The 56,085-nt window shown below is 61.5% G+C and carries 52 protein-coding genes and 1 tRNA gene (2 of these 53 only partly in view); 23 read left to right on the top strand and 30 right to left on the bottom strand.

What is annotated here, in order from left to right:
• The 5 genes from AC1DPR_RS13035 to AC1DPR_RS13055 form a co-directional block, all read right to left on the bottom strand.
• Positions 1 to 158 carry the 5' portion of a transglutaminase family protein gene (locus AC1DPR_RS13035; protein ID WP_477816441.1) on the bottom strand. The gene continues 730 nt to the left of window position 1, outside the view, so the window shows 158 of its 888 coding nt (coding positions 1-158); it begins with the start codon at positions 156 to 158; the stop codon falls past the left edge of the window.
• Positions 155 to 2,572: a circularly permuted type 2 ATP-grasp protein gene (locus AC1DPR_RS13040; protein ID WP_062374411.1), complete on the bottom strand. Its 2,418-nt coding sequence runs from the start codon at positions 2,570 to 2,572 to the stop codon at positions 155 to 157. Before AC1DPR_RS13040 ends, AC1DPR_RS13035 begins: the two co-directional genes overlap by 4 nt.
• A gap of 13 nt (positions 2,573 to 2,585) precedes the next feature.
• Complete coding sequence (locus tag AC1DPR_RS13045; RefSeq protein ID WP_018856606.1) at positions 2,586 to 5,906, bottom strand: transglutaminase family protein; 3,321 nt, start codon at positions 5,904 to 5,906, stop codon at positions 2,586 to 2,588.
• Between the two features lie 111 nt (positions 5,907 to 6,017).
• Positions 6,018 to 7,400 carry a sensor histidine kinase gene (locus tag AC1DPR_RS13050; protein ID WP_018856607.1) on the bottom strand — a complete coding sequence of 461 codons (1,383 nt, stop codon included), beginning with the start codon at positions 7,398 to 7,400 and terminating at the stop codon, positions 6,018 to 6,020.
• Complete coding sequence (locus AC1DPR_RS13055) at positions 7,397 to 8,074, bottom strand: response regulator (protein ID WP_018856608.1); 678 nt, start codon at positions 8,072 to 8,074, stop codon at positions 7,397 to 7,399. Before AC1DPR_RS13055 ends, AC1DPR_RS13050 begins: the two co-directional genes overlap by 4 nt.
• 170 nt (positions 8,075 to 8,244) lie before the next feature.
• Between AC1DPR_RS13055 and AC1DPR_RS13060 the strand changes: the two genes are divergently transcribed.
• Complete coding sequence (locus AC1DPR_RS13060) at positions 8,245 to 9,312, top strand: ABC transporter substrate-binding protein (RefSeq protein ID WP_192241587.1); 1,068 nt, start codon at positions 8,245 to 8,247, stop codon at positions 9,310 to 9,312.
• A gap of 15 nt (positions 9,313 to 9,327) precedes the next feature.
• Here AC1DPR_RS13060 and AC1DPR_RS13065 read toward each other — a convergent pair whose 3' ends face one another.
• Entirely contained in the window at positions 9,328 to 9,516 is a 189-nt protein-coding gene (locus AC1DPR_RS13065; protein WP_018856610.1) for a hypothetical protein, read from the bottom strand.
• A 315-nt stretch (positions 9,517 to 9,831) separates the two neighbouring features.
• On the opposite strand from AC1DPR_RS13065, the gene AC1DPR_RS13070 reads away from it, so the two are divergent.
• The 3 genes from AC1DPR_RS13070 to AC1DPR_RS13080 are packed head-to-tail and all read left to right on the top strand — an operon-like array spanning position 9,832 to position 12,793.
• A complete protein-coding gene (locus AC1DPR_RS13070) occupies positions 9,832 to 10,776 on the top strand; it encodes a Bug family tripartite tricarboxylate transporter substrate binding protein (protein WP_025658942.1) in 945 nt (314 codons plus the stop codon).
• Positions 10,773 to 11,264 carry a tripartite tricarboxylate transporter TctB family protein gene (locus AC1DPR_RS13075; RefSeq protein WP_018856612.1) on the top strand — a complete coding sequence of 164 codons (492 nt, stop codon included), beginning with the start codon at positions 10,773 to 10,775 and terminating at the stop codon, positions 11,262 to 11,264. Before AC1DPR_RS13070 ends, AC1DPR_RS13075 begins: the two co-directional genes overlap by 4 nt.
• A gap of 11 nt (positions 11,265 to 11,275) precedes the next feature.
• A complete protein-coding gene (locus AC1DPR_RS13080; protein WP_018856613.1) occupies positions 11,276 to 12,793 on the top strand; it encodes a tripartite tricarboxylate transporter permease in 1,518 nt (505 codons plus the stop codon).
• A gap of 175 nt (positions 12,794 to 12,968) precedes the next feature.
• On the opposite strand, the gene AC1DPR_RS13085 is transcribed toward AC1DPR_RS13080, so the two are convergent.
• Entirely contained in the window at positions 12,969 to 13,568 is a 600-nt protein-coding gene (locus tag AC1DPR_RS13085) for a GNAT family N-acetyltransferase (protein WP_245267938.1), read from the bottom strand.
• Positions 13,569 to 13,654: 86 nt separating this feature from the next.
• Between AC1DPR_RS13085 and AC1DPR_RS13090 the strand changes: the two genes are divergently transcribed.
• On the top strand, positions 13,655 to 13,822 hold the full coding sequence (locus tag AC1DPR_RS13090; RefSeq protein WP_018856614.1) for a hypothetical protein: 168 nt from the start codon (positions 13,655 to 13,657) through the stop codon (positions 13,820 to 13,822).
• 125 nt (positions 13,823 to 13,947) lie between these two features.
• Here the strand turns inward: AC1DPR_RS13090 and AC1DPR_RS13095 are convergent, their stop codons facing one another.
• Positions 13,948 to 15,039: a DUF475 domain-containing protein gene (locus tag AC1DPR_RS13095; protein ID WP_018856615.1), complete on the bottom strand. Its 1,092-nt coding sequence runs from the start codon at positions 15,037 to 15,039 to the stop codon at positions 13,948 to 13,950.
• Positions 15,040 to 15,395: 356 nt separating this feature from the next.
• Here AC1DPR_RS13095 and AC1DPR_RS13100 point away from each other — a divergent pair, with 356 nt between their 5' ends.
• From AC1DPR_RS13100 to AC1DPR_RS13110, 3 genes are all read left to right on the top strand, one after another.
• Complete coding sequence (locus AC1DPR_RS13100; protein ID WP_018856616.1) at positions 15,396 to 15,641, top strand: hypothetical protein; 246 nt, start codon at positions 15,396 to 15,398, stop codon at positions 15,639 to 15,641.
• 47 nt (positions 15,642 to 15,688) lie between these two features.
• Positions 15,689 to 15,874: a hypothetical protein gene (locus AC1DPR_RS13105; protein WP_018856617.1), complete on the top strand. Its 186-nt coding sequence runs from the start codon at positions 15,689 to 15,691 to the stop codon at positions 15,872 to 15,874.
• A 136-nt stretch (positions 15,875 to 16,010) separates the two neighbouring features.
• Positions 16,011 to 16,709: a hypothetical protein gene (locus AC1DPR_RS13110; protein WP_477816442.1), complete on the top strand. Its 699-nt coding sequence runs from the start codon at positions 16,011 to 16,013 to the stop codon at positions 16,707 to 16,709.
• Between the two features lie 24 nt (positions 16,710 to 16,733).
• Here AC1DPR_RS13110 and AC1DPR_RS13115 read toward each other — a convergent pair whose 3' ends face one another.
• Entirely contained in the window at positions 16,734 to 17,213 is a 480-nt protein-coding gene (locus AC1DPR_RS13115; protein WP_018856619.1) for a hypothetical protein, read from the bottom strand.
• A gap of 245 nt (positions 17,214 to 17,458) precedes the next feature.
• Between AC1DPR_RS13115 and AC1DPR_RS13120 the strand changes: the two genes are divergently transcribed.
• Together AC1DPR_RS13120 and AC1DPR_RS13125 are read left to right on the top strand one after the other, a co-directional pair.
• Positions 17,459 to 17,680 carry a hypothetical protein gene (locus AC1DPR_RS13120; protein ID WP_018856620.1) on the top strand — a complete coding sequence of 74 codons (222 nt, stop codon included), beginning with the start codon at positions 17,459 to 17,461 and terminating at the stop codon, positions 17,678 to 17,680.
• A 145-nt stretch (positions 17,681 to 17,825) separates the two neighbouring features.
• Positions 17,826 to 18,146, top strand: coding sequence for a hypothetical protein (locus AC1DPR_RS13125; RefSeq protein ID WP_018856621.1), 321 nt, complete (start codon positions 17,826 to 17,828; stop codon positions 18,144 to 18,146).
• A gap of 126 nt (positions 18,147 to 18,272) precedes the next feature.
• Here AC1DPR_RS13125 and AC1DPR_RS13130 read toward each other — a convergent pair.
• Together AC1DPR_RS13130 and cpdR1 are read right to left on the bottom strand one after the other, a co-directional pair.
• Positions 18,273 to 18,347, bottom strand: a tRNA-Val gene (locus AC1DPR_RS13130).
• Between the two features lie 83 nt (positions 18,348 to 18,430).
• A complete protein-coding gene (cpdR1, locus tag AC1DPR_RS13135; protein WP_007527565.1) occupies positions 18,431 to 18,793 on the bottom strand; it encodes a response regulator CpdR1 in 363 nt (120 codons plus the stop codon).
• A 188-nt stretch (positions 18,794 to 18,981) separates the two neighbouring features.
• On the opposite strand from cpdR1, the gene AC1DPR_RS13140 reads away from it, so the two are divergent.
• Positions 18,982 to 19,863, top strand: a complete 882-nt coding sequence (locus AC1DPR_RS13140; RefSeq protein ID WP_477816443.1) for an N-formylglutamate amidohydrolase — start codon at positions 18,982 to 18,984, stop codon at positions 19,861 to 19,863.
• Between the two features lie 242 nt (positions 19,864 to 20,105).
• On the top strand, positions 20,106 to 20,879 hold the full coding sequence (gene hisN / locus AC1DPR_RS13145) for a histidinol-phosphatase (RefSeq protein WP_026372158.1): 774 nt from the start codon (positions 20,106 to 20,108) through the stop codon (positions 20,877 to 20,879).
• 42 nt (positions 20,880 to 20,921) lie between these two features.
• On the opposite strand, the gene AC1DPR_RS13150 is transcribed toward hisN, so the two are convergent.
• Positions 20,922 to 21,896: an alpha/beta fold hydrolase gene (locus AC1DPR_RS13150; protein ID WP_018859903.1), complete on the bottom strand. Its 975-nt coding sequence runs from the start codon at positions 21,894 to 21,896 to the stop codon at positions 20,922 to 20,924.
• A 464-nt stretch (positions 21,897 to 22,360) separates the two neighbouring features.
• On the opposite strand from AC1DPR_RS13150, the gene AC1DPR_RS13155 reads away from it, so the two are divergent.
• Positions 22,361 to 22,828 carry an Hsp20 family protein gene (locus tag AC1DPR_RS13155; RefSeq protein ID WP_018859904.1) on the top strand — a complete coding sequence of 156 codons (468 nt, stop codon included), beginning with the start codon at positions 22,361 to 22,363 and terminating at the stop codon, positions 22,826 to 22,828.
• A 71-nt stretch (positions 22,829 to 22,899) separates the two neighbouring features.
• On the opposite strand, the gene AC1DPR_RS13160 is transcribed toward AC1DPR_RS13155, so the two are convergent.
• On the bottom strand, positions 22,900 to 23,904 hold the full coding sequence (locus tag AC1DPR_RS13160; RefSeq protein ID WP_018859905.1) for a bile acid:sodium symporter family protein: 1,005 nt from the start codon (positions 23,902 to 23,904) through the stop codon (positions 22,900 to 22,902).
• A 91-nt stretch (positions 23,905 to 23,995) separates the two neighbouring features.
• Here AC1DPR_RS13160 and AC1DPR_RS13165 point away from each other — a divergent pair, with 91 nt between their 5' ends.
• Positions 23,996 to 24,853, top strand: coding sequence for a LysR substrate-binding domain-containing protein (locus AC1DPR_RS13165; RefSeq protein ID WP_018859906.1), 858 nt, complete (start codon positions 23,996 to 23,998; stop codon positions 24,851 to 24,853).
• A gap of 16 nt (positions 24,854 to 24,869) precedes the next feature.
• Here AC1DPR_RS13165 and AC1DPR_RS13170 read toward each other — a convergent pair whose 3' ends face one another.
• Positions 24,870 to 25,367 (bottom strand): GNAT family N-acetyltransferase, encoded by a 498-nt coding sequence (locus AC1DPR_RS13170; protein WP_018859907.1) that lies wholly within the window; start codon positions 25,365 to 25,367, stop codon positions 24,870 to 24,872.
• Positions 25,368 to 25,636: 269 nt separating this feature from the next.
• On the opposite strand from AC1DPR_RS13170, the gene AC1DPR_RS13175 reads away from it, so the two are divergent.
• Positions 25,637 to 25,765, top strand: a complete 129-nt coding sequence (locus tag AC1DPR_RS13175) for a hypothetical protein (RefSeq protein WP_019280707.1) — start codon at positions 25,637 to 25,639, stop codon at positions 25,763 to 25,765.
• Between the two features lie 10 nt (positions 25,766 to 25,775).
• On the opposite strand, the gene AC1DPR_RS13180 is transcribed toward AC1DPR_RS13175, so the two are convergent.
• Entirely contained in the window at positions 25,776 to 26,825 is a 1,050-nt protein-coding gene (locus AC1DPR_RS13180) for a threonine aldolase family protein (RefSeq protein WP_018859909.1), read from the bottom strand.
• A gap of 540 nt (positions 26,826 to 27,365) precedes the next feature.
• On the opposite strand from AC1DPR_RS13180, the gene gltB reads away from it, so the two are divergent.
• Positions 27,366 to 32,087: a glutamate synthase large subunit gene (gltB, locus tag AC1DPR_RS13185; protein ID WP_018859910.1), complete on the top strand. Its 4,722-nt coding sequence runs from the start codon at positions 27,366 to 27,368 to the stop codon at positions 32,085 to 32,087.
• A gap of 222 nt (positions 32,088 to 32,309) precedes the next feature.
• Positions 32,310 to 33,764 (top strand): glutamate synthase subunit beta, encoded by a 1,455-nt coding sequence (locus AC1DPR_RS13190; protein WP_026372160.1) that lies wholly within the window; start codon positions 32,310 to 32,312, stop codon positions 33,762 to 33,764.
• Positions 33,765 to 33,882: 118 nt separating this feature from the next.
• Here the strand turns inward: AC1DPR_RS13190 and AC1DPR_RS13195 are convergent, their stop codons facing one another.
• Complete coding sequence (locus AC1DPR_RS13195; RefSeq protein WP_113470644.1) at positions 33,883 to 35,115, bottom strand: SGNH/GDSL hydrolase family protein; 1,233 nt, start codon at positions 35,113 to 35,115, stop codon at positions 33,883 to 33,885.
• A gap of 61 nt (positions 35,116 to 35,176) precedes the next feature.
• On the bottom strand, positions 35,177 to 36,400 hold the full coding sequence (locus AC1DPR_RS13200; protein WP_018859913.1) for a lytic murein transglycosylase: 1,224 nt from the start codon (positions 36,398 to 36,400) through the stop codon (positions 35,177 to 35,179).
• Positions 36,401 to 36,599: 199 nt separating this feature from the next.
• Between AC1DPR_RS13200 and galU the strand changes: the two genes are divergently transcribed.
• Positions 36,600 to 37,487 carry a UTP--glucose-1-phosphate uridylyltransferase GalU gene (gene galU / locus AC1DPR_RS13205; RefSeq protein WP_007797839.1) on the top strand — a complete coding sequence of 296 codons (888 nt, stop codon included), beginning with the start codon at positions 36,600 to 36,602 and terminating at the stop codon, positions 37,485 to 37,487.
• Between the two features lie 65 nt (positions 37,488 to 37,552).
• Here the strand turns inward: galU and AC1DPR_RS13210 are convergent, their stop codons facing one another.
• Positions 37,553 to 39,076 (bottom strand): outer membrane beta-barrel protein, encoded by a 1,524-nt coding sequence (locus AC1DPR_RS13210; RefSeq protein WP_113470645.1) that lies wholly within the window; start codon positions 39,074 to 39,076, stop codon positions 37,553 to 37,555.
• A 125-nt stretch (positions 39,077 to 39,201) separates the two neighbouring features.
• Here AC1DPR_RS13210 and AC1DPR_RS13215 point away from each other — a divergent pair, with 125 nt between their 5' ends.
• Complete coding sequence (locus AC1DPR_RS13215; protein WP_018859915.1) at positions 39,202 to 40,197, top strand: KpsF/GutQ family sugar-phosphate isomerase; 996 nt, start codon at positions 39,202 to 39,204, stop codon at positions 40,195 to 40,197.
• Here AC1DPR_RS13215 and AC1DPR_RS13220 read toward each other — a convergent pair whose 3' ends face one another.
• Both AC1DPR_RS13220 and AC1DPR_RS13225 read right to left on the bottom strand, forming a co-directional pair.
• On the bottom strand, positions 40,198 to 40,653 hold the full coding sequence (locus tag AC1DPR_RS13220; RefSeq protein ID WP_477816444.1) for an NfeD family protein: 456 nt from the start codon (positions 40,651 to 40,653) through the stop codon (positions 40,198 to 40,200). It abuts the gene before it with no gap.
• Positions 40,654 to 40,656: 3 nt separating this feature from the next.
• Entirely contained in the window at positions 40,657 to 41,664 is a 1,008-nt protein-coding gene (locus AC1DPR_RS13225; RefSeq protein WP_018859917.1) for an SPFH domain-containing protein, read from the bottom strand.
• A 203-nt stretch (positions 41,665 to 41,867) separates the two neighbouring features.
• On the opposite strand from AC1DPR_RS13225, the gene queC reads away from it, so the two are divergent.
• Genes queC through queE form a run of 3 tightly spaced genes read left to right on the top strand, consistent with a single transcriptional unit; the run spans position 41,868 to position 43,668 of the window.
• Positions 41,868 to 42,578: a 7-cyano-7-deazaguanine synthase QueC gene (gene queC, locus AC1DPR_RS13230; RefSeq protein WP_018859918.1), complete on the top strand. Its 711-nt coding sequence runs from the start codon at positions 41,868 to 41,870 to the stop codon at positions 42,576 to 42,578.
• Complete coding sequence (queD, locus tag AC1DPR_RS13235) at positions 42,578 to 42,934, top strand: 6-carboxytetrahydropterin synthase QueD (protein WP_018859919.1); 357 nt, start codon at positions 42,578 to 42,580, stop codon at positions 42,932 to 42,934. Before queC ends, queD begins: the two co-directional genes overlap by 1 nt.
• A complete protein-coding gene (queE, locus tag AC1DPR_RS13240) occupies positions 42,931 to 43,668 on the top strand; it encodes a 7-carboxy-7-deazaguanine synthase QueE (RefSeq protein ID WP_113470646.1) in 738 nt (245 codons plus the stop codon). The genes queD and queE overlap by 4 nt, the downstream gene beginning before the upstream one ends.
• Here the strand turns inward: queE and hemH are convergent, their stop codons facing one another.
• From hemH to AC1DPR_RS13275, 7 genes are all read right to left on the bottom strand, one after another.
• Positions 43,669 to 44,706 carry a ferrochelatase gene (gene hemH / locus AC1DPR_RS13245; RefSeq protein ID WP_477816445.1) on the bottom strand — a complete coding sequence of 346 codons (1,038 nt, stop codon included), beginning with the start codon at positions 44,704 to 44,706 and terminating at the stop codon, positions 43,669 to 43,671. It lies immediately after the preceding gene.
• 122 nt (positions 44,707 to 44,828) lie between these two features.
• Positions 44,829 to 46,712, bottom strand: coding sequence for a 5'-nucleotidase C-terminal domain-containing protein (locus AC1DPR_RS13250; RefSeq protein WP_477816446.1), 1,884 nt, complete (start codon positions 46,710 to 46,712; stop codon positions 44,829 to 44,831).
• Between the two features lie 400 nt (positions 46,713 to 47,112).
• Positions 47,113 to 47,481 (bottom strand): outer membrane lipoprotein Omp10, encoded by a 369-nt coding sequence (omp10, locus tag AC1DPR_RS13255; RefSeq protein WP_018859923.1) that lies wholly within the window; start codon positions 47,479 to 47,481, stop codon positions 47,113 to 47,115.
• A 170-nt stretch (positions 47,482 to 47,651) separates the two neighbouring features.
• Complete coding sequence (locus AC1DPR_RS13260; protein ID WP_477816447.1) at positions 47,652 to 49,103, bottom strand: homospermidine synthase; 1,452 nt, start codon at positions 49,101 to 49,103, stop codon at positions 47,652 to 47,654.
• Between the two features lie 133 nt (positions 49,104 to 49,236).
• Entirely contained in the window at positions 49,237 to 50,112 is an 876-nt protein-coding gene (locus AC1DPR_RS13265) for a heme-dependent oxidative N-demethylase family protein (RefSeq protein ID WP_477816448.1), read from the bottom strand.
• Positions 50,113 to 50,212: 100 nt separating this feature from the next.
• On the bottom strand, positions 50,213 to 51,151 hold the full coding sequence (locus AC1DPR_RS13270) for an MBL fold metallo-hydrolase (protein ID WP_477816450.1): 939 nt from the start codon (positions 51,149 to 51,151) through the stop codon (positions 50,213 to 50,215).
• Positions 51,152 to 51,331: 180 nt separating this feature from the next.
• Positions 51,332 to 51,616 carry a YciI family protein gene (locus tag AC1DPR_RS13275; protein WP_018856047.1) on the bottom strand — a complete coding sequence of 95 codons (285 nt, stop codon included), beginning with the start codon at positions 51,614 to 51,616 and terminating at the stop codon, positions 51,332 to 51,334.
• 133 nt (positions 51,617 to 51,749) lie between these two features.
• On the opposite strand from AC1DPR_RS13275, the gene AC1DPR_RS13280 reads away from it, so the two are divergent.
• Complete coding sequence (locus AC1DPR_RS13280) at positions 51,750 to 52,658, top strand: sensor domain-containing diguanylate cyclase (RefSeq protein WP_018856046.1); 909 nt, start codon at positions 51,750 to 51,752, stop codon at positions 52,656 to 52,658.
• On the opposite strand, the gene AC1DPR_RS13285 is transcribed toward AC1DPR_RS13280, so the two are convergent.
• The 3 genes in view from AC1DPR_RS13285 to AC1DPR_RS13295 are tightly spaced (at most 21 nt apart) and all read right to left on the bottom strand, a layout consistent with a single transcriptional unit that may run on beyond the window.
• Positions 52,655 to 53,281: an aminotransferase class IV family protein gene (locus tag AC1DPR_RS13285; protein WP_018856045.1), complete on the bottom strand. Its 627-nt coding sequence runs from the start codon at positions 53,279 to 53,281 to the stop codon at positions 52,655 to 52,657. The two genes, AC1DPR_RS13280 and AC1DPR_RS13285, sit on opposite strands and share 4 nt — an antisense overlap.
• Complete coding sequence (locus AC1DPR_RS13290; RefSeq protein WP_477816449.1) at positions 53,278 to 54,438, bottom strand: aminodeoxychorismate synthase component I; 1,161 nt, start codon at positions 54,436 to 54,438, stop codon at positions 53,278 to 53,280. Before AC1DPR_RS13290 ends, AC1DPR_RS13285 begins: the two co-directional genes overlap by 4 nt.
• Positions 54,439 to 54,459: 21 nt before the next feature.
• Positions 54,460 to 56,085, bottom strand: the 3' portion of a protein-coding gene (locus AC1DPR_RS13295; protein ID WP_477816451.1) for a M3 family oligoendopeptidase. Its footprint extends 231 nt past the window's final position; the window shows 1,626 of its 1,857 coding nt (coding positions 232-1,857); the start codon falls outside the window, past its right edge — the gene reads right to left on this strand; the stop codon is at positions 54,460 to 54,462.

Genomic DNA, 56,085 nt, shown 5'->3' on the forward strand with positions numbered 1-56,085 from the left:
TCATCCGGCGTCGGCGAAACCTTGATCGAGCCGGCCACCAGCCGTTGCCGGTTCGGCAGCGACAGCGGCATCAGCCGCATGATGTGGCGGGCGCCAGAGGCCGGCGTGTCGTAGATGTATCCCATGTGCAGCGAGAGATCGTAAAGCACCTGGGTCATCCGAGATATGTGTGGGCAAGGAGGTCGGACAGATGCTCCAGCTCGCGTTCGAGGCGGCGGTAGACATCGACGCTCATCGTCTCCGGCGTCATCACGGCAAGGCCGGAGTGCAACCGCATCGCTTCGCGATAGAAGGGCGACATCTGGCCGTTGACGAGTGCGTTCGGGAGCTGCTCCACCTCGCGGTGGATCTCGTTCATCTGGAAAAGAATTGAGCGTGGATTGAGCGGATCGAGCGCGAGCAGATCGGTGACCGTGAGGCGAGCGGTGTTGACGTTGTAGCGGCGGCGATGGGTCATGACGCTGTCGCCGATCTCCAGCAGCATGTCGAGCGCGCCATCAGGGGCGTCCGGCCCTGACATGTGCCCGAGCAGCCGTGTCATGTGCAGCCCGCGCTCGATATGGCGGCCGAGCGAGAGGAAACGCCAGCCGGTGAAGCGATACATGTTTTCGTGCACCAGACCGGCGAAGCCCGCGAGCTTGCGCAGCAGAATCGTCATCGCGTGGCTTGCATCGTCGCCGGGAGAAATCGTCTCGTGGAACCGTCGCGCCGTCTTGGCGAGATCAGTGAGCGCCAGCCAGCCATCCGGCGAGAAACGGTCGCGAATGTTGCTGGCGGAATAGACGGCGCTGTCGATGTTGCGCATTAGTGTATCCGGGACTGCTTCCTCGGTGTCGATATCGACGGCGGCCAGATAGGCTGTCACGTCGGCCAACAGGGGCTGGTTCGGATCGGCGGCTTCCGCAAAGCGGGCGTGCCAGGCGCGCAGGATGCGCAGCGCCCCTTCGGCGCGCTCGATGTAGCGGCCGAGCCAGAAGAGATTGTCGGCCGCGCGGCTCGGCAGGCTGCCCGGCATGTTGCGGGTGAAGCTGCCTTCCGCCGGCAGCAATGTGTGCTGCTCCACCGGCTTGTCGCTGACGATCCAGACGTCGGCGGCGGCACCACCCGATTGCATGGCGATGGCCGAAACGTCGTCGCTGCCGCCGATGCGGGCAAAGCCGCCCGGCATGATCTGCCAGCCATTGGCCGTGCGGGCGGCGAAGACGCGTAGCGACATCGGCCGCGGCGTCAGCTTGCCGTCGATCCAGGCCGGGGTCGTCGATAGCGTTACGACTTCCTGCCCGGCAAGTTTGGCGCCGTCGGAGTTCAACCAATCGCCGATCGAATCCTTGGTCGTGGCGCGCAAGGTCGAGCCGAGCACGGATTCGCCCCTGTCATCGAAGAACGGTGCGCGCGAATAGGCCGGACCGATCACCATCTTTTCGATGTTGGCCGCCACATGTTCGCGTTCGCCCTTCTGGCCGCACCACCAGGTCGCGATCGAGGGGAGCTTCAACTCTTCGCCAAACAGACGACGACAGATGGTCGGCATGAAGGCGAGCAGCGCGCGTGTTTCAATGATGCCGCTGCCGAGTGCATTGACGATGGTCACGCTTTCGGCGCGCAGAGCCTCGACGAGGCCGGGCGTGCCGATATGTGAATTCTGGTTCAGTTCCAGTGGATCCGAATACGCCGAATCGAGGCGGCGCCAAAGCACGGTGATCGGCTTCAGGCCCGACACGGTGCGGACCATCACCTTGCCGTTGACGACAGCCAGGTCTTCGCCCTCGAGCAGCATGAAGCCGAGATAGCGGGCGATATAGGCGTGCTCGTAATAGGTTTCGTTGGCGGGGCCTGGCGTCAGCACGGCGATGCGGTCGTCGCCGCTGTGCTTCATGCCCTGCAGCGCATCGCGGAAGGCGCCAAAGAAGGAGGCGAGGCGATGAACCGGCGTCTCAGCGTATATATCGGAGAAGGCGCGGGTCGTCGCCACGCGGTTTTCAAGCGCAAAGCCGGCGCCAGACGGCGCCTGCGTACGGTCAGCGAGGACCCACCAGTTTCCATCAGGACCGCGGCCGATCTCGAAGGCGCAGAAATGCAGGTAGTGACCGCCGGCCGGGGTGACGCCGACAAGCGGACGCTGGTATTCGGGGTTGGCAGCGATCAGGGCCGGTGGCAGCACGCCCTCCGCGACAAGGCGATTTTGGCCGTAGACGTCGGCAACGATCGCTTCCAGCAGGTCGGCGCGCTGGACGAGCCCAGCCGAGACCGCCTCCCATTCGCGCGCATCAATGAGGACCGGAACGTGCGAGAGGGGCCAGGAGCGCTCGGCGCTTCCGGTGCTGCCGTAGGCTCGGTAGAAAACGCCGGCGTCGCGCAGGTAACGGTCGGCGCGGGTGAAGCGTTCGGTCAGCTCCTTTTCGGGCATTCCGCTCAGATGCGAAAAGAAGCGCTGCCAGACCGGGCGGATGGCGCCGTTGGTGTCGACCATCTCGTCGGCGACGCCGGGCAGAGGAGTATAGCCAAGCACGGCATCGTTTCCGGTGCGGATCGCTGGCTCTTCCCTCAGTTCTGCCGTCGGTTTCTTGCCCATTTCGCCCTAGTGCTTAGATTCCCACCGGTCGTCGAAGATCGAGCGTCAGCGGGAATTCCGGTGAAACTGTCTCGGCACGCGGAATGAATGCGCCTGCCGTATGCCCCCACGGCTCGAATCGCGCCAGCCGTCTCGCTTCCGCTTCGTTACCATTGACCGGGAAGGTCTCATAGTTACGCCCGCCCGGATGGGCAACATGATAGATGCAGCCGCCGATCGAACGCTTCGACCATGTATCATAAATGTCGAAGGTGAGCGGCGTATTGACCGGCAAAACCGGGTGCAATCCCGACGCAGGCTGCCATGCCTTGAAGCGAACGCCAGCGACCGAGACGCCCGCCGTGCCGGTCGAGCTCAACGGAACCGTGCGGCCGTTGCAGGTCACGGTGTAGCGGGAGGCATTGCTGGTTTCCAGCCGGACCTGCAGGCGCTCTACGGAGCTGTCGACATAGCGGACCGTGCCGCCGATCGCGCCCTCCTCGCCCATGACGTGCCAGGGTTCCAGCGCCTGCCGCAGTTCGAGCTTAGAGCCTTCGTATTCGACCTCGCCACAGAAGGGGAAGCGGAATTCAAGCTGTGCCTTGAACCATTCCGGGCTGAGGTCGAAGCCATTCTGCTTGAGGTCGCCGAGCACGTCGAGGAAATCGGCCCAGATGAAGTGCGGCAGCATGAAGCGGTCGTGCAGCGACGTGCTCCAGCGCACGAACTTGCCGTCCGCAGGGTGCTGCCAGAAGCGGGCGATCAACGCGCGGACCAGCAGTTGCTGGGCAAGCGACATACGTGCGTTCGGCGGCATTTCGAAACCGCGGAATTCGACGAGGCCGAGCCGTCCGGTTGGGCCATCCGGCGAAAACAGCTTGTCGATGCAGATCTCGGCGCGGTGCGTGTTGCCAGTGACGTCGGTCAGCAGATTGCGGAACAGCCTGTCCACCAGCCAAGGGAGGGGTTGCGCGCCGCGACCCGGCGCGGGGACCTGGGCGAGCGCGATTTCCAGTTCGTAGAGGCTGTCGTGACGGGCTTCGTCGATGCGCGGCGCCTGGCTGGTCGGGCCGATGAACATGCCCGAGAACATGTAGGAGAGCGAGGGATGGCGCTGCCAGTGCAGTACCAGGCTCTTCAACAGGTCAGGGCGGCGCAGGAAGGGGCTGTCGCCCGGATTGGCGCCACCAACGACCACATGGTTGCCCCCGCCGGTACCGGTGTGGCGCCCGTCGATCATGAACTTGTCGGTGCCGAGGCGGCTTTGGCGGGCTTCCTCGTAGATCGTCATCGTAATGTCGACGCAATCCTGCCAGTTGGAAGCGGGATGGATATTGACCTCGATGACGCCGGGATCGGGGGCGACGCGGATGACATTGATGCGCTCGTCCTGCGGCGGCGAATAGCCTTCGATATGGACGGGCAGGCCGAGTTCGGTCGCTGCATTCTCCGCGGCGGCGATCAGTTCGAGATAGTCCTCGATGCGCTCGACCGGCGGCATGAAGACGCAGAGCCTTCCGTCGCGCGGTTCGACCGAGATTGCGGTGCGCACGGCGCCGCCGATCTCGCCGACGGTTTGCTCAACGCGGTTCTGGCTGCTGTCGTCGCTGTGGCGGGAGGCTTCCGGCATGGCGCGGCCGGATGGCACGAAGACTTCGGGCAGCGGATTGCGCGGAATCGACGGGTCGGCGGGGTGGATATAGGGGAAACGCGCCGGCGGCACATAGGGCAGGGTGCCGAGGGGCAGGCGATAGCCGACGGGGCTGTCGCCGGGAACGAGGAAGATCTTGCCGCGGCGGGTCTTCCATTTTTCGCTGACCCAGCGCGTGCTAGAGGCGCGCGCGTTCCAGGCCTGCACCGGCAGGATGTAGCCGGTCGGTACGGTCAGGCCGCGTTCGAAGACGCGGGCGATGCGGCTGCGCTCTTCCGGGTCCTTCAGCTTGGAATTGGATGGGTCGACGTTTTCGGGCAGGCTGCCTTCCTTCATGATCCATTCGGCTGGATCCTCGTAGGCGGGCAGCACCATGTCGGTCTCGATCGCCAGTTCCCTGGCGATGGCATTCAAAAGGTTGGCGGCGTCATCTGCCTTTGCACCGGTGTCCTTGCCCTCGCCGGCGATCAGCTCCGGGTTCTGCCAGATCGGCTTGCCGTCCTTGCGCCAGTAGAGTGAGAAGGTCCAGCGCGGCAGGCTTTCGCCCGGATACCACTTGCCCTGACCGTAATGCAGGAAGCCGCCGGGAGCGAAGCGCTCGCGCAGTTTGCGGATGAGGACATCCGCCTTCTCGCGCTTGGTCGGGCCGACGGCGGCAGTGTTCCACTCCTCGGATTCGAAGTCGTCGATGGAAACGAAGGTCGGCTCGCCGCCCATGGTCAGGCGGACATCCCCGGCCTGCAGGATGCTATCGACCTTGGCACCGAGCTCGTTGAGCTCCTTCCAACTTTCGTCGGAGAAAGGCTTGGTGATGCGCGGGTGCTCCGCTACCCGCGAGACCTTCATCTCGAAGGCGAATTCGGTGTTGGCCTCGCCGTAAAGCGCGCCTGATATCGGCGCGGCATTTCGGTAGTGCGGGGTGGCGGCGAGCGGTATGTGGCTTTCGCCGGTGAGCAGGCCAGACGTGGGGTCGAGGCCGACCCAGCCGGCGCCGGGGAGATAGACCTCGCACCAGGCGTGCAGGTCGGTGAAATCGACCTCGGTGCCGGAGGGCCCGTCGAGCGCCTTCAGGTCGGGGGTGAGCTGGATGAGATAGCCGGAGACGAAGCGGGCGGCGAAGCCGAGATTGCGCAGGATCTCGACCAGCAGCCAGCTCGAGTCGCGGCAGGAGCCAAGCGCCAGCTTCAGCGTTTCCTCCGGCGTCTGGACGCCGGGCTCCATGCGGATGACGTATTCGACGTCGTTCTTCAGCCGCGCATTCAACCCTACGATGAAGTCGGTGGTCCGCATGGGAGTGCGGTCGATGCCGGCGAGATAGGCAGCCAGCGCCGGCTCCACCGGCTGCGGTTGCATGTAGATCTTCAGGTCGTCCCTGATCTCCTCGGGATAGGAGAAGGGCCACATCTCGGCGCTCTCCTCGATGAAGAAATCGAAGGGGTTATAGACCGTCATGTCGGCGACGAGGTCGACCTCGATCTTGAACTCCGTCACCGGGTCAGGGAAGACGTAGCGGGCCAGATAATTGCCGTAGGGATCCTGCTGCAGGTTCACGAAATGGTTCGACGGCGAAACCTTCAGCGAATGGCTGATCACCCGCGTCTTGGAATGCGACGCTGGCTTGAGGCGTATGATCTGAGGTCCGAGGCGGACCGGCTTGTCGTATTTGTAATGCGTCAGGTGATAGATGCTGGCTTTGATCGACATGGACGGCCTTATCCGCTGCCGTATCGTTGTACGGCATTTGCTGTTCCCGAAGGGTAGTGTGTGCAATGCAGCGAAAGAATGCAAGGCGGTAAGGCCGAGCCGGCTAAGCCTTTACGTCGCCTTCGCAAACGTCACGGAGGCCGTGAGACCCCTGCCATGTGCGCCGGGCTCCAGCGTCAGCGATGCGTTGAAGAGGCCGGCGATTTCCTCGACGATCGGCAGGCCAAGCCCGGCGCCCGGCGCGCCGGAGTTGCTGCCGCGCGAGAAGCGCTGCCGGACGGCCGCGAGCGTCTCTGCGGGAATGCCGGGGCCGTTGTCCTCGACTTCGAGGCGGACGGCATCGTCGGTCTCGGATATCCGAACGGTCACCTCAGCGCCCTTGCCGGCATAGGCGATGGCGTTTCCGGCAAGGTTGCGCAAGAGTTCGCCGATCAGCAGCGGCTCGGCACGGACGAGGGCAGGGCGGTCGCCTTCGAAGCCGAGGTCGATGCCGGCCTCGGCGGCGGTCGGGATAAGTTCTCCGGTGATGTCCTGGGCAATGGCTGTCAGGTCGATCGACGATGCGGTCAGCGCCTCCTTCGCCGTTGCAGCGTCGATTTTCGCCATCAGCAGTAATTGCGCGAGGATGCGTTCGGCATGGGCGACGGCCTGATCGCCTTTCAGGGCGGAGCCCTGCGCTTCGGCCAATGTGCTCGCGCGAGCGGAGAGGGCGAGCTGCGTGCGGATGATCGCAAGCGGCGTGCGCAGCTGGTGGCTGGCGTTGCCGGTGAAGTTACGAAGTGCATCGAGCGCCGATTGCAAGCGGACCATGAAGCCGTTGACGGTATCGACGAGCGGCTGGACCTCGCTTGGTACTGCCTGTTCGATCGGGTGCAGGTCGTCGGGACTGCGTTCGCCGATCGCATCGCGCAGCTTGTACAGCGGACGGAGCGCGACCGTGACCGAGATCCAGACGATGACGGCGGCGCCGGCGATCATAAGGGAGAGACGCAGCGCCGAGCGGAAGAGGATGGCGCGGGCGAGCTGACGGCGGGCGATCGTGGTTTCGGCAACGGTCACGGCGAAGGGGACGGAGCGAATGCCTGTTGAGGCTGACCGCTTGAGCGTTGCGACACGGATCGGTTCGCCGCGGAAGGTATCATCGGCAAAGCCTGCCGTGTCGCCTACGGTTTCGGCGAGGACCGGAAGCGCCTGATAGCCGGTGATGAATTTTCCGGGCGGTCCGTCGACGCGATAGAAGACACGGTCCTGCGCGGCCGATGTCAGCATCTCAAGGGCCACATAGGGGATGTCGACCTCGAGAGTGCCGTCTTCCGCCACGACCACGCGTTCGGCGATGGCGAGTGCCGAGCCGGCCAGCACGCGGTCCGAAACGATGTTGGAGGTCTGCACCGCTTCGCGATAAGTGTCCGCGAGCGCGACCATGCCGATGATGGCGGTCGAGATCAGCAGCCAGAACAGGAGCCTTCGTCGGAGCGAATAGGCCGTTGTCATGAGGCCTCTGGCAGTTTGTCGAGATAGTAGCCAATGCCGCGCGCGGTCCTCACCGTCAGCCCATAGGGCGACAGGCGCTTCCTGAGGCGGCTGACATATTGCTCGATGGCATTGGCCGAGATGTCGTCGTCGAAGGCGGTCAGCGACTGAATGATCGCTTCCTTGGCGACAACCTTGCCGGCGCGCATGAAGAGGATTTCCAGCAGGCCGAGTTCGCGGGCGGGAATGTCGAGCGGCGTCGAGCCGGCGGAGAAGGCGCGTGAATTTAGATCGAGTGAAAGGCCGCCGAAACTGACAGTCGCCGAATGCAGACCCGCCTGGCGGCGCAGGAGCACGCGGACGCGGGCCTCGAATTCGGAGATATCAAAGGGCTTGATAAGGTAGTCGTCGGCACCAAGATCGAGACCCTTGACGCGCTCTTCCGGCGTGCCGCGCGCCGTCAGGATCAGCACTGCCGACTGGTTCTGTCTGGCGCGCATGGCGCGCAGCACCTCGAGGCCATCCATTTCCGGCAGGTTCAGGTCGAGCACGACGAGATCGAAATTCTCGGCCGCCGTGACAGCGTTGGCGGAGGCACCATCATGCACGACGTCGACGGCATGGCCGGTGCCTCGCAGGATGGCCGAAAGCCCGTCGGCCAGCGCGATATTGTCCTCCACCAATAGAATGCGCACGGATGTTCCCTTGATTTTTGAAGAGGATACAGGGTGGCGGCGAAGATGTCATAGCCATTTTTTGTGTCTGGTGAGTGTGCTGCTGCTGCGGTCGTACCAGCCGCCTTCGGGGCGCTGCGGGTGGATGCGGCTCGCTTGCCGGATCCCGGTTGCTGGTGCATTGTCCTCTCATGAGGAGACTTTCTTTACTTGCGTGCCTGTTGCTCTGTCCCGGCTTAGCCACTGCGGACGAGGTGTTCTACCCGGCGCGTTCCGGCAATGCCGAGGCCCCGACGCTGGTTGTCTATTCATCGCTCGACGAGCCACTGGCGCAGCCGATGATCCATGGGTTCCAGGAAGCCAATCTGGACGTGGCGGTCAGGTACGAGGATATGCTGACCGGGGAAATTTATGACCGCATCGTGCGGGAGACGGATGCCGGCCAACGCACTGCGGACTTCGCCTTCTCCTCGGCCATGGATCTGCAGGTCAAGCTCTCCAACGACGGCTATGCGCAGGTGAGCAACCTGCCGATGAGCGCGCGCTGGCCGAAATGGGCCAACTGGCGCAATACCGCCTACGCGCTGACCTTCGAGCCGGCGGTGTTCGTCTACCACAAGCCGAGCTTCGCGACGGAGCCGCCGCCGAGTTCGCGGGCGGAATTCGTCGATTACCTCAAGCGCAAGGGTGACGCGATCCATGGGCGGATCGGCACCTATGATATCGAGCGCTCCGGCGTCGGCTTCCTGTTCATGGCACGCGACCAGGAACAGTTCGGTGACATATGGTCCGTTATCGGCGCCATGGGGGCGGCCGGCGTCAAATTATACTCCACCAGTTCGGCCATCCTGGAGCGCGTATCGGACGGCCGCTTCGTGCTCGGCTACAACATCCTCGGGTCCTACGCCGCCGATTGGGCCAAGCGTCATCCCGATGTCGGGATCGTGCTGCCGAAAGACTATACGGTCGTGATGTCGCGCATCGGCCTGGTGCCGCAGGCGGCGGGCGAACCGGAACTCGGACGGCGCTATCTATCCTTCTTCATGTCGAAGGAGGGCCAGACGATCATGGCGCGGGAGTTGCAGATTCCCGCTGTCAGCCCGGAGGTCGCCGGCGAGAATACCGCCAACACGATGCAGGAGCTCTTGGGCGCGCAGTTGCGGCCGGTGCCTGTCAGCCCGGGCTTGATGGTTTATCTGGACCAGGTGAAGCGCGCGCGATTGATCGCGCACTGGAACGAAGTTCTGCGGACGCAGTAAAATCGCCGTGGATGATTAGCGGAAGATGCAGGGCCGCTGGGCGTTGGCCAGCAGTTCCTGCTTCGTCGCGTATGACCCAAAGAGCGAGCGAAGACGTTTCTCCTCCTGCTCGTCCAACCGGTGCCGGCGTGCAAAATCGTGCACACTCCACACCTGGCGTAAGCCCTCATTTTCGATCTGCTTGTTATCGATGTGAGAACTCATGGGGCAATCCTCCTGAGCGCCATAACGCACAAACCGCCTCCAGGTTCCACGGATGGTGGCATTTTGCGTCTGTTTTCGCCCAGGGTAATTGCGGCAAAAAAGTGTCATCGCGGGGTGGATAGTTGATCGATGTCAGCTAAATGACAGCTTGTTGTGGTCCGCTTTGCAGAACTTCAGCTCCGTGGAGGCGGAGAGGTGAAGTTTCGGGAGGAGCTTGCCAGCCATATCGGACCTTGGAGTCCGTCTGCGGTGTCCTTCCCGATTCCATCGAGAACAACGCGCGGTTTCTCAGCCGCGCCCACGGAGGACACACTCGTGAAGCATACTCTTCTTGCAACCATTTTCGCGGCTGCGGTCGCCCTGCCGGCCTATGCGGCGGACTACACCATCATGGCGCCGGCCGCTCCCGGCGGTGGCTGGGACCAGACGGCCCGCTCGCTGCAGACCGTGATGCAGAAGGAAGGCATCTCAGGCAACGTTCAGGTACAAAACGTTCCGGGCGCCGGCGGCACCATCGGTCTCGCGCAGTTCACCGGCCAGAACAACGGCAACCCGAACGCACTGATCGTCGGCGGCTATGTCATGGTCGGCGCTATCCTGACCAACAAGTCGCCGGTCACGCTGAAGGACGTCACGCCGATTGCCCGCCTTACCGGCGAGTATGAGGCGATCGTTGTCCCGGCTGCGTCCGACATCAAGACGATGGCCGATCTCGTTGCCAAGCTGAAGCAGGATCCGGGTTCGGTTTCCTGGGGTGGCGGCTCGGCAGGCGGTACCGACCACATCGCGGTCGGACTGATTGCCAAGGCTGCCGGCGTCGATCCGACGAAGATCAACTACGTCGCCTTCTCCGGCGGCGGTGAAGCGCTGGCCGCTATCCTCGGCGGACAGGTGACCGCGGGCATTTCCGGCTACGGCGAATTCGAATCGCAGGTGAAGGCTGGTCAGCTCCGGCTCCTGGCTGTCTCCAGCGACAAGCGCATCGAGGGTGTCGACGCGCCGACGCTGAAGGAATCGGGCCTCGATGTCGCTGTCGAGAACTGGCGCATGGTTGCCGCCGCCCCTGGTCTTTCGGCCGAGCAGACGGCTGCAATCACCGCTGATTTCGATAAGCTCTCGAAGTCCGCCGGTTGGCAGGAAATCCTGAAGAGCAAGGGCTGGGCTGATACCTACCTCGCCGGCGACGCCTTCAAGGCGCAGCTCGACAAGGACGTTTCGGCTACCGAAGGCATCCTTAAAGAGATCGGACTTGTTCAATGAGCAGGGGTAACGAACCCTTGGCAACGAAGCGCCGCCCTGACTGGGCGGCGCTGGTCATTGCCATCTGTCTTTTCGTCGTCGCTGCCGTCATGCTTTGGGATGCCTCGCATATGCGCGCCATCGCTCAGTATGACCGCATCGGTCCGGCAACTGCGCCCAAGGTGGTCGCCTTCGGCCTGATCGGCCTCGGCATCTGGACCATCTTCGAAGCCTGGCGTGGCGAGTTTCCCGAGCGCGAGCATCAGGAAATCGCGCCTGTAGTTTGGGTCGTCGCCGGCCTTGCCGCGCAGATGCTGCTTCTCAAGACGGCAGGCTTTTCGATCGCAACCGGCCTTCTCTTTGCCTTTACGGCTGCCGGCTTCGGACGCCGCAAGCTCTGGATCTCGATCCCTGCGGGCATCGCTTTCAGCTTCGTCGTCTGGGTGATCTTCGCAAAGCTCTTGCAGTTGACCCTGCCGGCCGGGCCGTTCGAACACATCTTCTTCTAGGATTGGATGCGATGAGCACCTTCGAATTCCTCTTCCAGGGCATCCTGGTCGCCATGCAGCCGATGAACCTGCTCTATGCGCTCGTCGGCGTGACGCTCGGCACCGCGGTCGGCGTGCTGCCGGGGATTGGCCCGGCCCTGACCGTCGCCCTTCTTCTTCCTGTTACCTACAAGCTCGATCCGGCTGGCTCGCTGATCATGTTTGCCGGCATCTATTATGGCGGCATGTATGGCGGCTCGACGACGTCGATTCTTCTCAATACGCCTGGCGAAAGCGCCTCGATCGTTACGGCCCTTGAGGGCAACAAGATGGCCCGCGCGGGCCGCGGCGGGCCGGCGCTCGCGACAGCGGCGATTGGTTCGTTTGTCGCCGGCCTGATCGCGACGCTCGGCCTTGCCTTCATCGCTCCCTACATCGTCAAGCTGGCCCTGATTTTCGGGCCGCGTGAATATTTTGCGCTGATGGTACTCGCCTTCGTGACCGTCTCGTCGGCCTTCGGGGATTCGGCGCTGCGCGGGCTTACATCGCTGTTCATCGGCTTTGCCCTTGCCATGGTCGGCATCGACCAGCAGACGGGACAGGCGCGTCTTTCCTTCGGCGTCCCCGATCTGCTCGATGGCGTCGAGGTGACGACGCTTGCGGTCGCGATGTTTGCGATCGGCGAGACACTCTATATCGCCGCCCAGGGCAACAGCATCGAGGAGAAGGTCGAGGCGGTCAAAGGCTCGCTGTGGATGACGGCGCAGGACTGGGGCCGCTCCTGGAAGGCGTGGCTGCGCGGCACGCTGATTGGCTTCCCGATCGGCGCGATGCCTGCCGGCGGTGCCGAGATCGGGACCTTCCTTTCCTATGCCACGGAAAAGCGCTTGGCGAAGAACCCCGAGGAGTTCGGTCACGGCGCGATCGAAGGCGTGGCTGGTCCGGAGGCCGCGAACAATGCGTCGGCGGCAGGGACCCTGGTGCCGCTGTTGACGCTCGGCCTGCCGACGACGGCGACGGCCGCGATCATGCTCGCCGGCTTCCAGCAATACGGCCTGCAGCCCGGCCCGCTGCTGTTTGCGAACAACCCGCAGATCGTCTGGGGCCTGATCGCCAGCCTGCTGATCGCCAACGCGATGCTGCTTGTGCTCAACCTCCCGCTGATCGGCCTCTGGGTGCGCCTGCTGACGATCCCGAAGCCGTGGCTTTATGCCGGCATCCTGCTGTTTGCGACACTCGGCACGATCGGCGCCAACCCGTCGGTCTTCGAACTGGGCATGCTGCTCGCCTTCGGCATCCTCGGCTACATCATGCGGCTCTTCGGCTATCCGATCGCGCCTGCTGTTGTCGGCCTCATCCTTGGCCCGCTGGCCGAGCAACAGTTGCGCCGCGCGCTTGCGATCAGTCAGGGCGACGTGACGACTCTGGTGATGTCGCCGATTGCGGCCGGCCTGCTCATCGTTGCTGCGGCCGCCTTCATCATCCCGCTGATCCTGCGCCTGCGTGGACGCGGCGAGGTTCTGTCGCAGCTTGCGGCGAACGAGGACTAAAGAAAAAGACTGCCCGAACCCCACAACTGCGGCCGGCGATGGAAACATCGCCGGCCTTTTCGTCTGGTGACGATAAGGTGTTATTGGTGGTTGCTGCGGACGGCACGGGTGCTTCTGCGGCGCATCCAATGCGGAGTTTCTGCTGTTCGGCAGTCACGTGTGCTGGCCGCGCCGTTCAGCTGTTAGGCCGCTCGGCCAACTTCATTTCCATCACCAGGTCGCTCTGCAAATCCTGACCGACCGCGAAGATCGTATTGCCCGTCACGACAAAGCCGGCCCTCTCATAAAACGCAATGGCTCGTGCGTTTCGCTGGTAGACGGTCAGCTCCAGGCGAGTTGCGCCACGTTGATGCGCGTCGTGCAGCACCGTTTTGAGGAGGGCCATAGCCAATCCGCGTCCCCTCCAATCGGTGTGGACATAAATTCGATTGAGGAAGGCCGATCGTCTGTCGACTGTATCCAGCATGAGGTGAGCATATCCGATGACGCGATTATCAAGCATGGCGAGGAAAACAGCGGCTGAGGGGTCGCCAATCTCCGCATTCTGCTGTTCGGCGCTGAAATTCGCCTGGATGTAGGACTCAAGATCCGATGCGGGCGTGTCGCTGCGGTAGGTCGCCCGAAACTGCTGGCCGCAAATTCGCAAAGCGCTTCGGCGTCCGATGGGCGCGCGCGTCTGATTGTGAACGAGCCTGTCAATTTGATGCCTCCATTCATTTTGTCGCGTGTTCTCAACCACATGGCGCGTTTTGCGCTCGATCGCTTGTTCTTGCATGGCAGGGCTGAATTTCTGTCGCTTGTGAAGACGCGCTTCCGTTCACATGTATGAGTGGTCAATCATAAAGCAAAGCGAGAGAGAAAATGTCCTTCCGTAAGTCCATTCGCGATGGTTTCCTTGGTCGCGCCTTTGCGATGATCGGTGCTGCGAATGCTGTGAGCGCCACCATCGAAGCTGGCCGCCGCCCGAAGGCGCGCGATCTGCGCGAACTCGGCATCGACCCGAGCATGTTCGGCAGAATCAACCACTAGCTTATCTGCGCCTTAGGCGCGGCTGGCGGTCTCTGATCGCCGGATACGAAACAGCCCGCAACCGGATGGTCGCGGGCTTTATTTTTGTTCTGATGAAGCCGCATCGGTGAATGCGGCTTGCAAGCTCAGGCGTGCAGTTCCTTATGCGCCTCAGCGCGCTCTTCCGCCTGTTCCTTCTTGTTGTGGCGGATGGAAGACCAGAGTGAGATGCCGATCAGGGCGGCACCACCAAGGCCGGTAATGACCTCGGGAATATGGTACATCGTCTGCACATACATGATCACCGAGAGGATCAGGATTGCGTAGAAGGCGCCGTGCTCGAGATAGCGGTACTCCGCGAGCGTGCCCTTTTCGACGAGCATGATTGTCATCGAACGCACATACATGGCGCCGATGCCGAGGCCAATCGCAATAACGAAGAGGTTCTGCGTCAGCGCGAAGGCGCCGATGACGCCGTCGAAGGAGAAGCTGGCGTCGAGCACTTCGAGATAGATGAAGGCACCGAGACCGCCTTTGGCGGCGGCGCTCATCGTCTGCTGCGACGCATCGAGCAGGCCGCCGATCACCTCGACCGCCAGGAAGGTCAGAAGACCATAGATGGCGCAATGCACGAAGGTTGTGGCCTCTTCTTCTCCGAGGAACGACGAGAACACCAGGACCAGCGCCAGCACGAAGGCAATCTCGATGCCCTTGATCGTGGCCGAGCGGGCCATGAGCTTTTCAAGCCCTGATATCCAGTGGACGTCCTTCTCATGATTGAAGAAGTAGTTGAGACCAACCATCATCAGGAAGGTGCCGCCGAAGGCTGCGATCGGCAGGTGTGCGTCGTTCATGATGCGGGCGTATTCCGCAGGGTCGCGGGCAGCGAGCACCAGAGCTTCCCACGGGCCGATTTGGGCGGCGATCGCGACGATTGCGAGCGGGAAGACGATACGCATGCCGAAGACGGCGATGACGATGCCCCAGGTGAGGAAGCGATGCTGCCAGACCGGTGTCATCTCCTTGAGCTTGTTGGCATTGACGATGGCGTTGTCGAAGGAGAGCGAAATCTCCAGCACGGCGAGCACCGTGCAGATGAAGAAGACGGTCGCCATGCCGCCGATCGTGCCCGTCGTCTGCCAGCCGAGGGCTGCGCCCAGGACGAGGCCGAGGAAGGTGACGATGAAGGCCCAGCGGAAATAGCTGAGCGTCGATTTTTGCGGGGAACCGTTGGTCATGGCCGCACCTCGCAGCCACGAAGGTTGTCGAACAAGGATGTGCGGGAAAAAAGCGACATACCACAAAGGGCATGCGCGTGAGGCATGGTGAGCTTTTTCATCAATGAAAAATCCGCCGGCTTAAGCTGCAGGCGGTACCGACATCACGAGAGCGCCGTAAAAACTCTCGCCAGAGGGGCCCGGCACCAGGTTGACCCGTCGGCCGATGTCCGAGGCCTCGGGATAAGTCGAAGGTAGTGAACTTGCCACGCCAGTCAAGGCGGCGCGATGCGGTTTGTTCTTTTCCTCGGAACTATTCGGCGCCGAGGTCGTTAGTCCTTCGTTCACCAGTGGCATGCGCAATAAAAAGGAGGCCGATGATGCACCCCTCGACCCACACTCCCGACACGCGCACGGAAAAATCGGACCGCATGAAGCGTGCGCGCCCCAACCGAATGCAAAAGGCACAAGTGCTGCCGCCGCATCACGTCGACCTGACGCTGCCGCATGGCGTTTTCGATGACGTCCATATCCCCGCTCACTGCACCGGCGGCGATCTTTCGAAAGGCGGGCCGAAGCCTGCTGCCGAGGAGGATTCCACGATCGCAAGGCCGATCCGCTGACCTATCGACGCCTGCTGCCCTGTATTATCGACAACCGGTGAGGAAAGATGAAGACGACTTTGGTGCCGCACGACATTTGCCTGAAGCACGAGATCGAATGGCAGGCGCTTCGCGCGGCCGCTGATATCCAGATCGATCTGGAAAGAATCGAGATCACGAATTCACTGAGGTCTCGTTGGAGCCCGCCGACGCACTCAAGGCCGGACTCCACGTTCCCGGGCGCCCGGCTCTAGATATCTTGTACTTTTGCGACTGCGCGCCCGTTCGCAGGAGCGTTGGATCATCACGTCTGTACCAAAATGACGTGGTCGCCAACCTTTCGGAAAGGATTGCCCGGCGATAATCCGTGTGTTCACGGGAATCGGATAGATGGCAAAGACTGCGACACGCCGCCGCAAATCATCGGCACGATCGAAGGCAAGGGGAGGCGGAAGCGCTCTCCCCTGGACAATCATCGGCGTCATCGCCGTTGGGGGCATTGCGACTTACGACAATTGGAAGAGCGTGAAGCCGATGCTGGCCACGCATGCGCCAGCCTCGATCGTCTCTCGGGCAGCGCCGGTCGCGCGAAGCGAACCTGCACGCGATCCGAGCCCGAGGCAGACCGCTTCAATCGCGCCAGTGTCCCGCATGGTGCCGCCTGCAGCCGTGCCCATTCCGGCCAAGGCACCTGTCGTCCTTGAAAAAGCGGTGCCGGTTTCCCTCTCCCCTGCGCAGGCGCAGACCGGCAAGGCCGCCTTCGGCTATTGCGGCCAGGGCGAGCACCTCAACTGCGTCGCCGATGGAGGCACGTTCTGGTACAAGGGCGAGAAGATCGCCATTGCCGACGTCGTGAGCCCCGGCATTGAGACGGCCCGTTGCGACAACGAGAAGCGGCTAGGCTTCGCCGCGAAGCTGCGGCTCCTGAATATCCTGAACTCCGGATCCTTCGCGATGAACCCGGCAGGGCAGCCTGGCAAGGGCGGCGTCCCGCATGTCGTGTCTCGCGATGGTCGGTCGATCGGCGCGCAGATGATCAACGAGGGATTGGCCCGCAAACCCGGCGCAAATGGCGCGTGGTGCGCCTGAGGCGAGCCCGCGGCGTATGCCGGCCTACTTCTGCTTCGGCGCCTTGCCGTTGGTGCGAAAGCTGCCGGTAAAGGCGGTGTCCTTGCTCTCGGCCGAGCATTCGATGGCGACCGGCTTGCCGCCGTAGGGGTTACCCATCGTGCAGGTGCCGGCAACTTTGACCTGACCTGTCATCTTCTGGCCGACGCCCGTGACCACCAGGTTGAGCGGCATTCGGGCATTGCCGTTGGCAGCAGGCTTGATGGCCGTGCCGTCACCCTGGAAGCCCAGCATCTTGCCGCCCGAGGTGAAGATGAAGGTGACCTGTCCATTTACGAGCGTCACGCTCGCGAGTTCGCCTTCGCAGCCCTTCGTCGCGTCGACCTTGCCGACGACGAGCTTGGCGCATTTGCCGGTGAGCGTCAGTGCCCCCGGAGCGCCGGGGAAGTTCTGCGGGGCTGCGTCCGCTGCGGTTGTCAGTGTTGCGGCGAGCAGCGAAGCGGCGGCCAAAGTTGCCAGTCTCATCTCTATACCTCGTAGTGCTTATGTCGGCGGTGCAGTATGTCGGCAGCGGCTTGCCATTCTTCTGTGTTCGAAATTGGTCGATAGGCTTGGCCTGTGGACTTGGCAATCGACTGCCTTCCTGCGCGGTCGTTGGTCCGGACATGAGAGCATGCGATGAAATGCCGCTTCGTCAAATTCATCGGGCGCGATAGCTACGCTTTGGTCTGGCAGCGAGACTGCCGGCCGATTCAAGATGGAGGAATGCGATGATCAGGAAAATCGCTCTGAGCGTAACTATCCTGGCCTTCGGCGTCGCACCGGCGCTGGCCGCAAGCAGCCACTACTACGTAGAACATTCTCCGAACAACAGTAAATGCAGCGTCGTGTCGAAGCGTCCTGATGGCAAGACCGCCATGGCTATCGGCGGCGCGCACAAGACGAGGGCGCTTGCCGAGGCGGCAATGAAGTCCGCGTCTGCCTGCATGTAGCATGGGCTGCTGTTGTGCACGAAAGCCGAACGAAGCGCCCGCCCCTTGGCGGGCGTTCCGCATTGGCAAGGAATGGAGCGCCGTTTTGTTGCTTCGCCGAAAACGAGTATATTCAAGCTTCGATCACACTTACGGGCAGGGCGAGATGGGCACGCCATTCAATAAGGCTTTCGGTGCGGGGGTCTTGGCCGCTGCGTTGATGCTTCCGTCCGCGGCATGGTCTGCCGGAGCACTGAACGTCGATGCCCGCGCTTACACGTGCAGCCAGATTTCCCAGATCATCCGCCAGAACAAGAAGGTTTTCGTCCGTTCCGGTTTCGGCGGCAGCAGCTTTCGCTATCCGCCCGCCAAATGCGGCTTGGGCTACGCGCGCACCACCGCGAATTTCCGGGATAAGACCGGCAAGCAATGCGCGCTCGACTACGCCTGCACTTACGACAGTGGGTCCTTTTACAATAACCCGTAGGTGCCGACGCAAAGGCGAAGACGGCCATCCGTCTCTTGCCGCGCGTCGGCTGCGTGCAATCAATGTTTGGGCTGGCCCAGAAACGAAAAAGGCTTAGCGGTTTCCCGCTAAGCCTTTGAATTCGAATGGTGGGCGTGACAAGGATCGAACTTGTGACCCCTACGATGTCAACGTAGTGCTCTCCCGCTGAGCTACACGCCCATCCGATGGCGGCGCATAGACCACAAACCCTTTTTGCCGTCAATAGGCTTTTTTCGGTTTTGTGACATGCTTTGCCGGAAGCCTTATGCGGCAAGCATTTTATTTACTTCCTCGACGAGGTCGCGAAGGTGGAAAGGCTTGGAAAGGACCTTCGCGTCCTTCGGTGCCTTCGAATCAGGGTTGAGGGCGACGGCTGCGAATCCGGTGATGAACATCACTTTCAGGTCCGGATCGAGTTCGGTGGCGCGGCGCGCCAGTTCGATTCCGTCCATTTCGGGCATGACGATATCGGTCAGGAGCAGCGAGAAGGGTTCTTCACGAAGCCTGTCATAGGCGCTGGCGCCGTTGTCGTAGGAGAGGACCTTGTAGCCTGCCTTTTCAAGCGCCTTCACAAGGAACCGGCGCATGTCATTGTCGTCTTCTGCAAGAAGTATCTTCTGAGTCATTATCCAGACCGCTAATCAATAATTTATGCGTTGGGCTCCAGCCATTTACACTAGAGTTCGCCCAGTAAACAACCGGGGAAGAGGCCATCCGGGCCGTCATCCCCATGAGATAGTATGGACTTGGAGTGCTGCAACTGGCAACATGGTCGAAGCAATGGCCTCCTGATGTGGTAAAGAGGGAAAAAAGGGTGCACGAAATCCCTGAATACGCACTTTTCGAGGTCCGGGAGCCTGCGTCGCACGCCATTCCATTCGTCTACAACTCGCCGCACAGCGGGCGCATCTATCCCCCCGAATTCATCGCTCAGTCCAGGCTCGAGGGCATTTCCATCCGCCGCTCCGAGGATCACTATGTCGATGAGCTGTTTGCCGATGCGAGCGCGCTTGGGGCGCCGCTCCTGCTTGCAAACTTTCCGCGCGCCTATCTCGATGTGAACCGCGAGCCCTACGAGCTCGATCCGCGCATGTTCGACGGTCTGCTGCCGCCCTACGCGAACATCAATTCACTGCGCGTGGCAGGCGGGCTCGGTACCATTCCGCGCATCGTTGCCGAGAACATGGAGATCTATGCCCGTCGGCTGTCGGTGCAGGAGGGGCTCGATCGAATCGAAGCCGTCTATAAGCCATATCACGCGGTGTTGCGGCGGCTGATCGCCCGCACGCATGTCCAGTTCGGCTTCGGCGTGCTGATCGATTGCCACTCCATGCCGGGCAACGTTCGCGTCGCCGGCACCAATGCGCGGCCGGATTTCATCATCGGCGATCGCTACGGCACCAGTGCCTCGGCCGATCTGTCGCGTGCGGCTGTCGCCATCTTGGAGGAGATGGGCTTCACGGCAATCCGCAACAAGCCATATGCCGGCGGGTTTATCACGGAGCATTATGGCCGCCCGTCGCGTGGACTGCATGCGCTGCAGATTGAAGTGAACCGCTCGATCTATGTCGACGAAGTTACGCTGGAGAAGCGCTCCGACTTCGCCTTGGTTGCCGCAGCGATCACCGCCTTCATGCGCCAGATGGCGGTCTATGTGGCGCAGTTCGCGACCGACACCGCCCTCGCTGCCGAATAGGCCTTCAAGACATCAAAAAGAGACCGCCTCGCGGCGGTCTAAGTCTAGGGAGGAAACACCCAAGGAGGGCATTTACAGTCAAAGACTGTGGGCAAAAGCTACTATTGCGGTGCACAATTGTCAATCAAAATTTTGCAGTGCAAAAATATTGTGCAGCCGGCTAAAAGCTGCCGCTCTCGTTTGCAACGGGCGGCAATTCGGCTATGAAAAGCGGCACTCGCGCGCCACCAATGGATTCCACCATGTTGCCTGATCGCTCGTTCTTCAATCGCCTGGCGGAGGCCGCCAAGGCCGAAACGCTGCCACGGTTCCGTTCCGGACTTGACGTGACCAACAAGCTATCGAGCGGCTTTGACCCCGTCACCGAAGGCGACAGGGCGGCGGAAGTCGCCATTCGGGCGCTGATCGAGGAGCATTTCCCGGATCACGGCATTCTCGGCGAAGAGCACGGCAATGTTGGCCTGGACCGCGAATATGTCTGGGTGATCGACCCGATCGACGGTACGCGCGCGTTCATCTCCGGTGTACCGGTCTGGGGAACGCTGATCGGTCTGCAGCGAAACGGCCGGGCCGTCATGGGCATGATCGACCAGCCCTTTACTGGCGAAAGCTATTTCGCAGATGCGAACGGTTCGATCTATAACGGCCCGGAAGGGGAGCGGCGGCTGCAGGTTCGCGATTGCGGCGCACTGGCGAACGCCATTCTCTTCACCACCTCGCCGCATCTGTTTGCCGGTGTCGAGATGGAGAAATACCGTGAGATCGAGAGCCAGGTGCGGCTCTTCCGCTATGGCACGGACTGCTACGCCTACGCGCTGCTCGCCGCCGGCCATGTCGATCTTGTGATCGAAAACGGCCTGAAGCCCTACGATGTCGGTGGCATCATCCCCGTCATTGAGAATGCCGGCGGAATCATCACGACCTGGGATGGCGGGCGTCCGGAAAATGGCGGCTCGATCATTGCGGCCGGCAGCCGCGCCGTCTACGAGCAGGCGATGGCGGTTCTCAATCGATAGCATCCACCGGCATTTGTCGCGGTCGCTTGGATAGAGACCGGGCTAGGTACCAAACCCTTCGACTTCCTCGACGGCCTCGGCGTCACTGCCGGGGATGAAGGCGTGAAAGGCGGCAAGCGCCGCCTTGCGGTAGACGTCGCGTTCCTGCAGCACCTCATGCCGCGCACCATTGATCGGCACGAACTGGGCGGCGCGGAAATAGCGCGAGATCCGCTCCTGCGCGATATAGGGCACGATGGCGTCGCGCGTCGGCGCGATGACGACCGTCGGGATGGTGATCGAGAACAAATGGCTCGGAGCGGTTACGCGGTCGATCGTCAGCAGCGAGTCGTACAGCCAGCGCGCTGTCGGGGGGCCGAGCGTCAGCTCCGGATGTGCGGCGGCAACAGCGACATTGCGCTCGAAACGGGTCTCGTCCGATGTCAGAGGGTTGTCGCTGAACGGCTTCTCCTTGAGCTTGCGCGTCAGCGGGAACGAGCCGAGACCGAGCGAACAGGCGATCCCGGCAAGCGCCCGGATCGTACCTTCCGATGCTGCCTGACCTGAAAGACCAATAAAGGGTGCCGTCAGCACCATGCGCTCGATACGTGTCGATAGGTACGGGGCGGCGGACATCGCGATCAGCGCTCCGGTCGAATGCGCCAGAAGAAAGAACGGCAGGCGGGTATCCGGCAGCACGATTTTCTCGAGGAACGTGTCGAGGTCGTGCTCGTAATCGACGAAGCGGCGGACATGGCCATAGGTGCGCGTCTTCAGAAGCCGGTCCGAGCCGCCCTGGCCACGCAGATCGAAGGTCGCGACCCACAGGCCCTTGGCCGTCAGGTCGCGGATCGTCTCGAAATACTTCTCGATATACTCGTTGCGGCCCTGGAGGAGGACGACCGTACCCTTCGCCACCGGCGCGTCGGAGCGGAAGACGGCATAGCGCAGCCGATGGCCGTCATGCGTTTCGAAGAAGCCTTCGGTTCGGTTCTCCGGAGCCGGATTTTCGGGGGTCGAGAAAAGAACTTGTTCCATGGCCGATCGATCGTGTGCTTCGCGGATTCGCCTATTGAGTAAAACGGATAGCTGATTGGGCTGTCAAATCAAAGAAAAGAGGCTTGGTAACAGGCGGTGAACGTAAGTTGGCCGTTTTGCCGTCACGCCATAAAAAAAGCCGGCATGCTGAACTTGAGGTTCCGCGATGCCGGCTGGAGATCGGGCTGAAGACGAAGGGACGATACACTCCAGCCATCGGGCCAGTGTCACCCGATAGGCACGATTCCTAATCCCCTGCGCATGAATGGCTTCCGAACCGGCTGTTCATGCGGGGTTCACGCTGCGTGAGTTCCCTCCCAACGCCAGGGTCTTGAACTGCGCAAAGGCCATCCCCATCTCAATCCTGCGGGTGCCAAACGGGCCTGCTAAACCGTCCCGAAGCTGCCGATCAAGGGGTTTCAGGGGCAACTATCGCAACACGTCGCTTCCTTAAGGAGGACATCATGCGTCACGTAGACTTCTCTCCCCTTTATCGTTCGACCGTCGGTTTCGACCGTCTCTTCACCATGCTCGACAGCCTCGGCCAACCTGACCAGGGCCAGACTTATCCGCCCTACAACATCGAGCGTACTGGTGAAAACACCTACCGCATCACCATGGCCGTTGCCGGTTTCGATGAGACCGAAATCTCCATCGAGGCACAGGCTCACGCTCTCACCGTCAAGGGTGAAAAGAGCGAAGACAAGGTTGATGGCAGCGAGTTCCTCTATCGCGGCATTGCCAAGCGCGCCTTCGAGCGCCGCTTCCAGCTTGCCGACCATGTCGAGGTTACCGCCGCTTCGCTGAAGAACGGTCTTCTCCACATCGACCTGCTTCGCAGCATTCCGGAAGCCATGAAGCCGCGTAAGATCGCGATTGCGGCTGAGCCGGTCAGCGCGCCGAAGGCCATCGAGGCACAGGTCACCAACTAACCCAATCGGTCCTCCCAAGACCAAGCATGCCGGCGGCGCTCGTTTGAGCGCCGCCTTTTTGTTGTCTGCCATCAAGCCGGGCTTGCCGCTTCCTCGGTTTCTTCCGTGGTGATGCGATGTGCCGTCTTTGCCGCGTACTTCTGTGCGATGACCGCGCAAACCATCAGCTGGATCTGGTGGAACAGCATCAGCGGCAGCACGATCGCGCCGATCGATTGCCCGGCAAAAATGACGCTGGCCATCGGCGCGCCGCTGGCGAGGCTCTTCTTCGATCCGCAAAAGGTGATGGTGATCTCGTCGGCCTTGTTGAAACCGAGCAGGCGGCTGCCAAACATGGTGAAACACAATACGAAGGCAAGCAGCGCCGTGTCGGCGATGATGACGGCCGCGATGTCGGTGACCGAGAACTCGTGCCACAGCCCTTCAACGATTGCCTTGCTGAAGGCGAGGTAGACGACCATCAGGATCGAGCCACGATCAACAGGCATCAGCAGCGTCTTTTTCGCGCGGATCCAGGCCCCGATCCATGGCTGCAGCACCTGGCCGACGATGAACGGCAGCAGCAGTTGCATGAGGATTTGCCCGAGCACCTCCCATGAGAAGCCGCCATGGCCGCCGACGGAAAACAGCAGTCCGACCAGCAGCGGCGTCAGGAACATGCCGAAGATGTTCGATGCCGATGCAGAGCAGATGGCGGCCGGTACGTTGCCACCTGCCATGGAGGTGAAGGCGATCGACGACTGCACCGTCGAAGGCAGTACGCAGAGATAGAGTATGCCGAGATAAAGAGGCTTCGGCAGAATCCACTCCGGCACAAAGCCAAGGCCGAGGCCAAGGATGGGAAACAGGCCAAACGTCGTCAGCAGGATCACGAGATGCAGCCGCCAGTGCAGAACGCCGGCGATAACGACGTCGCGGGACAGGCGTGCGCCATGCAGGAAGAAGAGTAGGGCCACCGCGAGGTTCGTCGCTATGCCGAAATAGCCGGCAAAGGTGCCCGTGGCCGGCAGGAATGAGGCGAGGATGACTGTGCAGACGAGCAGGATCGTAAATGTATCGGGCAAGAAGCGGCGCATGGCTTTACTCATCGGATCGGTGGATCATTTCTCTTTCTTCCATTATGATACAGGATGCAAGGAATAACAGTTATCGTATTTCTGGATCACCATGCTCGATCTTACCCAACTCCGCAGCTTTGTTGCCGTCGAACAGATGGGAAGCTTCACGCTGGCTGCCGAACGGCTCGGTCTCGGGCAGTCGACCGTCAGCCAGCACATCCAGCGGCTCGAAAGCGCGGTCGGGCGGCGATTGCTGGCGCGCGACACCCACAAGGTAGTCATGACGACAGACGGGGAAGCGTTGCTCAGCCACGCGCGGGCGATGCTGGCGATCGAAGCGCAAGTGCAATCGCAATTCAAAGGGCAAAATCTGCGCGGCAACCTGCGGCTCGGCGTCTCCGAGGATTTCGTGACCAGCCAGCTTCCGGCGGTGCTCGAGGATTTCGTTCGCTCGCACCCCTCCGTCGATCTCGAGCTGACGGTAGCCCTGTCAGGAACGCTTTACGAAATGCAGGACAACGGCGAGATCGACCTCGTGCTGGCGAAGCGCCGGTTGGGCGATGCGCGCGGACGGCTGGTCTACCGTGAGCCGCTGGTGTGGCTGGCGCGTGATCCGGAGCATGTCTTAAGCGGTGGGCCTCTGCCGCTGATCGCGTTTCCGCCGCCGAGCGTGACGCGCAGCATCGCGCTCGAAGCCCTGGGCCGAAGCCAGGTCGCCTGGCGGATCGTCTGCACCTGCGGCAGCCTCAGCGGACTGACGGCGGCCGCACGGGCCGGCATGGGCGTGCTGGTGCAGCCGCGCAGCATGGCACCTTCCGGTCTGAAGGAGATCGGGCGCGATAGGCTTCCCATCCTCGAGGAGGTGGAGTTCGTCCTTGTGCCGCGCAAGGGCGCCGACCAGGCGCTGGTGCATGCGCTGTCGGAGGACATCCTCGGCAAGGTACGTCGTCTTGGTTCCGGCGGATGAGACCTGTTAAGGCGTCTTAAGTGGCGGTGAAGGCGTTGTGATAGCAGACTTTGCCGACAGGCAGCGGGCCATCGAACCGTTGGCGCATGAAATATTCCGCCGGCACGCCCTCGAAAATCAGATTGACGTCATTCTCGAAGCCGAAGCGCTCGTAGTAGCCGGGGTCGCCGAGAACAACGCAGCCCCTGGCGCCGATACCGGTCAGCCGCGACAGGCCGTCGCGAATGAGGTTTCCACCGATGCCCTCGTTCTGGCGGTCGGGTCGCACCGAAACCGGACCAAGCCCGTACCAGCCGTAGTCGCCACCATCGATCGTGACGGGCGAGAAGGCGACATGTCCGATGACTGCGCCACCGTCGACGGCGACGAGCGAAATTTTCAACGCGTTGGCCTTGCGGAGCGCGTCGATGATTTCCGCCTCTGTCTGGCTACTGTATTCCGTCGGCGCGAAGGCCGCCTTTATAATCTGGCGGATCGTCGCGATGTCGCTCGGCTGTTCAGGACGGATTTCCATCGGCGTTCTCTCGTCGTCTTCAGGTATCAGGGCATGGCCCGTGATAGCGCGACCTCGGCATGGTGGCCAGCAGATCGGCAATCAATCATGGTCCGATCACGCAATAACGCTTCGTTTCCGCGCAATGTTCATTCGCTGCCTCGCCCAAAAGTTAATGGCCTGCTTGCCATCTTAAGGTGCCCTCAACCGTGTCACTTAGGCATCTGGTTAGGTTCGGAGCCTAGGCTCGGATCACCATGGTCGATCTTCGGGGCAAGGAGAACGGACCGATGACGTATGGTGTACTCTTCGTATCCGGGCTGGTTGCCTGTGTGATGCTGATTGTCGTGGCAGGACACGACGCGAAAACGACGGATGGTGGCAAGCCGCAATCCGCCGTGACAGGCCATCAGAATTGAGGCTCAGAACTCAGTTTGCGAGGCAGTCCAGGAAACCATCGACATCTGCCTCGCTGGTCGCAAAGCTGGTGACGAGGCGGATCAGCGTCTCATCCCGGCCGACAAGCTCGGGTGTGGCCGGTGGCACCGGCCATTCATAGAACTTCGCGCCCTTTTCTTGTGCCGTTTTCGCCGCGCCTTTCGGAATGACGGCGAAGACTTCGTTGGCCGAGGTCGGCCACGCCAGCCGGGACGCGTTGCTCGCGGTGATGCCCGCGCGCAGACGATCGGACATACCGTTCGCATGGCGGGCGAGATCGAGCCAGAGATCGTGCTCGAAATAGGCATCGAACTGGGCGGCGATGAAGCGTGACTTCGAGAACAGCTGGGCGGCGCGCTTGCGGATGAACGGCATCTCCTTGGCCTGCTCCGGATTGAGGAAGACGATCGCTTCCGCGCACCAGCAACCGTTCTTCGTGCCGCCGAAGGACAGCATGTCGATGCCGCGCTTCCAGGTCATCTCGGCCGGGCTGACACCAAGGGAGACGAGGGCATTGGCAAAGCGCGCGCCGTCCATATGAAGCGGCAGCCCGTCCTTCCGGGCGATCGCGGCGATTTCGTCGATTTCCGACAGGCTGTAGACCGTTCCGGCTTCTGTTGCCTGGGTGATCGTTACAGCCGTTGCCCGCCCGTGCTGCACGGCCGTCTGCGGGAACTCCGCGATCCTTTCCCTGAGTTTTTCCGGGTCGATCTTTCCTTCCGGGCCAGGAACGCCGAGCAGGCGGGCACCGCTGAAGAAGTCGGGTGCGCCGCATTCGTCCGCAATCACATGTGCTTCGGAATGGCAGAAGGTGATGCCGCCCGGCCGTTGGACGCTCGCGAGCGACAAGGAGTTCGCTGCTGTGCCGGTGCCGACGAAAAGAACGGCGACTTCACGCTCGAAGACTTCTGCAAAGCGGCGCTCGACACGCCGGTCGAGATCACTTGCGCCATAGGCCGCGGCAAAGCCGTCGGATTCCCTGAGCAGACGTTCGGCGATGGATCGATGGGCGCCTGCCCAGTTGTCGGATGCAAAATACATGAAAGGAGACCGCTTGGGATGTGGTGGAGGATCAGGTTCGGCGGCGACATTACGCCAACGCTCCGGCTGGTCAAAGGGGCGGCGTGAAATCCATCACAAAAATTGACGTCGGCAATCAATAAACAAAATAATGCGTAAACGTGTAATTTTATGTCTTGCCGATAGGCTGTTTGAGCAATATTAGGTCGCAAACTGCCGATTTTTTGAATCTGCACTCTTGCGAAGGCTGGATGTTTCTGGCATACATCAAGCGAATTAGGACAGTGTTGTTGTCCTATTTTGGCCGCGACGGCCGAAGAGGCGCCAAAAAACCTTACACTCGTGGGGTTTCACGCTATAGTTCTTCAAAAGCGGGTAAGAGCCCGCATGCGGAGGCGGATGGCAGGCGCGGTAGCGCAACGGTGCTTTCCCTGGAGAGCCTGCCGCCGGCGACCGGATCTTCGATAATGCAACAGCGCTGTCACGCGCCGAACCTAGGATCAGGGACGGCGCGGGACAAGAAGCCGCCCGCGGCCCCGCGGGCTCTGACAGGAGGGAAAGATGACGAAGACGCCATCCACGGGTTTTGACCAGTTCGCAGCAGCAACGACGCGCGCGACGGCCAACACGCGTAAATTCGCCTCCGGTCTGCCGCGAAAACAGGGGCTTTACGACCCACGCAACGAGCACGATGCCTGCGGCGTCGGCTTTGTCGCCCATATGAAGGGTCAGAAGTCGCACCAGATCGTCAAGGACGGTCTCTTCATTCTCGAGAACCTGACGCACCGCGGTGCCGTCGGCGCCGACCCCCTTATGGGTGATGGCGCGGGCATTCTCGTGCAGATCCCGGACCGCTTCTTCCGTGAGGAAATGGCCAAGCAGGGCATCACCCTGCCGAAGGTCGGCGAGTACGGCATGGGTCACATCTTCATGCCGCACGACGAAAAGCAGATCGCGCATTTCAAGAAGGTGATCCAGGACGTCATCACCGATGAAGGCCAGGTCTTCATCGGATTCCGCGACGTGCCCGTCGACAACTCCTCGCTGTCGAAGGCGCCCGACATCGCCGCCACCGAGCCGCATCACGTTCAGGTCTTCATCGGCGCTGGCAAGGACGCGGCGACGAACGACGAGTTCGAGCGCCGCCTGTTCACGCTCCGCAAGGTGATCTCCAACCGCATCTACGACGAGTTCGACGGCGAGGAGAGCAACTTCTACCCGGTGTCGCTGTCGTCGGCGACCGTCGTCTACAAGGGCATGTTCCTGGCCTATCAGGTCGGTGCCTACTACAAGGACCTGTCGGACCCGCGCTTCGAGTCCGCGGTTGCCCTCGTGCACCAGCGCTTCTCGACCAACACCTTCCCGTCCTGGAAGCTGGCGCACCCTTACCGCATGGTCGCCCACAACGGCGAAATCAACACGCTGCGCTCCAACGTCAACTGGATGGCGGCGCGCCAGGCATCGGTGTCTTCGCCGCTCTTCGGTGAGGATATCTCCAAGCTCTGGCCGATCTCGTATGAAGGCCAGTCGGACACTGCCTGTTTTGACAACGCGCTCGAGTTCCTCGTGCGCGGCGGCTACTCCATGGCACATGCCGTGATGATGCTGATCCCGGAAGCCTGGGCCGGCAACCAGTCGATGGCGGCCGAGCGGAAGGCATTCTACGAATACCATGCGGCCCTGATGGAGCCGTGGGACGGACCGGCTGCTGTCGCCTTCACCGATGGCAAGCAGATCGGCGCGACGCTCGACCGTAACGGTCTGCGCCCGGCCCGCTATCTCGTCACGTCAGACGACCGCGTCATCCTCGCTTCGGAAGCCGGCACGCTGCCGGTGGCTGAAGAGGATATCGTGCAGAAGTGGCGCCTGCAGCCGGGCAAGATGCTGCTGATCGACATGGAGAAGGGCCGCATCGTTTCCGACGAGGAAGTGAAGTCCGAACTCGCGACCAAGCATCCTTACCGCAACTGGCTGGATCGCACTCAGCTCATCCTCGAAGACCTGAAGCCGGTCGAGCCGCGTGCGCTGCGCCGCGACGTGTCGCTGCTCAACCGCCAGCAGGCTTTCGGCTACACGACCGAAGACACCAAGATCCTGATGTCGCCGATGGCGACCACGGGCCAGGAAGCCGTCGGCTCGATGGGCACGGACACGCCGATCTCGGCCATGTCGGAAAAGTCGAAGCTGCTCTACACCTACTTCAAGCAGAACTTCGCGCAGGTTACCAACCCGCCGATCGACCCGATCCGCGAAGAGCTCGTCATGAGCCTCGTTTCGTTCATCGGGCCGCGTCCGAACATTCTCGACCATACCGGCATGGCAAACGCCAAGCGCCTGGAAGTGCGTCAGCCGATCCTTACCAACGGCGATCTCGAAAAGATCCGTTCGATCGGTCACACGGAAGACCGCTTCGACACGAAGACGCTCGACTTCACCTATGATGTCGAGCGTGGCGCCGAAGGCATGCCTGAGATGCTCGATCGCCTCTGCGAGCGCGCGGAAGCGGCCGTCAAGGGCGGCTACAACATCATCGTTCTCTCCGACCGCCAGATCGGGCCTGATCGTATAGCGATCCCGGCACTGCTGGCGACGGCTGCCGTGCACCATCACCTGATCCGCAAGGGTCTGCGCACCTCGGTCGGCCTCGTCGTCGAGACCGGCGAGCCGCGCGAAGTGCATCACTTCTGCCTGCTCGCAGGTTACGGCGCCGAAGCGATCAACCCTTATCTTGCCTTCGACACGCTGCTCGACATGCATGCCAAGGGCGAGTTCCCGAAGGAAGTGGACGCCTCCGAAGTTGTCTACCGCTACATCAAGGCGGTCGGTAAGGGCATCCTCAAGGTCATGTCGAAGATGGGCATCTCGACCTATCAGTCCTATTGCGGCGGTCAGATCTTCGATGCGATCGGCCTGCAGCAGGAACTGGTTGACAAGTACTTCTTCGGTACCGCGACGATGATCGAAGGCGTCGATCTCACGGCGATCGCCGAAGAGACTGTTGCGCGTCACACCTCCGCCTTCGGCAAGGATCCGCTGCTCGCGACCACGCTCGATATCGGTGGCGAATATGCCTACCGCATGCGCGGTGAAAGCCATGCCTGGACTCCGGATGCGGTGGCCACACTGCAGCACGCCGTTCGCGGCAATGCCGAGGACCGCTACCGCGAGTTCGCCGAGATGGTGAACACCTCGGCCTTGCGCATGAACACCATCCGCGGCCTCTTTAACATCAAGAGCGCCGAACAGCTCGGCCGCGAGCCGGTTTCGGTCGATGAGGTCGAGCCTGCTGCCGATATCGTCAAGCGTTTCTCGACGGGCGCGATGTCCTTCGGCTCGATCTCCCGCGAGGCGCACACGACGCTCGCGATCGCGATGAACAAGATCGGCGGCAAGTCAAACACCGGCGAAGGTGGCGAAGAGTCCGACCGCTACATGCCGCTGCCGGATGGTTCGTCGAACCCCGAGCGTTCGGCGATCAAGCAGATCGCGTCGGGACGTTTCGGTGTCACGACCGAATATCTCGTCAACGCCGATATGCTGCAGATCAAGGTCGCGCAGGGCGCAAAGCCCGGCGAGGGTGGCCAGCTGCCCGGCCACAAGGTCGACGCGACCGTTGCCAAGACACGTCACTCGACCCCGGGTGTCGGCCTTATCTCGCCGCCGCCGCACCATGACATCTATTCGATCGAAGATCTGGCGCAGCTGATCTACGACCTGAAGAACGTCAACCCGACGTCCGATGTCTCGGTCAAGCTCGTCTCGGAAGTCGGCGTCGGCACGGTCGCCGCCGGCGTTGCCAAGGCGCGCGCCGACCACATCACCGTCTCCGGCTTCGACGGTGGCACCGGCGCATCGCCGCTGACCTCGCTGAAGCATGCCGGTTCTCCGTGGGAAATCGGCCTTGCCGAGACGCAGCAGACGCTTGTCTTGAACGGCCTGCGTTCGCGTATCGCCCTGCAGGTCGATGGCGGTCTGAAGACCGGCCGCGACGTCATTATCGGTGCGCTTCTCGGTGCCGACGAATTCGGCTTCGCGACCGCGCCGCTCATCGCCGCCGGCTGCATCATGATGCGCAAGTGCCACCTGAACACCTGTCCTGTCGGCGTTGCCACGCAGGATCCGGTCCTGCGCAAGCGCTTCAAGGGCACGCCTGAGCACGTCGTCAACTACTTCTTCTTCGTCGCCAACGAAGTGCGCGAAATCTTGGCCTCGCTCGGCTTCACCAAGCTCGATGACATCATCGGCGCTTCGGAGCTGCTCGAGAAGGACGAGATGCTGGCGCATTGGAAGTCCAAGGGCCTCGACTTCAGCCGCATCTTCCACAAGGTCGAGGCGCCGAAGGATGCGACCTACTGGACATCACGCCAGAAGCACCCGATCGACGACGTTCTCGACCGCAAGCTGATCGCGGAGGCCGAGCCGGCACTGTCTTCGAAGACCCCTGTGTCCTTCGAGGTCGATATCAAGAACGTCGACCGTTCGGCTGGCGCGATGCTGTCCGGCGAAGTCGCCAAGCGCTACAACCACCGCGGCCTCAAAGACGACACGATCAACGTGACGCTCAAGGGCACGGCCGGCCAGTCGTTCGGCGCCTTCCTGGCACGCGGCATCACATTCAATCTGGTCGGTGACGGCAATGACTATGTCGGCAAAGGCCTCTCGGGCGGCAAGATCATCGTCCGGCCACCTGAGAATTCGAAGATCGTCGCGGAAGAGTCGATCATCGTCGGCAACACCGTTCTCTATGGTGCGACCGAAGGCGAGTGCTACTTCCGCGGTGTCGCGGGCGAGCGCTTCGCGGTCCGCAACTCGGGTGCGATCGCCATCGTCGAAGGCGTGGGCGACCACGGCTGCGAATACATGACGGGTGGCGTGGTGGTCGTTCTCGGCCAAACGGGCCGTAACTTCGCGGCCGGTATGTCCGGTGGCGTTGCCTACGTACTCGACGAGGCCGGCGATTTCGCCAAGCGCTGCAACATGGCGATGGTCGAGCTCGAGCCGGTTCCTGAGGAGGACGACATGCTGGAGAAGCTGCATCATCACGGCGGCGACCTCATGCACAAGGGACGCGTCGACGTCTCCGGTGACATGACGCGCCACGATGAGGAGCGCCTCTACCAGTTGATCTCCAACCACCTGCACTATACGGGCTCCACCCGCGCCAAGCAGATCTTGGACAACTGGGCCGACTACCGTCCGAAGTTCCGCAAGGTCATGCCGGTCGAGTACCGCCGTGCGCTTGAAGAAATGGAACGCGCCCGCATGGGAATTGCGGCCGAGTAAATACGCTTACTTCCGTTGCGCCGGCGAAGGCTGGCGCGGCGGATGACCGAAATATCTCAATGACCCACGGATCGGCAGCAGCCTCAGGCAGCGCAGACGCGTGGATAGCACTCAAGGGATATGCTGGATGACGGTCGAAAGAAGCAACTTGCCTCCACTGTCGAGGCTGACGATGGACAACTGGCCGCAGGCGAGGCGGTCATGAGTGTAAGGGACGAAAATATGGGTAAGGTCACAGGGTTTCTGGAAATCGACCGGCAGGTGGCAAAGTATCAGCCTGCCTCGGATCGCATCCGGCATTTCCGCGAATTCACGATCCCGATGTCGGACCAGGAAGTGCAGAAACAGGCAGCGCGCTGCATGGACTGTGGCATTCCCTATTGCCATGGGCCAACCGGCTGCCCTGTTCATAACCAGATCCCGGATTGGAACGACCTCGTCTACAACAACAACTGGGAAGCGGCGATCCAGAACCTGCATTCGACGAACAACTTCCCGGAGTTCACCGGCCGCGTCTGCCCGGCGCCCTGCGAGGAAGCCTGCACGCTGAACCTCGAGGACACGCCGGTTGCGATCAAGACCGTCGAACAGGCGATCGCTGACAAGGCCTACGAGCTCGGCTTCATCCGTCCGCAGCCGGCAACGGTTCACACCGGCAAGAAGGTTGCGATCGTCGGTTCCGGCCCGGCCGGCATGGCGGCTGCACAGCAGCTCGGCCGCGCAGGGCATGAGGTTCACGTGTACGAACGCGAAAGCAAGCCCGGCGGCCTGCTGCGCTACGGTATCCCTGACTTCAAGATGGAAAAGAACTTCATCGATCGCCGCGTCGAGCAGATGAAGGGCGAAGGCGTCACCTTCCACTGTGGCGTCAATGTTGGTGTCGACGTGAAGGTCGAGCAGCTGCTCGCAGACCACGATGCGGTTCTCTATTGCGGCGGTTCTGAAACGCCACGCGAAGCGGGTATCCCGGGCATCGAGCTTTCGGGCGTCCATGACGCGATGCCCTACCTCGTGCAGCAGAACAAGCGCGTCGGCCGTGAAAACATCGACAGCGTCGGCTGGGCCTCTGACCCGATCCTCGCCGGCGCCAAGCATGTCGTCGTCGTCGGCGGTGGCGATACCGCATCGGACTGCGTCGGTACGGCGTTCCGCCAGGGCGCGGTGAAGGTCACGCAGCTCGACATCCGCCCGCAGCCGCCGGAGAAGGAAGACAAGCTCGCTGTCTGGCCGTTCTGGGCAACGAAGATGCGCACGTCGTCCTCGCAAGCGGAAGGCGCAATTCGCGAGTTCCAGGTGGCAACACTCGAGTTCGTCGGTGAAGATGGCGTTCTGACCGGCGTGAAGTGCTGCGAAGTCGACGAGCGTCGCAAGCCGATCGCCGGCACCGAGTTCATCATCAAGGCCGACCTCGCTTTCATCGCGATCGGTTTCAGCGGCCCGTTCAAGGACAGCGTGCTCAAGGAACTCGACGGCAAGCTCACGCTCAACACCGACCGTCGCGGCTCGACCAACGTCGTTGCCGACGACCGCGACTACAAGACCTCGGTCGACAAGCTCTGGACGGCGGGCGACGTGCGCCGCGGTCAGTCGCTGGTGGTCTGGGCGATCCGCGAAGGCCGCCAGGCCGCCCGCGCCATCGACGAAGCCCTGATGGGCTCGACGGTTCTGCCGCGGTAAGCGACACAGTTGATGATTGAATTTTGGGCCGCTCTGAGCGGCCCTTTTTCGTTTGGTGAGCCTCGCGTTCGACTGAGATCAAGAGCGCGTTTTTGGAGCGCGGCTTCATGCAGCCGGGCTATTTGATGGTGACCTGAGCGGTGGGCTTCACAGGAGCCATGCGATAGTCATCTACGCGGCCAACAGGGGGAGCCGCCATCTCGCCATCCTGAACCAGAAGATCACGTGGCGACTTGGTGGCACTGACCGGGAGTGCCCTGCCGCCAAGAAGTTCCGCGCCGCCATCCAGGTTGGGATCGGAGAGGCTGATCGGCTCGGTGCGGCCGGGCATTGCCACAGCGTCGATCACCGGCGCATTGCCCGCGTCAAGGCGGACGAGGTCCGGGCTTGCCTGTACCCCGAGAATGCGGCGCACGGGCTTTTCGACATAGAAGGCAAGCTTGCGCCGGCCTGCTTCCGTGAGGTTGATGCCATCCGAGGTGCGTAGGCGGACCTGCTGGCCGTTGATATCCGAGCCGGTGACGATGAAGTCGCCGCCTTCGCTGACGAAACCGTCCCAGATGTCGACGAACTCGCCGCCGACGCTCTCCATCTGCTTGCGGAACAGCTGGTTAAGCTGCACGGCATCGGCGGTCATCGCAGGCGAATCGAAGGCGGGTAGTCCGACCCAGAGCAGCGGAATCTTGCGGCTGGTGACCTGCTGGCCGAAGGCCACGACGCGGCGCTGATATTCGGCATACCAACCGTCGGTCCTGAATTTCTCCTTGCCGATATCCGTCACCATCTGCTGGCGGTCATTCGCGCCGAGCATGACGATGACCATGGCGGGCTTCGCCTCGTCCATGAATTTTGTCAGCTGTTGCGGCCAGTCATAGTAGTCGTCTCGGACCAGACCCGAGGCGACGTTGCTATGTGTCTCGACCACGACGCCGGGAGAATCCTTGAAAGCAGCGTCCATGCCGACGCCAAGACCGCCGGCGAGAAAATCGCCGACGACGAGGATCTTCTGGGCGTTGGCAAGCTTCTCGACCGCCTTTTCCTCAACGACGACGGGAGCGGCGGGACGGGGAGCCGCAGCCGCCTTCGGCGACGGCGCTTTCCTTCTCGGCGCAGGCTGTCGCTGCGGCGCGTTCTGAGACGGTGCCTGTGGCGGATATTCCTGGATGTAGCGACGGCCAAAGAAAAAATCGAGAATCGAGCGGCGATAGTAATACCGCTCCTGCGCATCGGCCACGTGCACCGGCAGCGCGCTGAAGACGAGCACCAACGTTGCGGTGCCAATCGCACCCCAGCGGAGCGTTGCCCGGTGTACTCGTTTACGCATAATCAGCAGCCTCGCATCTGCCGGCATTCTCGCATGGAGCGGGAACTCGCGTCCACACTCCAAAAGTGTATGTTGCCGATTATTCCGTCTACTTGCGAAGCGCGTTCAGGAGCGGCAGCGATGGCTCACCGTCCTGCTGCATTCCGATGCGAGCCTGGACCGCGGCAATCGCGGCCTTGGATCCGCTGCCGAAGTTCCCGTCGACCTCGCCGTCGTAATAACCGAGTGTCTTCAGGCGCGTCTGCAGTTCGAACTTTTGCTTCATATCAAGCGTACCGTTCGGTCGTGGCCAGGGCTGCTTCATGCCGCCGTAGCCGGCGATCTCGTCCGCCAGCAGTCCGACCGCAATCGCGTAACTGTCCGACGCGTTGTAGTTCTTGATGGTGAAGAAATTGCTGGTCATCAGGAACCCCGGGCCATCGGGGCCGGCCGGCATCTTGAGCACGGCCTTGCTGCCGCCATCGCGGAAGCTCTTGCCGTTCGGCCTGCTAAGGCCGAGGGAGGCCCACTGCGCCAGTGTATGCGTTTTACCGACCTGTTTTCTGGCATTCGGCGGTACGACCACTTCATAGCCCCAGGTTTTGCCGGCATCCCACCCGTTTTTCCGCAGCAGGTTGGCGGACGTGGCGAGAGCATCAGGCACGGAGTTCCAGATGTCGCGATGTCCGTTGCCGTCGGCGTCGACCGCATAGAGCAGGTAGCTTGTCGGAATGAATTGGGTGTGGCCCATGGCGCCGGCCCAGGAGCCGGTCATGCCATCGGGCGAGATATCGCCATTCTGCAGGATCTTCAGCGCCGCAATGAGTTGCTTCTTGGCGAACTTCGCGCGGCGTTCGTCGGCATAGGCGAGGGTCGCCAAGGCGCGCGGCACGTAGTGCAGGCGGTCGTCCTTGTCGAGAACTGCGCCATAATTGGATTCCATCGACCAGATGGCCAGGAGAATCGTCTTGTCCACACCGAACTGGCGTTGGACCGCATTCAGCGTCGAGGCATGTTTGGCGGCCATCTGACGGCCGATCTGCACCGTGTACGGATTTACACGGGAATCAACGTAGTCCCAGATTTTCGTTGTAAATTCAGGCTGATAGGCAGCCTTTTCCAGCACTGTCGGATCCGGATCGCTGACGCCTGAGAAGGCTTTGCGATAGGTTGCCTTGCTGATGCCATTTTGAGCGGCAGTTTGATAGAAGTCCGCGATCCACTTCTGGAACCGCTGATCTGCTTTCGCGTTGATGGGGGCCAGGCCGGCGGACGCGGTCACGATGAGTGCAATAGCAAGACCACGAAGGGAATTTCTGTGATTTTGAGTCATCGGCGGTCATCCGTCCTTTCGTTTCAGGCACAGCGGAGCGCAAATTTCCGCTCAGGCCTGAGACTACCTGAACGAAGTCAACAAATTCTTTACCATGACGTAGGAACGCAGTCACCATTTGCAAAACTGTAGCAAATCGCATCTAGTTCAATCAAAAATGCCTTTATTTCAAGCGGTGTAGTTATCGCAGGAGGATTGTGTGGCAGAGCATAAAAAAGTTCGCAAAGCTGTATTTCCGGTCGCGGGTCTCGGGACTCGCTTTCTTCCGGCCACCAAAGCCGTGCCGAAGGAAATGCTGACTGTCGTCGACAAACCGATCATTCAGTATGTGGTCGACGAAGCTTTGGAAGCGGGCATCGAGCATTTCGTTTTCGTCACAGGTCGTAACAAACACATCATCGAAGACTACTTCGATATCCATTTCGAGCTTGAGCAGACGCTGCGCGAGCGCAGCAAGCAGGCGGAAATGACGCTGCTTGCTGGCCAGCTTCCCAAGGCTGGTACGGTCAGCTTCACTCGTCAGCAGGAGCCGCTTGGCCTCGGCCATGCCGTCTGGTGTGCTCGCGAGATCGTCGGCAACGAGCCGTTTGCGCTGCTCTTGCCCGACATGATCATGAAGAGCGAAGGCAAGGGCTGCATGAAGGGCATGATCGACCTTTATGCCCAGAGCGGCGGCAACATCATCGCCGTCGAGGAATGCGCCCCGGATCAAGCTCACAAGTACGGCATCGTCGGCGTCGGCGAAGCGATCGGTGATGGCTTCCGCATCACCGGCATGGTCGAGAAGCCTGCCAAGGGCACGGCACCGTCGAACTATTTCATCAACGGCCGCTATATCCTGCAGCCTGAAGTCTTCAAGATCCTGGAAACCCAGGAACGAGGCGCTGGCAACGAAATCCAGCTGACCGACGGCATGCTGAAGCTGCTGAAGGACCAGACGTTCGCGGGCTATCACTTCCGCGGCACGACCTATGACTGCGGCGCCAAGGACGGCTTCATCCTGGCCAACGTGGCCTTCGCCCTGGAACGTGCGGACATCCGCCCGACCGTCGAGGAAGGCTTCAAGGCGCTGCTGAAGGGCCTCTGAAACCAGCCTGCCTGTCAAACGGATTAGTCCGCCTCCAAGGCTCCCACTTGGAGGCGGATTTCGTTTCAGTGCTTCAGTTTCAGACCGACGCCGGCCCGCCATTGCTCGGAATCGCTGCTTGTCTTGCGGGACGTCAGCTCGTAGCCAATGGTGCTGGTCATATCGAGGTAGCGGTTGATGTTCCAGGTCAGCCCGGCGCTCGTGGTGTAGACCGTCTCGTCGCTGGTCGGGCTATCCGACGGATAGTCGCGATAGATGATGCCGCCGAGGACAGTGCCTGTCAGATTATCACGCAGTTGATGCGTGACGCCCGTCGTCAAAGCATGCGAAACGTAGCCCGATTCGCCAGCTGTGGTCGACGGGTTGATGCTTGTCAGCAGGCCGATGTCGACGTCCGTACCTCTGAGCGGCGACCAGAATAGCTGAGCATCCACCACGGCCGCGTCGATGTCCGAGAGGCGGTCGTCGTCGAAGGTGGCAGTCTGATAGCCAACCCCGACCTCGCCGCGGAGTTTTTCACCCAAATCGAGCTCGACGCCGACCTTGGCGCCATAGCTATCTCCCGACCTGCGGAAGCCGGCGGAATCGATACTCTCGTCATAGACCGTCTTGCCGACATTGCCTTCGATGAAGGGGATGAGAGCCGGGGAAAGCTCGTAGCCGATGCGGCCGCGGATCGTGCCGCTCGTCTCGTTGCGATCGGCCAGCGAAACGGTCGTTCCATCGGACAATGTCGCGTCGGAATAGATCGTACGGCTGACATCGATAGCGGTGCTGCCGCGCAGGATGCCGAAGTCGCGTTCGATCGAGGCGCCGGTGCTGAATTCCTGAACATCCGATTGCTGGTCCGCGTTCTGGATGGCATTCGGATCATCAGTGTCTTCGCGGTAGAAATGGTAGCCGCCGATGATATGTGCGGTCGTATCCTCGGGAAGATCGAGCCGCAGGTCGCCGTCGATCCTGAAATCCGGCTGTTCCTCGCCTTCGCCGCTGACGTTCTTCTGCCAGGCGCCGTCGGTGGTCACCGTGAGTTGGTGCAGCGCCCAGTCGGAGGTCATCGTGGCGTGCAGATCCGTTTCGAGGAAGCCACGCGTCTGTTTGATGCCGGCGTCCTTCTGCGTCTCGGTGTTGATGCTCTGGGTAACGGTCGGACGCAGAACGAAGGTGCCGATGCGGATGCCCGGCGTTTCCTCGGCCGCCGGATTCGGCTCCGGCTTGCGGGCCGGCAGCCGCTCGTCGAGCGGCGCTTCGCGCGTGTTGAGGCGTATCATGTCCTCATCGAGGATCGCACCGGTCGTCTCGTCGCTCGGTTTTTGATCGGCAGCCGCAATCGGCGCAGCAGTGGCCGCTGGCGCCGCATTGTCGGCCGTTGACATAGTGCCGGCCGGTGTTTCAGGGATATCGCCTTCATCCTCCACCGCCGCAGCAGCAGGTGCGGTGGACGAGCGGATAGAGCTGTTGGAAACGGGCGTCGACTGCGCAAGTACGGCGTGGGGCGCGAGGAAAGTGCCTGCCATCAGAGCCATGGACACGGCAAAGCCCGTCGCGCGGAGCGGCGTGAGACTGCTCGTGTCCTTCCAATGGCTCATGTGTATCCTGGCATGCGTCGAAGCGTTACCCGAACGTAAAGGCTTGTGGTTAACCATTCGTTGCGCTGCGATGCCCGTGAGGGCAGCCGATGGACTCGGCGGATGAAAACCGCTAACGCAGTGCCATGATCAAGAGAGCGGTAAATGTCATCGAAAACGGTGTCCTGGAGTCTGCGAAACGGACGATCGGCACCGAGAGGCGGGCGCTTGAGGCCCTGGAGCGAGCTTTTGACGACGGCTTGGCCGGGCCTTTCATGCGGGCCGTCGAGACGATCAACGGCGTCACCGGTCGCGTCATCGTTACAGGCGTCGGCAAGAGCGGCCACATCGGCGTGAAGATCGCGGCGACGCTGGCGTCGACAGGAACGCCGGCCTTCTTTGTCCATGCGGCCGAGGCAAACCATGGCGATCTCGGGATGATCGGCACGACGGATATCGTCCTTGCCCTTTCCAAGGGCGGCGAAAGTGCCGAGCTTCGCAGCATCATCGGCTATACGCGCCGGTTCTCGATTCCGCTGATTGCCGTCACATGTTCCGAAAGATCGTCGCTTGCCACGGCATCCGACATTGTCCTGTTGATGCCGAACGAGGAAGAGGCCTGTCCGCATGGGCTGGCTCCGACCACCTCGACGCTGATGCAGCTCGCCATGGGCGATGCGCTTGCCATCGCGCTGCTTGAGGCACGAGGCTTTACGGCGCGCGACTTTCACGTGTTCCATCCGGGCGGCAAACTCGGGGCGAGTCTCAGCCATGTCGCCGATATCATGCATACGGGCGATCGCGTCCCGTTGGTGGCCAAGGGAACGCCGGTGCCGCTGGCGATCTCGACGTTGTCTCGGAAGCATTTCGGCTGCGTCGGTATTCTGGACGAGGATGAGCGCCTCTGCGGCATCATCACGGAAGGCGACCTGGCACGCAACCTGACGCGCAACCTCTCCGAGCTCGTTGTCGACGATATCATGACGCGGACACCAAAGACGGTGAAGCCGACAGTGCTGGCAACGGCCGCGCTTGCAATGCTCAACCAGCACAGCATCGGAGCACTGATCGTGGTCGACGACGACAACCGCCCGATCGGGCTCGTGCACTTCCATGATCTGCTTCGGATCGGCGTGGCCTGATCAGACCTGTTCTACCGTCAGATCGCGCCCGCTGCTCGCCACCACCTTTACCTTGGTGCCTACAGGCAGGTCCGGGCCGTTTACGAGCCAGAACGTATCGTCGAGGCGAATACGACCGCGCCCTTCGCGGATGGGCTCCGCCAGCGTCGCGGTGCGCCCGATGAGGCTTTCGGCCCGCTGATTGAGGAAAGGCTGATCGGTTTCACCGTGCTGCAGGGTCAGCTTGCGGCCGACCACCGTTGCCACGACTGCAAGAAGCGCAAAGAGGATGGCCTGAACCTGCCAAAGCCAGAAGCTGCTGTCCCAGAACAGTAGCGACAGCATGCCGACGATAAGGGCGGCAAGCCCGATCCAGACAAGGAAGACGCCCGGCGCGATCAATTCTGCGGCCAGCAGCACCAAGCCGGCGATCCACCAGCTCCAGGGTCCGAGATCCGCGACGAGGCTGGCGATCATGGCTCAGCGCTCCGTTGGCGGGTTGAAGGGGTTGACGGCCGGGGTGGTTCGCGGGGTTGACTGCTGGCGTGGTGGTGGCGGCGGCGTCGGGTTGTCGCCGAAGACCTCCCTGGCGATCGCTCCAATGCCGCCAAGCGAGCCGATGATGGACGAAGCCTCGACCGGCATCAGCACGACCTTCGAACTACCGGCGGTACCGATCGCGGTGAGAGCTTCGGTATATTTCTGGGCTACGAAATAGTTGACGGCCTGAATGTTGCCCGATGCAATCGCCTCCGACACCATCTTGGTTGCCTTGGCTTCTGCTTCGGCGAGGCGTTCTCGAGCCTCGGCGTTGCGGAAGGCGGCTTCGCGCTGACCCTCGGCCTGCAGGATTGCCGATTGCTTGGAGCCCTCGGCACGCAGGATCTGAGCGTTACGGGAGCCTTCGGCCTCCAGCACCTGCGCGCGCTTCTCGCGTTCGGCCTTCATCTGCCGCGCCATGGCGTCCACCAGGTCGCGTGGTGGCTGGATGTCCTTGATCTCGATGCGCGTCACCTTGATGCCCCAAGGCCGGACGGCATCGTCGACGACGTGCAGCAGCCGGTCGTTGATGGCATCACGGTTCGAGAGCAATTCGTCGAGATCCATCGACCCCATGACGGTACGGATGTTGGTCATCGTCAGGTTCAAGACGGCATTCTCGAGGTTCGCGACCTGATAGGCTGCCTCGGCGGCGTTGAGGACCTGGTAGAAAGCGACGGCGTCGGTCGAGATGGAGGCGTTATCCTTGGTTATAACCTCCTGGGTCGGCACGTTCAGGACCTGTTCCATGACGTTCATGCGGGCGCCGATACGCTCGATGAAGGGGGTGATGAGGTTGAGGCCGGGCTCCAGCGTGCGCGTATAGCGGCCGAAACGCTCGAGGGTGTAGCGGTAGCCCTGCGGCACGATCTTGATGCCTGCAAACAGCACGAGGATGACGAAGATCACCAGTGCTATGACGACGATATCGAAGCCACTCAGAACCATGAAACTCCCCCGCGATAGAATCGACTGATGCAACCTTAGACGAGCCGGCCTGAAACGCCAGCATCTTCGGCTGGCGAAGCTATCCGGTTTATGGATTCGATATGGGATGTCAGTCGACTATTCACAACGGGAGCGCTTTGCATTAGAAGGCGCGCAGGAAATACCGGTCGCAGCCCACCCGGTCAAAACAAGGGATCCTCATCATGAAGACGATCGTCATCTGCTCCGGCGGATTGGACTCCATTTCGCTCGCCCATCGCGTGGCGGCGGAGCATCAGCTTATCAGCCTGCTTTCCTTCGATTACGGACAGCGCCACCGCAAGGAACTGGACTTTGCCACAGCCTGCGCCAAGCGGCTCGGCGTACCGCACCAGATCATCGACATCCGCACCATCGGCCGGCACCTGACGGGTTCGGCCCTGACCGACGATGTCGACGTGCCCGACGGCCACTATGCCGAGGAGACGATGAAGGCGACCGTGGTGCCGAACCGCAACGCAATCATGCTTGCAATCGCGTTCGGTCTCGCAGCGGCCCAGAAAGCCGACGCGGTCGCCGTTGCCGTGCATGGCGGCGACCACTTCATCTATCCCGATTGCCGCCCGGGCTTCATCGATGCTTTCCAGGAGATGCAGAACCAGGCGCTGGATGGCTATGCCAGTGTTTCGCTGCTCGCTCCCTACGTCAACGTCTCGAAAGCCGATATCGTTACCGATGGTGCGAAATACGGGACGCCATTTGCCGAGACATGGTCCTGCTACAAGGGCGGTACGCGCCATTGCGGACGGTGCGGCACCTGCGTCGAGCGGCGCGAGGCCTTTCATCTGGCCGGCGTCGCCGACCCCACGGAATACGAGGATCCGGATTTCTGGGTGGCGGCCACAGCAGGCTATTCGGCCAGGGAGGTGAAGTGATGTTTCGCATCACCAAGGAGTTTCACTTTTCCGCGTCGCATCAGCTGACGCATCTGCCCGCCGATCACCAGTGTGCTCGCCTGCACGGTCACAACTATATCGTCGTGGTGGAACTGGCCGCCGCCGAACTCGACGAGAACGGCTTCGTTCGAGACTATCAAGAGCTTTCGCCGCTGAAGCGCTACATCGACGAGCGCTTCGACCATCGGCATCTGAATGAGGTGTTCGGCCATGATCGCGTGACCTCGGAATATCTCGCCAAGCACTTCTACGACTGGTGCAAGGAGCGACTGCCGGAGACTTCCGCCGTGCGCGTCAGCGAGACACCGAAGACCTGGGCGGAATACCGACCGTGAGCGGGGCTCGCGAGGCCCAGATCCGCGTCAGCGAGATCTTCGGGCCGACGATCCAGGGGGAAGGCGTCCTGATCGGCCTGCCGACCGTCTTCGTTCGCACCGGCGGCTGCGATTATCGCTGTTCTTGGTGCGACAGCCTGCATGCTGTGGATAGCGAGTATCGCGATCAATGGCTGCCGATGACCGTCGATGGCATATGGGCGGAGGTGACGCGGCTCTCCGGCGGCAAGCCTCTGATGGTCTCGCTTTCGGGTGGCAACCCGGCGATCCAGCCGCTTGGCGGTCTGATCGCGCATGGGCATGAGCAAGGCTACAGATTCGCGCTGGAAACGCAGGGGAGCGTCGCCAAGGAGTGGTTTGCCGATCTTGATGTGCTGGTGCTGAGCCCGAAGCCGCCCTCGAGCGGCATGGCGACGGATTGGGATGCGTTCGAGGTCTGTCTCAAGATGGCGGCCTGCGGGCCCGATATCGCGCTGAAGATCGTCGTCTTCGACGACCGCGACTATGCCTATGCCCGCGAGGCGGCGGCGCGCTATCCCGATCTGCCCGTCTATCTGCAGCCGGGGAACCACACGCCTCCGCCGCCTGACGACGACGATGCGCGCGTCGATATCGACGGTATCATGGACAGGATGCTGTGGCTGGTCGACAAGGTGACCGAGGACCGGTGGTTCGAGGCCCGTGTGCTGCCCCAGTTGCATGTTCTGCTCTGGGGCAACAAGCGCGGCGTCTGATCAGGCCCAGCCGAGCAGTTCGCGGCGAACGACCTTTTCGAGCACCCGCATGCCATCCTCGCTGTCGTTGAGGCAGGGGATGTGAGCGAACTTCTCGCCGCCATTCTCATGGAAGGAATGAGCGGCCTGCTCGGCGATTTCTTCCAGTGTCTCCAGACAGTCGGACACGAAACCGGGGTTCAGAACGGCGATCTTCTTGACGCCGTCTTGGGCCAGCTTCTCCACCGTCTTGTCGGTATAGGGCTGCAGCCACTCTTCCGGCCCGAAACGGGATTGGAAGGTCACCATGAACTTGTCTTCCGGCAGTCCCAGCCGTTCGCGCAGCAGGCGGCCGGTCTTCTGGCACTGGCAATAATAGGGATCGCCAAGCTTGAAATAGGACATAGGAATGCCGTGGAAGGAGGCGAGTACCATGTCCGGCTGCCAGTCGAGCGTCGCCAAATGGTTCTTCACCGAATTGGCAAGCGCTTCGATGTAGGTCTCGTCGTCGTGATAGTCAGGGACGGTCCGCAGCGCCGGCTGCCAGCGCATCTTGAGTAGCTGCTGGAAGGCCTTGTCGTTGACGGTTGCCGTCGTTGCGGCGGCGTATTGCGGATAAAGCGGGAAAAGAACGATGCGATCGCAACCCTCGTCCTTCAGCGCCTCGATGCGCGATGGAATCGAGGGCGTGCCATAGCGCATTGCCCATTCCACCTTCACGTTTGGCAGGTCCTTCAAGCGTTCGGCCATGAGATCGGACTGGTTGCGCGTGTAGGTGCGCAGGTAGCTCTCGTTCCTGTCCTTGTTCCAGATCGTCTCATAGGCCTTGCCCACCTTTTGCGGGCGCGTGTTGAGGACGATGCCGAAGAGGATCGGGTACCACTTCCAGGGTGACCACTCGATGACGCGCTTGTCGGTCAGGAATTCCTTCAGGTAACGGCGCATGGACGTGTAATCGGTGCCATCGGGCGTGCCCAGATTAACGAGCAGGACGCCGACCTTGCCTGATTTGACGGGCGGGTGGTCCGCCGGGCGGTGCGCAGTTTCAATGGTCGTCATTTAAACCCTTGGTGTCTTGTCTGACCGGCTCACACGCAGCCGGACTTCGGTGGTTCACCCTATAGAAACAAAAGCCGGTCCGCGGAACCCCGGACCGGCTTTCAGAATCGAGACAAATCGTCTTACTTCGACGGAATCTGCAGTTCCTTACCGATCGTCAGGTGGCGTGGCGCCGGCGTGCCGTTGGCGTCGGAAATCTTCTTCCAGAGCGCGCCCTCGCCATAGAACTGCTTGGAGAGATCCCAAAGCGTATCGCCGGCGGCGATGACGTGGTTGGTCGGCGTATTCGGGGCGAGCGCTGCCGGAGCTGCCGCGGTGGGTGCCGTAGAAGCTGCCGGTGCTGCCGGGGAGGCGGGCGCGGCCTGTGCGGGTGCCGTCGTGGCAGCTGCCTGGGTACCGGAGGCTGCGACTTCGGTCACGCGACCGTCCGTATAAGGCTTGTAGGGCGAGTGCGCTGCAAGATATTCGGCAGTCACGTCGGCGAGGTCCGGTCCGAAGTCGTAGGCATTCTTGCCCGCCGTCTCGAAGATCGAGTAGCCATCGCCACCTGCACGCATGAAGTTGTTGGTGACGACGCCGTAGGTCTTAGCATCGTCGAGCACCACGAAGGCGTCGCCTTCCTTCGCTTCGACGGAAACGAGGCGGCTGCCGGCAGGTTTGGTCTTATCGAAGGTGTATTTCAAGCCCGATACCTGAGGGAAACGGCCGGCGCCCTGTTCAATCTGGCTCAGGCCATTTTCGAGAGCCTTGCGGATATCGGCACCCGTCAGCTGGAAGGTCGCCAGCGTGTTCTGGAACGGCAGCACGGTGATGACTTCGCCCTGAGTGACGTCGCCGGCATCGATCGAGGCGCGCAGACCGCCGCCATTCTGGATGGCGACGCTCATGCCCTGGCTCTTGCCGCGGTCGAGCATGGCGTCGGCGACGAGGTTGCCCATTGAGCATTCCTCGACTCGGCAGACAGTGCGGTCGCCTTGGATCGGGGCTTCGCTGGAACCGATGACCTTCTTGCGCAGTTCTTCGATCGGCTTGGCGAGTTCGGCGATACGCGCGGTGAGGCTCGGATCCGGAGTGAAGGAGAAATCGATCAGGATCGGGTCGCCCTTGGCGTCCTTGACGACGCCGTTGTCATCGAAGGTGACGACGAGGTCGCCGAGATACTTGCTGTACGATGCCGCCTGAACCACCGGCACCTTGTAGCCGCCGGGATTGTCGACCATCGTCGGGTAGGGGCCTTCCGCCTTCGGGTCGGTGTTGGACAGCAGGCTGTGCGAATGGCCGCCGACGACGACGTCGACATCGGGGATCTTGGCGATGGCTGCGAGGTCGCGCGGATAGCCGACATGGGTCAGCGCGATGATCTTGTTGATGCCTTGCTTCTTCAAGTCTTCGACGGCCGCGGTGATGGTCTGCACGTCGTCGGCGATCATCACCTTCGGGCCGGGCGAGGACAGTTCTTCGGTATCGTTGGTCACGGCGCCGACGATGCCAATCTTCTGGCCGCCGACCTCGAGCACCAGCGAAGGCTTGATGCGATCGCCGAGCTTGGAGCCGTCACCGGCCAGGATATTGGCCGAAATGACTGGGAATTGCACCTTGTCGAGGAAGGTCGCCAGGCCATCCTCGCTGTCGTCGAACTCGTGGTTGCCGACGGTCATGACGTCGAACTTCATGTCATTCAGCATTTCGGCTTCGACCGCGCCCTTGTAGGTCGTGTAGAAGAGCGATCCCTGGAAATTGTCGCCGGCATTCAGCAGCAGCGTGTTCTTGCCGTTCAGGGCGGCGCGACGCTGGTCGATCGCGGTCTTCAGGCGGGCGGCGCCGCCGAAGCATTCCTTCTTGCCTTCTTCCTCGGCCGAGCAGGTGGAATCGAACTTGTTGATCGACTCGATGCGCGAATGGAAATCGTTGATGTGAAGGATATTGAGTTCGTAATCGGCAAAAGCGGCGCTGCTTGACAGCGCCAGCATCGACGCGGTCAACAGACCGAACTGAAAATTCGTCATCCTGCTCTCCTGATTTTTCGGCGAAGCCATATCCCCTGCGCTCCGCCGTCCCTAGGTGATCAATGTTTCCACCAAGCATTTAGCGGCGGCAAGAGAAAAAGCTGTGACAGAAGCGGCGCATTCCAAGGGCGGTAAACGAAAAACCTCGCGAGAGGCTGCTTTCAACAAACCCTAGAGCTGCTTTCTTTTTTCGAACGACGAAAATCCGCTCAGGCTGCGAACGCAGTCATCCTCTGAAACCGGCTTGTTGAGAATTTGAGGACGGCCAGCGTGATCTCGCGGCAGCAACGTGACGTCAATCGGTCGCCCGACCCCGTTCTATAAATAACGGCGGTCGCGTCCTCGGGGCCTTTTGGCAGACCAGAACCATTTAGTCCAACGCAAATCGAACCTTACAGCTCTACATGCGGCGCGTGAGCGTGAATTGGGAACCGGCGTCGGAGGTGCAATTGAGCTGGCTCTGGGTCACCAGCGCGCAGTTGACCTTGGATTGCGTCTTGCGCACCAGCGAGGTCATGTTGATCTCGACCAGCGACGGGGAGGTGTTCACATAAGTGCCCGACGCGAGAAGCTGGTTGCTGTCGGTCGTGCGCGTGGTGAAGGTTCCGGCCTGGAATGTGGAGATGATGCCGTTCGGATCCGACCATGAACCCTCAACGCCTGTCTGAGCCGGGGTTGCAGCGACCGGTACCGGGCGCGGCGACGACGTGGTGCAGGCGCTCAACGCCGCGGACGCGCCGATGAGGACAAGGAGGGGTCTGATTCTCATGAGTTTCTCCCGGGGCTTCGGAACGAGAACTATCCGTGTGGTTGTGAAACACATGGCGCGAGCCGGTAGTTAAGGCAAGACTTCAAGGTCTCATGACGGCATTTATACAGCAGGCGTTACAAAAATGCCCGCCGCAAGGCGGGCATCTTCAAATGCGGTTCGGGCTGGCATCAGCGAACGAGGATGTTCTTGAACTGCCACGGATCCTTGGTGTCGATCTCTTCCGGGAAGAGCCCCGGGCGACCTTCCAGCGGCGTCCACTCGGTGTAGTGGCCTTCGACCGGGCCGAGGTACCGGCTCTGCACCTCGAGGCAGCGCTTGTAGTCGATTTCGTCGGCTTCGACGATACCGGCCGTCGGATTTTCAAGGGCCCAGACCATGCCGGCGAGAACGGCGGAGGTGACCTGCATGCCCGTCGCGTTCTGGTAAGGCGCGATGCGGCGCGTTTCCTCCAGCGACAGGCGGGAACCGTACCAGTAAGCGTTCTTCTCATGGCCGTAGAGCAGGACGCCGAGTTCGTCGATGCCGTCCTCCAACTCGTCCTCGTCGAGAACGTGGTGAACCGGCTGCGGGTTGCCGCCGTTGCCGAACATCTCATGCATCGAGAGAACCGCGTCGTTCGCCGGATGGTAGGCGTAGTGGCAGGTCGGACGGAAGGTGACTTCGCCGTCCTTGTCGCGAACGGTGAAGAAGTCGGCGATCGAGATCGCCTCGTTGTGCGTTACGAGGAAGCCGTACTGCGGACCGGGGGTCGGGCACCACGTGCGGACGCGAGTGTTGGCGCCCGGCTGCTCGAGGTAGATACCAGCCTTGCAACCCTTCTTGTGCTTCTTGCCGTTCTTCGGCATCCAGTTTTCGTGGGTGCCCCAGCCGAGTTCGGCCGGCTGCAAGCCTTCGGAGATGAAGCCTTCAACCGACCAGGTGTTCCAGAAGACGTTAAGCGGCTTCGGATGCTTGGTACGCTGCGTGTCGCGCTCGGCGATGTGGATGCCCTTGACGCCGACCTTCTTCATCAGCTTCGCCCAGCCTTCGCGGTCGTGCTGATCCGGCTCTTCGAACTTCACACCGATATCGTTGGCGAGGTTGACGAGCGCCTTCTTGACGAACCACGAAACCATACCCGGGTTTGCGCCGCAGGTGGAGACAGCAGTCGGACCGCCCGGGTTCTTCGCCTTTTCCTTGCGAAGAGTTTCACGCAGTGCGTAGTTGGTGCGGTCGGCATTCTTCATGCTCTTGTCGAAGTAGAAACCGAGCCAGGGCTCGATGACGGTATCGATGTAGAGAGCGCCGAGCTTGCGGCAGAGCTTCATCAGGTCGACCGAACCGGTGTCGACGGAGAGATTGACGCAAAAACCCTGGCCACTGCCTTCGGTCAGAAGCGGCTTCAGCAGTTCCTTGAAGTTTTCCTTCGTGACATGAGCCTTGATGTGCTTCACGCCATGCTTTGCCATGATTTCGGTGTGATCTGCGTCGTCGCGCGGGTCGATGACTACCATCCGGCTCTTGTCGAATTTGAAGTGGCGCTCGATCAGCGGCAGGGTACCGCGGCCGATGGAGCCAAAGCCGATCATCACGATCGGGCCAGTAATTTCGGCATATACCGGGTGGGTTTGTTCCGTCATTCTTTCTTTTCTCCTGTGGAAGGCGACGAAGGCGATGGGCCTTTAGGAATTCATCTGGAAATTGCGCAGAGAATGCGAGATTATCGGCTCTAACCACAAAACGGCGTCACAATAAAGAGCAAGAGCATAAAACTCAGGCGGGAGTGAGGGTGTCCGCGAGCGCTCGAAGCTTCGCGACGAGTTCGGCCTTCTGCAGTATCAGACCTTTATAGGCCGCCTGCTGCTCATCGAGACTATCCAGCTGCGCGGCGAAGCTTCCGGCAAGTTTGGCGGCATTCGGGTGGTCGGCGATCGCGGCTATCGAATCGACATAGACGCGGATGGTGAACAGAATATCGCCCGACTTCGGCAGTTTGTGCAACGTCTGGCGCTCGACGCGAGCAAAGCGCTCGGCGAGCGTGAACGGGTCGGCCGACGGCGGGCGGCGGTGTTTGGAGAGTGGCAAAAATAGTTCATCCGTGACGTTCACGGACCAGTTCAGCCGTTCCACAGGTTGCGAAACCTGCAGGTTATCGAAGATGCGGGTGATGAGTGTCGCGTTACGCGTACCTTCGCCGAAACCGGGCACGTCGGCGTGAATCGCCTGCATCGGGCGACCGAACTTCTCCTGCAGCGACCATGAGGACGGGAAGGCGACAAAGCCGGCGACAAGATGCCAGCCGTCTTCCCTGCGTCGCATGATGACGAGATCGTCCTGAACCAGCAGGCCGGCACGCAGCAGGGGCGGTGCATCCCGCTCGGTTGCATGGGCAACGCTGTCGGCAAGCTTCGGATGATATTCCGCAAGATAAGCCAGCAGGAGATCGAAGACCTCCTGCTGTGCTTCCGCGGTATCCGCCTCGGCAACGAAGATCTCGTCGCGATGTGTCTCGATCAGGCGTCGTTTCTCGCCGACATAGCGGGCCCAATCGTCATCCGGCTCGATCCAGCGGCTAGGATCGAGCGGCATCAAACCGATGGTGAAAGGCCGGGCGGAGCCGCCATAGGGTGTATAGGTCAGAGGCGTCATGATCGCACTCTATGCCGCCAATGTCCCCCGATGGAAGACCGTCCGCCACAGACTGTCCGGATGGGGCCAGATTTGGCTCATGCCCTGACCCGACAAGCCCTCAGTAGTCCCAGAAGACCGGCACCCAACGAAAATCGTCGCCCTCGACTGCAACGTGGCCAACGGACGGGAACGGCAGATGAGTAGCCACCAGCAGTCCGCCGGTCTCCGCCAGCTCCCGCAAAAGTCGGACCCGGACGCGGGCCGCTTCTTCTGGATCGTGTTCGAAACCGTTATACCAGTCGGGGTGTTCGAACCCGACCGCGAACACGGCGTCGCCGGCAAACATCAGCCGGTCGTTGCCGGACGCCACGCGGACCACGCTGTGCCCAGGGGTGTGACCGCCGGTACGTGTGGCGACCACGCCCGGCGCCACCTCTTGCTCCTCATCGAACAGCCGCAGATGGCTGCGGTATTCTTCGGTGAACCGTTTGGCGGCCGCCCGAAGCGCGTCCGGGAACCCCGGCGGCATCGAGACGCGGGAGAAATCGGGCGCCTCCCAGAATTTGACCTCGGCGGCGGCCACGTGGATCCGCAGGTCCGGCCGCAGCCGTTCCTTCACCCCGTCGACGAGCAGCCCGCCAACGTGGTCCATGTGCATGTGGGTGAGCACGATGTCGGTGACGGATCCAAGATCGATGCCAGCCGCCTCCAGTCGCTTGGTCAACTGCCCGGCCCGCGGCAAGTTCAAGTCCGGGTCCAATCCCAGCCCAGCGTCGATGAGTATGGTCTGCCCGCCGCTGCGCACCACGACCACGTTCAGCGCCCAGTCGAAAGCGTCCGGCGGCAGGAACATGTCCTTAAGCCAGGCCGCCCGGGCGGTCGGGTCGGCGTTATGTCCCAACATCGCGGTTGGAAGCGGCAGTACCCCATCGCTGACCACCAGCACGTCAATCTCACCGACCCGGACCGCGTAGCGCGACGGGACCAACTCTTCGGGCCGCAATCTTCCGGGCTGTGAGGTGTTGTTCTGGGTCATACCTGACTTCTGCTGACCCATCGTACCGCGTTTTGCTTCAGCCTGTGACATATTGCGCTCCTGTCTTTCGTGAGAGACATATCGGGCAACGGACCATGCGGACTCTATGGTGAAGCGTTTTGGCGGTCGAGGTACACCTAAGTTTGGGGCGGCCCGTGCTCCAAGTAGAGCACAGTGAATTGGCGGTGCGCCGGTTGTGAATCAGCCCTTTAAAATATCCAATCCCTCGATAGTCGTGGTGATGGCGACCTCGGTGATCTCGTATTCGGCGATGCCATGCACCGTGAAGGGATCTTTTGCGACGTAGGCCTCGATTTCGGCATGCTGACCGACCGCGAGCACCACGCCGCCAGTTCGCGGCACCTTGCGGCCGGAGGCGAGGAACCAGCCTTTTGCATAGCCTTCCTTGACCCAGGCCATATGCGGCTCCATATGCCTGTCGGCTTCCTCGTTCGGCTTCACATAGGTCAGGGCGAGGATGAACATCGCAGAATTTCCTTTCGGGGTGTTGTGTTCCGATGCATGTGAATATTCAATCGGCGCCGAGCCATCCATCTTCTTTTTTGAGCTCTGCGCCAAAGTGCGAACCATTGTTTGCAGCGTGCCCCGGAACAATTGGATGAACCAGATATCTGAGCGGCTTGCCGAATTGCAGGAAGAAAGCGCGGTCCTGATCGCCGTTTACGATCAAGAAGACCGGTTGCGCTATGCAAATGCTGCCTTTCGTTCGACTTTCGCCATCGAACCGGACGAGACTCCCTTGTGGTCGGAACTCATGCGGCGCAATACGAAGGCGGGTAAGGGGACGATCATTCGCACTGCTGATTTCGAGACTTGGCTCGTTTCCGCGCAATCGCGCCGGGGCAAGCTGCCGTTCAGGGCGTTCGAAACCGACGTCGTCGACGGTCGCTGGTTCTGGATGACCGAGACCGTGCAGAAAGACGGCTGGATGCTTTGTGTTGCTAGCGACATCACCTCTCTGAAGCAAAGCGGGCGAGACGTACGGCAGGACCGCGACTTTGCGCTGCGGGCCTCGCAGACGGATGAGTTGACCAGTATTTCCAACCGTCGCTTCATGATGGCGGCGCTGGAGAGCCTGATCGCGGGGCAGGCCTCTGGCAATCCCGGCACTGTGGGCTGCATCTGCATCATCGACCTTGATTTCTTCAAGCGCATCAATGACATCTATGGCCACCAGTTCGGCGACGATGTGCTGATTGATTTCTCACGCCGCGTGCAGCCGGTTATCCGCCGACGTGACAGCTTCGGGCGGATCGGCGGCGAGGAATTCATGTTGATCCTGCCGGATACGACCCTGGCGCAGGCCGAACTGATCATAGAACGCCTCATCGGAATGGTGCGCGGCGCGCGTCCGATACCCACCGCACCGTCCTTCTCTTACACCTGCTCTGCAGGGTTGGCGGAGTTGCGGCCAGGAGAGACGGCGCGCGAGGTCTATGCCCGCGCCGACGAAGCCCTGTATCACGCCAAGCAAAGCGGCCGCGATCGGTTGAAGATCGTGGCCTAGCTGAGGAGGCGGGCCGGTATCAGTCCGCGCAACGAATTACCCATATAGAGTGTTCCGGCTGTCAGATCGTGGACAGAGATGCGTCCAACCCGCGCCTTGCGCTGGCAGATCAACTCGGTGCGCAAGACGCCGGCGAGCAGGCCGCAGGAGATTGGCGGCGTGCGCAACACGCCTGATCCGTCGTCGAGAAAGACTGAGGTGATGGTGCCTTCGCAGACCTCGCCGCGCTCGTTCAGAAGCAGAACTTCGTCAACTTCGGACGACGGATATTCGGCGCGTGCGGTCTCGTAGACACCACGGCGCGTCGTTTTCATCCGCAGCAATTTGTCGGCGGAATCGAGACGGGTTTCGGCAATCCGGACCTTCCATGTGGTGCCTTCTGGTATCGGCGCGAAGGGAGCCGTGGTGATCTCGATCTGCCCCAGCCGGTCGAGCGTCAGACGCGTTCGCCGTGCCGTTGTGGCGCTGCTAACCGCTTCTTTCAGTTTCGCGGTAGCATCCGTGGGGTCTGGAAAGCCGATGCGGCGCGCGGAGCGGGAGAGGCGCGCCAGGTGCAGGCGCAGCCTGACGAAACCGGCTTCGGGTTCCCAACGCAGTGTTTCGAGCAGCGAGAAGTCGTTCATCGCGCGATCTCCTGATCGCCGATCGCAAACCGCGCTTTCAGCAGGCACTCCTCGTATTCGGCTTCGGCGGTGGAATCAAAGACGATGCCGCCGCCGACGTTGAAGACCGCCTTGCCATCGGAAAAGAGGCTAATGGTGCGGATCGCCACCGAGAAGCGCATGCCGCCGCCGGGCGCAATCATGCCGATCGCGCCGCAATAGGCGTCGCGCGGTGTGTCTTCCAGCGCGTGCAGGATCTGCATGGCACTGAGTTTTGGGGCGCCGGTGATCGATCCGCAGGGAAAGAGGGCAGCGAAGATATCGCGAATGGTCAGATTCGGAAGGAGTTTCGCCTGCACGTGGCTGACCATCTGGTGGACGGTCGGATAGGTCTCGATGTCGAAGAGTTTCGGGACATCCAGGGTGCCGACCTCCGTGATGCGCGAGATGTCGTTGCGCAGCAGATCGACGATCATGCGGTTTTCGGCTTGCGTCTTTATGTCGTCGCGCATCGCGGCGACGATTGCCGCGTCCTCGGTATCATCGGCCCCGCGTTTTGCCGTTCCCTTCATCGGATGTGTTTCGATCCAGCCCTCTTCGTCGGTGCGGAAGAAGAGCTCGGGCGAGCGTGAAAGCAGGATGGGGCCGCCGAGATCGACCAGCGCGCCGTATTTCACAGGCTGCCTCGAAATCAGCGACCAGAAGGCGGCGCGCGGACCGCCGGACCAGCGGGCGGTGATCGGCATGGTGAGGTTTGCCTGGTAGCAATCGCCCTGACGTAGGTGCCAATGCAGGCGATCGAATCGCTCTTTATATCGAGCAAAGTCCCAACCGGCCTTGGGCTCGCTCAGGAATTCGTCGTTTTCGCTGCGGTGTGTCTGCTGCGCGAGAGGATGGATACCGGCTTCGGGAGTATCGAAGACGCCGAAGGCGAGCAGCGGCGTCTCCCGGCCTTCAGGCAGGAAAGCGGCGAGCTTTTCCTCGAAGAGGTAGCCGGCTTCATAAGCCATGTAGCCCGCCAGCCATTTGCCAGCCGCTTTTGCCTCTTCCATACGGGCAAGGCCCGCAAGGAACTCGGCGCGCGTCCGGGCAATGATGATCTCCGACGGATCGGAAAAGAGCATCACTTGCCCGGTCGTGTCATCCCGGAACAGAACGTAGCGTTCAGCCTTGGTCATGCCTGCCTTTGGATCGAGAGCTTATGCGCTCTTATCAAGCGCTTCCAATTCGTCGATCAGCCCTTCGATCATCGACAATCCCTTGCTCCAGAACGACGGATCGGTGGCGTCGAGGCCGAATGGCTTCAAAAGCTCCGAATGATGCTTGGTGCCGCCCGCCTTCAGAAGCTCGAAATACTTCTCCTGAAAGCCCTTGTCGGCCTTCTGGTAGACGGCATAGAGCGAGTTGACCAGGCAATCTCCGAAGGCGTAGGCGTAGACGTAGAAGGGCGAGTGGATGAAGTGCGGGATATAAGCCCAGTAGGTCTCGTAGCCTTCCGAGATCTTGATCGCGGGCCCGAGGCTTTCGGACTGCACTGAGAGCCAGAGTTCTCCGATATCATCCGATGTCAGTTCGCCGGCCTTGCGGGCGGTGTGGACTTTGCGCTCGAACTCGTAGAAGGCGATTTGGCGCACGACCGTATTGATCATGTCCTCGACCTTCTGGGCAAGCATAGCCTTGCGCTCACGCTTGTCCTTGGTCTTGTCGAGAAGGGCGCGGAAAGTCAGCATTTCGCCGAAGACGGATGCGGTTTCGGCAAGCGTCAGCGGCGTCTGGCACATAAGCGCGCCCTGGGCGCCGGCCAGAACCTGATGGACGCCATGGCCAAGCTCGTGGGCGAGCGTCATCACGTCGCGCGGCTTGCCGAGATAGTTGACGAGCACATAGGGGTGCGCCGACGGAACGGTCGGGTGCGCGAAGGCGCCGGGCGCCTTGCCGGGGCGGACGGGGGCGTCGATCCACTGCTCGTCGAAGAAGCGCTTGGCGATTGCGGCCATCTCCGGCGCAAAGTTGCCATAGGCCGACAGCACCGTGTCCTTTGCCTCGTTCCAGGAAATCACGGCATTGGAGGTTTCCGGCAGCGGTGCGTTGCGGTCCCAGAAGTTCATTTGGTCCATGCCGAGCCATTTTGCCTTCATCTTGTAGTATCGGTGCGAGAGGCGGGGATAGGCTTCCTTGACGGCAGCCGCCAGCGCGTCGACCACCTCGCGCTCGACACGGTTTGCAAGATGCCTGCTGTCAGCAATGTCCTCGAAGCCGCGCCAGCGGTCCGAGATGTCCTTATCCTTGGCGAGCGTGTTGGTGATCAGCGCGAAGATGCGCAGGTTTTCCTTGAAGGTCTTCGCCAGCGCCATCGCAGCCTTATGGCGAACCTCAGGATCCTTTTCCTGGAGCATGTTCAGCGTGACTTCGAGCGGCAGCTTCTCGCCGTCGACCTCGAAGCGCAGGTCCGCCATCGTCTCGTCGAACAGGCGGTTGAAGGCAGCCGCCGAGGTCATCGATTTTTCTAGGAACAGCTGTTCGAGCTTGTCTTCCAGCTGATAGGGCTTGTCCTTGCGCAGGTCGATGAGCCAGGGTCGGTAGTGGCCGGCATCCGGGTCGTTTGCCATGCAGGCATCGATGACGGCGTCGTCGATGCGATTGAGTTCAAGCGCGAAAAACAACAGATGGCTGGAGAATTCGGTGATCTTTGTCTGGGCGTCACCATAGAGCTTGCCGTTCACCGGGTTCGATGTGTCGGAGAAATAAGTAAGGCCGGCAAAGGAGCCGAGGCGCCCGATAATGTCGTCCAGCGCCTCATATTCCTTCAGTGCCTGACCGATGCC

The organism is Rhizobium sp. 01T417 (assembly GCF_056398905.1).

Coding starts and splice junctions, on each gene's coding strand:
- hisN (WP_026372158.1), top strand. CDS start 20,106: ATGTTGCCTGATCGCTCGTTCTTCAATCGCCTGGCGGAGGCCGCCAAG.
- AC1DPR_RS13110 (WP_477816442.1), top strand. CDS start 16,011: ATGGCAAAGACTGCGACACGCCGCCGCAAATCATCGGCACGATCGAAG.
- AC1DPR_RS13180 (WP_018859909.1), bottom strand. CDS start 26,825: ATGTATTTTGCATCCGACAACTGGGCAGGCGCCCATCGATCCATCGCC.
- AC1DPR_RS13090 (WP_018856614.1), top strand. CDS start 13,655: ATGTCCTTCCGTAAGTCCATTCGCGATGGTTTCCTTGGTCGCGCCTTT.
- AC1DPR_RS13200 (WP_018859913.1), bottom strand. CDS start 36,400: ATGACTCAAAATCACAGAAATTCCCTTCGTGGTCTTGCTATTGCACTC.
- AC1DPR_RS13115 (WP_018856619.1), bottom strand. CDS start 17,213: ATGAGACTGGCAACTTTGGCCGCCGCTTCGCTGCTCGCCGCAACACTG.
- AC1DPR_RS13085 (WP_245267938.1), bottom strand. CDS start 13,568: ATGCAAGAACAAGCGATCGAGCGCAAAACGCGCCATGTGGTTGAGAAC.
- AC1DPR_RS13105 (WP_018856617.1), top strand. CDS start 15,689: ATGAAGACGACTTTGGTGCCGCACGACATTTGCCTGAAGCACGAGATC.
- AC1DPR_RS13040 (WP_062374411.1), bottom strand. CDS start 2,572: ATGGGCAAGAAACCGACGGCAGAACTGAGGGAAGAGCCAGCGATCCGC.
- AC1DPR_RS13220 (WP_477816444.1), bottom strand. CDS start 40,653: ATGATCGCCAGCCTCGTCGCGGATCTCGGACCCTGGAGCTGGTGGATC.
- queD (WP_018859919.1), top strand. CDS start 42,578: ATGTTTCGCATCACCAAGGAGTTTCACTTTTCCGCGTCGCATCAGCTG.
- gltB (WP_018859910.1), top strand. CDS start 27,366: ATGACGAAGACGCCATCCACGGGTTTTGACCAGTTCGCAGCAGCAACG.
- AC1DPR_RS13285 (WP_018856045.1), bottom strand. CDS start 53,281: ATGAACGACTTCTCGCTGCTCGAAACACTGCGTTGGGAACCCGAAGCC.
- AC1DPR_RS13275 (WP_018856047.1), bottom strand. CDS start 51,616: ATGTTCATCCTCGCCCTGACCTATGTGAAGCCGAACGAGGAAGCCGAC.
- AC1DPR_RS13170 (WP_018859907.1), bottom strand. CDS start 25,367: ATGGAAATCCGTCCTGAACAGCCGAGCGACATCGCGACGATCCGCCAG.
- AC1DPR_RS13175 (WP_019280707.1), top strand. CDS start 25,637: ATGACGTATGGTGTACTCTTCGTATCCGGGCTGGTTGCCTGTGTGATG.
- AC1DPR_RS13280 (WP_018856046.1), top strand. CDS start 51,750: ATGAACCAGATATCTGAGCGGCTTGCCGAATTGCAGGAAGAAAGCGCG.
- AC1DPR_RS13065 (WP_018856610.1), bottom strand. CDS start 9,516: ATGAGTTCTCACATCGATAACAAGCAGATCGAAAATGAGGGCTTACGC.
- AC1DPR_RS13100 (WP_018856616.1), top strand. CDS start 15,396: ATGATGCACCCCTCGACCCACACTCCCGACACGCGCACGGAAAAATCG.
- AC1DPR_RS13195 (WP_113470644.1), bottom strand. CDS start 35,115: ATGCCGGCAGATGCGAGGCTGCTGATTATGCGTAAACGAGTACACCGG.
- AC1DPR_RS13270 (WP_477816450.1), bottom strand. CDS start 51,151: ATGGGTCAGCAGAAGTCAGGTATGACCCAGAACAACACCTCACAGCCC.
- AC1DPR_RS13080 (WP_018856613.1), top strand. CDS start 11,276: ATGAGCACCTTCGAATTCCTCTTCCAGGGCATCCTGGTCGCCATGCAG.
- AC1DPR_RS13190 (WP_026372160.1), top strand. CDS start 32,310: ATGGGTAAGGTCACAGGGTTTCTGGAAATCGACCGGCAGGTGGCAAAG.
- AC1DPR_RS13125 (WP_018856621.1), top strand. CDS start 17,826: ATGGGCACGCCATTCAATAAGGCTTTCGGTGCGGGGGTCTTGGCCGCT.
- AC1DPR_RS13060 (WP_192241587.1), top strand. CDS start 8,245: ATGAGGAGACTTTCTTTACTTGCGTGCCTGTTGCTCTGTCCCGGCTTA.
- AC1DPR_RS13120 (WP_018856620.1), top strand. CDS start 17,459: ATGATCAGGAAAATCGCTCTGAGCGTAACTATCCTGGCCTTCGGCGTC.
- AC1DPR_RS13215 (WP_018859915.1), top strand. CDS start 39,202: ATGATCAAGAGAGCGGTAAATGTCATCGAAAACGGTGTCCTGGAGTCT.
- AC1DPR_RS13290 (WP_477816449.1), bottom strand. CDS start 54,438: ATGACCAAGGCTGAACGCTACGTTCTGTTCCGGGATGACACGACCGGG.
- AC1DPR_RS13095 (WP_018856615.1), bottom strand. CDS start 15,039: ATGACCAACGGTTCCCCGCAAAAATCGACGCTCAGCTATTTCCGCTGG.
- cpdR1 (WP_007527565.1), bottom strand. CDS start 18,793: ATGACTCAGAAGATACTTCTTGCAGAAGACGACAATGACATGCGCCGG.
- queC (WP_018859918.1), top strand. CDS start 41,868: ATGAAGACGATCGTCATCTGCTCCGGCGGATTGGACTCCATTTCGCTC.
- AC1DPR_RS13160 (WP_018859905.1), bottom strand. CDS start 23,904: ATGCGCCGCTTCTTGCCCGATACATTTACGATCCTGCTCGTCTGCACA.
- AC1DPR_RS13150 (WP_018859903.1), bottom strand. CDS start 21,896: ATGGAACAAGTTCTTTTCTCGACCCCCGAAAATCCGGCTCCGGAGAAC.
- AC1DPR_RS13265 (WP_477816448.1), bottom strand. CDS start 50,112: ATGACGCCTCTGACCTATACACCCTATGGCGGCTCCGCCCGGCCTTTC.
- hemH (WP_477816445.1), bottom strand. CDS start 44,706: ATGACGACCATTGAAACTGCGCACCGCCCGGCGGACCACCCGCCCGTC.
- AC1DPR_RS13155 (WP_018859904.1), top strand. CDS start 22,361: ATGCGTCACGTAGACTTCTCTCCCCTTTATCGTTCGACCGTCGGTTTC.
- AC1DPR_RS13250 (WP_477816446.1), bottom strand. CDS start 46,712: ATGACGAATTTTCAGTTCGGTCTGTTGACCGCGTCGATGCTGGCGCTG.
- AC1DPR_RS13260 (WP_477816447.1), bottom strand. CDS start 49,103: ATGACGGAACAAACCCACCCGGTATATGCCGAAATTACTGGCCCGATC.
- AC1DPR_RS13210 (WP_113470645.1), bottom strand. CDS start 39,076: ATGAGCCATTGGAAGGACACGAGCAGTCTCACGCCGCTCCGCGCGACG.
- AC1DPR_RS13225 (WP_018859917.1), bottom strand. CDS start 41,664: ATGGTTCTGAGTGGCTTCGATATCGTCGTCATAGCACTGGTGATCTTC.
- AC1DPR_RS13045 (WP_018856606.1), bottom strand. CDS start 5,906: ATGTCGATCAAAGCCAGCATCTATCACCTGACGCATTACAAATACGAC.
- AC1DPR_RS13075 (WP_018856612.1), top strand. CDS start 10,773: ATGAGCAGGGGTAACGAACCCTTGGCAACGAAGCGCCGCCCTGACTGG.
- AC1DPR_RS13050 (WP_018856607.1), bottom strand. CDS start 7,400: ATGACAACGGCCTATTCGCTCCGACGAAGGCTCCTGTTCTGGCTGCTG.
- AC1DPR_RS13165 (WP_018859906.1), top strand. CDS start 23,996: ATGCTCGATCTTACCCAACTCCGCAGCTTTGTTGCCGTCGAACAGATG.
- omp10 (WP_018859923.1), bottom strand. CDS start 47,481: ATGAGAATCAGACCCCTCCTTGTCCTCATCGGCGCGTCCGCGGCGTTG.